The following is a 57,157-nucleotide window of genomic DNA, read 5'->3' as shown; positions in this document are numbered from 1 at the left end:
GATTGACCCTCTACCGCAAGCCCGGCACCAAGCTCACCCCCGTGGTGTGGCGGCTCGGCGCGATGGGCTCGGACATCCCGGACCGCTTCACCGTTCCGGCCTCGACTCCCGGTCTGGCGCAGGAGTTGATCGTCCCGCGCTACTCGCAGGAGCTCCACGTCGGCCAGTACCCCGAGTACGACAACGGCGGCGAGGCCTGGTGCAGCCCCACCTCCTCGCAGATGATCATCGAGTACTGGGGCGGTCGGCTCACCCCGGAGCAACTCGCCTGGGTGGACCCGGCGTTCGCCGACCCGCAGGTCTGCAACGCGGCCCGCTTCACCTACGACTACCAGTACGAGGGCTGCGGCAACTGGCCGTTCAACGCCGCCTACGCGGCGACGTACAAGGGCCTCCAGGGCGTGGTCACCCGGCTCGGTTCGCTCGGTGACCTGGAGACGCTGATCGCGGCGGGCATCCCGGCCATAACGTCCCAGTCGTTCCTGGCCACCGAACTGACCGGCGCGGGCTACGGCACCTCGGGCCACCTGATGACCGTGATCGGGTTCACGGCGGACGGGGACGTGATCGCCAACGACCCCAACTCGCCCACCGATCCGGCCGTCCGCCGCGTCTACAACCGGCGCGAGTGGGAAAATATCTGGCTGCGTACCAAGCGGTACAACGCCTCCGGCAAGCTCTCCTCCGGCACCGGAGGCGTCTGCTACCTCTACTTCCCGGCGGAGCCGACCGCCCGCCAGCGCAAGGCCCTCGGGGCGGTGGGCGTCCGCTGATCCCGCGCCGGAGACCGAGGTCCCTGTGACCAAGGTCTCCGGCGCAAAAGCCGACAGGGATGGCAAGGTGGACGAAACGGGGGAGTCCATCGCACATCCGACCTCTGCGAGCCACCATGACCGCACACTCAGCCGGCGCCGCCCGCACCCGTACCCGCACCGGCGGCCCCAAGGACGACGGCCCGAAGATCGCCGAGCACATCATGGGCTGGACGCTCGTCGTGGTGATCGCGATGCTCGTGACCCAAATCGGCCTGCTGTGACCTGCTCCATACGCGACCTGCCATACTGCGGTTGACCAAGCCCAGTTGGAGAGCCAGAGTCGAAATTGGAAATCAGCGAGCAGCGTGACGTCGGACGTCCTCGGGCGCGCGGTACCGAGCGCTCTCTGGCGCGCCGCGCCGAACTCATCACCATCGGCCGGAAGTTGTTCGCCGACACGTCCTACGACGCGCTGTCCATGGACGACATCGCGCGGCAGGCCCATGTCGCCAAAGGGCTGATCTACTACTACTTCCAGTCCAAGCGCGGCTACTACCTGGCGATCATCAACGACTCGGTCGCCGACCTGGTGACCTTCGCGGCGAGCGGTCTCGAACTGCCCCAACTCGACCGCGTACAGCGGACGATGGACAGCTATCTGCGCTGGGCCGAGCACAACCAGGCCGCGTACCGCACCATCGTGAGCGGCGGTGTCGGCTTCGACACCGAGGTGCACGCCATCCGCGACGGAGTGCGCGCGGCGATCGTCGCCACCATCGCCGAGGGGGCGTACGGCCGCACCGACATCTCCCGGCTCGCCCGTATGGCCCTCTTCGGCTGGGTGTGCAGCGTCGAGGGCGCGACCCTGGAATGGATCAGCACCTCCGACCTCTCCCGCGAGACGATGCGCGAACTCCTCGTGAAGACCCTCGGCGGCACCCTGCGTGCCATCGAGGAACTGGACCCCGCGTACCCGACGCCGAAGCCCGCCCGCAGGGATGGCTGAAACGGCGCTCCCGCCGTGTTCCGGACGACCGGGTTATTCTTGAAGTGAGCGGTCGTTAACTGGTGACGCGAGACCTCCGATCGGGCATACTCACAGCGCAGAGCCGCTGGTCAGCCGCTTCCGAGACCCGGAAGCGGGAGCAGTGGCCGTACCGCGCGATACCCGGCGGAGCCGCCTCGACCCAAGGCGACGCCCGCCGCCGTGCCCGACAGGGAGGAGAGCGTCGCCATGCCCGACCGCGCCCCGCAGCCGGTGGACCGGCAGCTGCCCACGGACGAGGCCCGGGATCTGATCTCGCTGGCCCGCGACATCGCGCAGCGAGAGATCGCCCCGAGGGCGGCCGAGGAAGAGGACGCCGGACACTTCCCGCGCGAGATCTTCACCCTGCTCTCCCGGTCGGGACTGCTCGGCCTCCCGTACGACTCGGAGTACGGCGGCGGCGACCAGCCGTACGAGGTCTACCTCCAGGTCCTCGAAGAACTCGCGGCGGCCCGTCTCACCGTCGGCCTCGGCGTCAGCGTGCACTCGCTGTCCTGCCACGCACTGGCCAACTACGGCACCAAACAGCAGCAGGTCGAGCACCTCCCCGCGATGCTCGGCGGCGGTCTGCTCGGCGCCTACTGCCTCTCCGAACCGTCCTCCGGCTCCGACGCGGCCTCCCTGCGCACGAAGGCGGTGCGAGACGGCGGCCACTCCCGGTCGAGCGAAGCCGAGACGGGCGGAGACTGGGTGATCGACGGCACCAAGGCTTGGATCACACACGGCGGCATCGCCGACTTCTACACGGTCATGGCCCGCACCGGCGAGGACGGACCGCGCGGGATCAGCGCCTTCCTGGTGCCCGGCGACGCGGCCGGCCTCAGCGGCGGAGTACCGGAGAAGAAGATGGGCATGAAGGGCTCGCCCACCGCCCAGGTCCACTTCGACGGCGTCCGCGTCCCCGACGAGCGCCGCATCGGCGAGGAGGGCCAGGGTTTCGCGATCGCCCTGTCCGCGCTGGACTCCGGCCGACTCGGCATCGCGGCCTGCGCGATCGGCCTGGCCCAGGCGGCACTTGACGAGGCGCTGGCCTACGCGACCGGCAGGCAGCAGTTCGGCCGCCCGATCTCCGACTTCCAGGGCCTGCGCTTCATGCTCGCCGACATGGCCACCCAGATCGAGGCGGGCCGCGCCCTCTATCTGGCGGCGGCCCGGCTGCGCGACGCGGGCCGTCCGTTCGCCAAGCAGGCGGCCATGGCCAAACTCCACTGCACCGACACCGCGATGAAGGCCACCATCGACGCCGTCCAGGTCCTCGGCGGCTACGGCTACACCTCGGACTTCCCGGTCGAGCGCTACATGCGCGAGGCCAAGGTCCTACAGATCGTCGAGGGCACGAACCAGATCCAGCGGATGGTCATCGCCCGCCACCTGGCAGGCCCGGAGGCCCACCGGGCCGGCTGACGCCCGAGGTCCGTCCGGGGCCCCGGACCGCCGCGGTCCCGGTCCCCCGAGGGAGAACCCAACGCCGGTCAGGCGCCGTTGACCCCCTCCGCCCTGACCCACCGGGCGGACCCCGCCGGCGCCACCAGCCGCGCCCACTCCGGGTCGTGACGCCCCGGCAGGGTGCGGCCCCGGTCGGCCCAACTGCGCATGAGATCACGGTAGATGGGCGGGTCCTGGGGCTGCGGCGGCGCGGGCGGAACCGATTCTGCCGGTACGGGGACGTAGCTACGGCGCTGATGTCCGGTCGGCGCATAGGTGGCAGTCATACCAAGGCAACGTAAAGGCGCGTCGGCAGGTCACCGGTGCTCGGAATCGAGCGTACGTTCACCGGCGTACGGCTCCCGGGTCTGGCTACCGCACGAAACCTGACGTACCGTCACCTTCACTGTCCCCAGGGGAGGTTAGCCGTGGCAGACGACCGTCCCGTGCCCCTCGACGAGTACCCCGTGCATCAGGTGCCCCTGTCGATGAAGCACACGGCGACCGGCGACCGGAACGCCTACGACCGCTGCATCTTCCACGTTCTCGACCACGAGGGCCGCGCCCTGCTCATCCTCGGCCTCGGCGTCTACCCCAACGTCGGGGTGATCGACGCCTACGCCACCCTCCGCACCGGCGACACCCTCCACGCGGTCCGCGCCTCGGACGCCCTCGGCGACGACCGCATGCGCCTCGCGGTCGGCCCCCTGCGCATCGAGGTCGAGGAACCCCTGCGCAGGCTCCGCCTCCGCTGCGAGAGCGACTCCCTCTCGTACGACCTCACGTGGACCGCCGAGTTCCCCGCTCTCTGGGAACCCCACCACGTCCAGTACCGCGGCGACCGGCTCACCCTCGAAGGGCGCCGGTTCGTCCAGGCGGGTGGGGCGGAGGGCGTGATCCGCGCCGGTGACGAGGAGTTCCGGGTCTCCCCGGGCGGCTGGACCGGTACCAGGGACCGGAGTTGGGGGGTGCGGCCGATCCCCGGCGAGGAGGGCGGCCGGCTCGCCGAGGACCACCCGACCGAGGGCTTCCACTGGATCTGGTGCCCCGTCCGCTTCGAGGACCGCTTCCTCATGGTCGTCGTCCAGGAGGACGCCGACGGCTACCGCACCCTGAACGACGCGACCGTCGTCCGCCCCGGTCACCGCGACCGCCAACTCGGCTGGCCCCAGGCCGAGATCGCCTACCGCTCCGGCACCCGTCACCCCGAGCGCGCCGTCATCCACCTCGGCGACACCCGCAAACCCCAGGAACTCGGCGTCGAGATCCTGACCTCCTCGCCCCTGGCGATCGGCGCCGGCTATCCACCCGCCGACGACTGGCAGCACGGCACCTGGCGGGGCCGCGCCTGGACCGACAGCCGCACCTACGACCTCACCCGGCCCGCGCCACTGGCCACCTACGGCGTCACGGACCACGCGGCCCGCTTCCGCCTCGACGGTCAGGTGGGCCACGGCATCTTCGAACACGGCTCCTTCGGCCGCCACGACCCGAGCGGCTTCACGGGCTTCGACTCGGTCGCGCCGTAGGGGAGCCGGCAGGGCCTCGCGGTAGTGCGGCATCGCGGAGACGAAGCAAGGGAGTTGAGACATGGCGACAGCACCCCGCCCCCGCACCACCACCCGGGACCCCGAGGAACTCGCCCACCGGCTCACCGCCTGGCTCGGTGCCCGGCTGCCCGGTGCCAAGGCGGTCGACATCAGGGTTCCCGCGTCGAACGGCATGTCGAGCGAGACCTTGCTGTTCGACATCGAGCATCCCGAACCCCCGCTCCGCGCCTGCGCGTTGAGGCTCGCGGCCGATCCGGCGGCGTACACCGTCTTCCCGGTCTACGACATCCCGCGCCAGTTCCGGACCATGCGCCTGGTCGCCGACCGGACCGATCTGCCGGTGCCGGACGTGCGCTGGCTGGAGGAGGACCCCGGCCCGCTCGGCGCGCCGTTCTTCGTCATGGAGCGTGCCGAGGGGCGGGTGCCGCCTGACGTCATGCCCTATACGTACGAGGGCAATTGGCTGCACGCGGCGACCGACGCGGAGCGCGAACACCTGGAGGCCGCCTCGGTGGCGCTCATCGCCCGCCTGCATGACCAAGTCCCGGTGTCCGAGGCCGAGTTCCTCACCCTTCCGGGTGACGGCGACGCACTGACCCGTCATGTGGCATCCCAACGGGCGTACTACGCATGGGTGGTTGGCGGTATCGCCCGCTCACCCCTCATCGAGAGCGCCTTCGACCGGCTCACCGACCTCTGGCCGGCCGATCCCGGCGAACCGGTCCTCAACTGGGGTGACGCCCGCATCGGGAACGTCGTCTACGACGGGTTCGACCCCGTCGCCGTCCTCGACTGGGAGATGGCGGCCCTGGCCCCGCGCGAGGTGGACCTCGGCTGGACCGTCTATCTGCACCGCTTCTTCCAGGACCTGACGGTCGCCTTCGGCCAGCCGGGGCTGCCGGAGTTCTTCCGCCGGGACCGGGTGGAGGCGCGGTACGCCGAACTCACCGGCCACACCCCGCGCGACATGGAGTTCTACACCCTGTACGCGGCCCTGCGGCACGCGATCGTGATGCTCCGTATCGCCTACCGGCAGGTGCACTTCGGCGAGGCGGACATCCCGGCGGACCCGGACACACTGATCCTGCACCACGGCAGTCTGCGGGCCATGGTGCAGGGCAGCTACTGGGGTTGAGCGAGCGCGCTCAGGCGGCGCGGCGCAGGTCCGGCAGGCGCATCGGGCGCGAGCTGGGACCGCCGACGTGCGAGAAGGGCTGCGTCCGCCAGTCGAGGCCCTGAGGGAGCGTCAACAGCAGGGCGGTGTCCTGCTCCTGGGGCTCCGCGGACTCGTCGGCGGAGCGGGCGTCGGCCGCCTCACGGCCCGTACCGGCACAGACCGTCAGCCCGAACGGGTTCCACGGCGAGGCGCACAGCGCGTGCTCCGGCAGGACCTCCTCGTCGGCGAGGAGCGCGATGGGCTGCACGCAGTCCGGGCAGATCACCCGGTACATCTCGAAGGTGTCGTACACATCGAGGTCGTCGGAGTCGAAGCCGTCCGGTTCGACGCCCTCCGGCTCGGGCTCGACGACGAGTTGCGGCCGCTTGGGCGCGGTGCGTCCAGGGCGCTTGAGACTCTGCATGGGTTTCTCCCCCTACTGGGCTGGGCCGTGAAGGCGCTGCGGCCTCGACCACAGCAAGCACTTCCCGTCCCGTCTCCGCGGTAATCACGAGACCATCACGGAGACCGTCCGGGACCTGTGGCGTTCGTCACATGCCGCCCGCAGGTGCCCGGTGCGGTGTTTTTGTCCCCAGCCGTCTCACCAGCCGCTCCCGGCCACATCACGAACCGGGTATGACCTGCGCCGCTGAGGTATCGGTGGAGATCAGACGCACTGTAGGTTCTTGCGTCATGGAGGAGCTGGACCGACAAATCGTGCAGCTGCTCGTCAAGGACGGGCGGATGAGCTACACAGACCTGGGCAAGGCCACGGGCCTGTCCACGTCGGCCGTGCACCAGCGGGTGCGCCGGCTGGAGCAGCGGGGCGTCATCCGCGGGTACGCCGCGGTCGTCGACCCGGAGGCGGTGGGGCTGCCCATGACCGCCTTCATCTCGGTGAAACCGTTCGACCCCAGCGCCCCCGACGACATCGCGGACCGGCTCTCCGACGTCCCCGAGATCGAGGCCTGCCACAGCGTCGCGGGCGACGAGAACTACATCCTCAAGGTGCGGGTCGCCACCCCGCACGAACTGGAGGAACTGCTGGCCAGGCTGCGCGGCCTGGCGGGCGTCTCGACGCGGACCACGGTGGTGCTGTCGACGCCGTACGAGGCGCGTCCGCCCCGCATCTGACCGACCTGGGTTCGGGGCGGTGCCGGTGAGGCGCGAGACTGTTCCCCATGAGTGAGCGCACCCCCGAGCCGTCGACCGTCCTGCTCCGCCGCGGCGAAGTCCACAGTCCCGCCGATCCCTTCGCGACCGCGATGGTCGTGGAACGCGGCCAGGTCGCCTGGGTCGGCTCCGAGGGCGCCGCCGACGCCTTCGCGGACGGCGTCGACGAGGTGGTCGACCTGGACGGCGCGCTGGTCACCCCGGCGTTCACCGACGCACACGTCCACACCACGGCCACCGGCCTCGCGCTCACCGGCCTCGACCTGTCCGACGCGCCGTCCCTGGACGCGGCCCTGTCCCTGGTCCGGGACTTCGCCGCCGCCCGCCCGGCCGACCGCGTCCTGCTCGGCCACGGCTGGGACGCCGCCCGCTGGCCCGGGGGCCGCCCGCCGACCCGCGCCGAACTCGACACGGCGACCGGCGGACGCCCGCTCTACCTCTCCCGCATCGACGTCCACTCCGCCGTCGTCACCTCTGCCCTGCTCGACCTCGTCCCCGGCCTCGACGCACCCGACGGCCCCCTCACCGCCGACGCCCACCACGCCGTCCGCTCCACCGCGCTCGCCGCCATCACACCGGCGCAGCGCGTCGAGGCCCAGCGCACCGCCCTCGCCCGCGCGGCCTCCCTGGGCGTCGGCTCGGTCCACGAGTGCGCGGGCCCGGACATCTCCTCCGAGGACGACTTCACCGGCCTGCTGCGGCTCGCCGCCGAGGAGCCGGGGCCGCGTGTCGTCGGCTACTGGGCCGAGCAGGACGTCGAGAAGGCGCGGGAACTGGGCGCCGCAGGAGCGGCCGGGGATCTGTTCGTGGACGGGGCGCTCGGGTCGCACACCGCGTGTCTGCACCAGCCGTACGCCGACGCCGGGCACGGGGGCATCGCCTACCTCGACGCGGACGCCGTCGCCGCGCATGTCGTCGCCTGCACCGAGGCGGGGCTCCAAGCGGGCTTCCACGCCATCGGGGACGCCGCCGTGACCGCGGTGGTCGAGGGGGTACGGGCCGCCGCCGAGAAGGTCGGCCTGCCCCGCGTCCGCGCCGCCCGTCATCGCGTCGAACACGCCGAGATGCTCACCCCGGAGACGATCGCCGCCTTCGCCGAACTGGGGCTGACCGCTTCCGTGCAGCCCGCCTTCGACGCGCTGTGGGGCGGCGAGGAGGGCATGTACGCCCAGCGGCTCGGCGTGGAGCGGGCGCGTGCCCTGAACCCCTTCGCCGCCCTGCTGCGGGCCGGGGTGCCGCTCGCCTTCGGCTCGGACAGCCCGGTCACCCCGATCGACCCGTGGGGCACGGTCCGCGCCGCCGCGTTCCACCGTACGGCTGAACATCGCGTCTCGGTCCGGGCCGCGTTCACCGCACATACGCGGGGCGGCTGGCGCGCCGTGGGACGGGACGACGCGGGTGTTCTGGTCCCGGGCGCGCCCGCCGACTACGCCGTCTGGCGGACCGACGCCCTGGTCGTGCAGGCGCCCGACGACCGGGTCGCGCGCTGGTCGACCGACCCGCGCTCCGGCACACCCGGACTGCCCGATCTGACACCGGGCGGTGAACTCCCCGTCTGCCTGCGCACGGTCGTGGGCGGACGGACGGTGTTCGTACGGCCGGGCGAGTGATCTCCCGGGGTGGCGCGCCCCCGATCCGGGGCCGCCGCTCCGTCGCACGACCTGCGCGTCCTCTGCCCTGACCAGCCGGTCGAGGGGGAAAGGCCAGGTCAAACGAGTGTTGACAGGCGGGCGCAGGGGGCCGGTAGGTTCGTCCGAGTCCACCACCGGACGCCCGACCGGGGAACCTCCGAGCACTCGTCGGAGCGCCGCTGGGTCAGGGTCGGTGCCGCACCGGGCACCGTCACTGGGAGCCAGGCTCAGCGCCCGCGCCACGGCGAGGGAACGTTCCGGCCGGTCGGCTGGTGTGACCCGGGTGGGGCCCGGACGTCCAGTAGACAACGGCCTTGGTCGACCCGCAGCCGGCGGGTCCCAGGTCGGCCCGAAGGGCGCCGGGCCCCCATCCGTAGTAGGCGGGTGCCAAAAGGGGCAGTCTTACCCCGTTCTTGTCGAATCGACACCACCGTACGAACGACGTGGCACGTCATCCCAGGCCGCGGCCACTATGGTGGACGCCTGCGTACGGACATGAAGGGGCAGCAGTGAACGACGGCGACGGAGCCCTCGCGGCACAGGCCCAGGGGCGGAAGTTCGGCCCGCTCGGCACGGCCTTGGTGATCATCCCGACCTACAACGAGGCGGAGAACATCAAGTCCATCGTCGGTCGGGTGCGGAAGTCGGTCCCCGAGGCTCATGTCCTCGTGGCCGACGACAACAGCCCCGACGGCACCGGCAAACTTGCCGATGAGCTGGCGGCCGAGGACGAACAGGTCCAGGTGCTGCACCGCAAGGGCAAGGAGGGCCTCGGCGCCGCGTACCTCGCGGGCTTCCGCTGGGGCATCGAGAACGGCTACGGCGTCCTCGTCGAGATGGATGCGGACGGCTCCCACCAGCCCGAGGAGCTGCCCCGGCTGCTCACCGCGCTCAAGGGCGCGGACCTGGTGCTCGGCTCCCGCTGGGTGCCCGGCGGCCGGGTGGTGAACTGGCCGAAGTCCCGGGAGTTCATCTCCCGCGGCGGCAGCCTCTACTCGCGTGTGGCACTCGACCTGCCGCTGCGCGACATCACGGGTGGCTATCGCGCCTTCCGCCGCGAGACCCTCGAAGGCCTCGGCCTGGACGACGTGGCCTCCCAGGGCTACTGCTTCCAGGTGGACCTGGCCCGCCGTGCCGTCAAGGCCGGCTATCACGTCGTCGAGGTCCCCATCACCTTCGTGGAGCGCGAACTCGGCGACTCCAAGATGAGCCGCGACATCCTCGTCGAGGCCCTGTGGCGGGTCACGACCTGGGGCGTGGGCGAGCGCGTCGGCAAACTCCGCGGCCGCGCCAACCCCGGAGGAAAGCCCGCACAGCCGTAGCCCGGCGACCTCACAGGTCTCGTTGATCGTCCGCTTATCCCGCACTGAGCCGGGCCCAGGCACACTGGACGTATGACGACTGGCGCACCCACCCCTTCCTCCGCCGCCCGGCCTCCGCGTTCCCGGCTGCGTACGTTCCTGCCGTTGGGCATCGCCGTGTGGCTGGTGCTGGAGATCTGGCTGCTGACCGTGGTCGCGGGCGCGTCGAGCGGGCTCACGGTCTTCCTGCTGCTGCTCGCCGGGTTCGTGCTCGGTGCCGTGGTGATCAAGCGGGCGGGCCGCCGGGCCTTCCAGAACCTGAGCCAGGCCGTGCAGCAGGGCACCGCCCCGGCCAGCGGCGGTGGCAGCGGCCTGATGATGCTGGGCGGGCTGCTGCTGATGATCCCCGGCCTGATCTCCGACGCGGCCGGTCTGCTCCTGCTGATCCCGCCGGTCCAGAAGGCCCTGGCGCGCTACGCGGAGCGCCTGGTCGAGCGGAAGCTCGGCAAGGCCACCCCCGGCACCCTCGGAGACGTCTTCCAGCAGGCCCGTATGCACCGCCCGGACGGCAAGGTCGTCCAGGGCGAGGTCATCCGTCAGGAGCCCGGCAGCGAGACCCCGCAGGGCCCGCGCCCGCCGCTCACCCGCTGACCCGGTCGCGGACAGGCAAAAGCGCGGGCGCCGTACGAATCCGTACGGCGCCCGCGCTCACTTGCTTTGTGCCTTGTGCGGTAGAACCGCTCCGCACCTTCAGGACTAGGCCGACTTGCGGCTGTCCCTCGGGTGAACCGCGATATTCATCGCGCCGGAACGGAGAACGGCAAGACGCTCCTCGAGGACCTCTTCGAGTTCCTCGCGGGTGCGCCGCTCCATCAGCATGTCCCAGTGGGTACGCGCGGGCTTGGCCTTCTTTTCCTCAGGGCCGTCGCCGTCGACCAGGAGTGCCTGGGCCCCGCAGACCTTGCACTCCCACTCCGGCGGGATCTCCGCCTCGACCGAGAAGGGCATCTCAAAGCGATGTCCCTTCTCGCATGCGTACTCCACGGCCTGGCGTGGTGCCAGGTCGATACCGCGGTCCGTCTCGTAGCTGGTCACCACGAGGCGCGTGCCGCGAAGAGCTCGCTCACTCATGAATCGTGCCTCCCGGGCTTGTCGCCCACAGGACAGGTGTCGCTGTCGTCGTCATCCGGTCAACGTCCGGTCGGCGGTAAAGATTCCCGTACGGGGTCATGCGTCGCCGTCGTAGCCGCCCCTTGTTGTACCCACCAGCGCCCGGTTTGTCACATCTACTAGCAGATGTCACCTAGCGATTCGTCATCTTTGACGCGCAGTAACGGTACGCCAGGCAGGCCAAACGCGTACACTACCGCCCTTTCGCCTCCAGCGCTAAATCCTCTCGGGAAGAGGATTGCCCGCGTCGCCGATCGCCCGCGCCACGGGGACCCGCGCGAGCAGCACGAATCCCGCCACGAAGAAGACCACCAGGGAGATGATCGCGTCCCGGTAACTTCCGGTCAGCTGGTAGGTCACCCCGAACAGAAGCGGTCCCAGCCAGCTCATGCCCCGATCGCTCATCTCGTACGCGGAGAAGTACTCGGCCTCTTTCCCGGGCGGCACCAGATGGGAGAACAGGGACCGGGACAGCGCCTGGCTGCCGCCCAGGACCAGGCCGATCCCGGCGGCCAGCACGAAGAACCAGACGGGCGCGCCGGCGGGCAGGAAGTACCCGGCGGCCAGCGTCACCGTCCACGCGATCAACGAACCGAGAATCGTCCGCTTGGCCCCGTACGCCCGGGCGAGTCGCCCCATGCCGAGCGCGCCCGCCACCGCGAGCACCTGGACCATCAGGACGGCCGTGATGAGCGTGGACTGGCTCAGGCCCAGCTCCTCGGAGCCGTACACGGACGCCTGGGAGATCACCGTCTGGATGCCGTCGTTGTAGATCAGATAGGCGAACAGGAAGGACAGGGTGAGCGGTTTGCCGCGCATGTCCCGGACGGTCGCCGCGAGCTGCCGCCAGCCCCGCGCCGTCGGCGCCTCGGACGGCGCACGGCCGCGGTCGCGCAGCCGTTTCAGCGGTACGAGGGTGAAGGCGCCCCACCAGATGCCCGCCGAGGCGAGACAGATGCGCACCGCCATCGACTCCGAGAGGCCGAACGAGTCGTGGGCGGTGAACAGGATCAGGTTCAGGACGAGGACCAGGGAGCCCGCCGCGTAGCCGAAGGCCCAGCCCCGGGAGGAGACCGCGTCGCGCTCCTCAGGAGGGGCGATCTGCGGAAGGTAGGAGTTGTACACGACCATCGAGACGGCCACCGACGAGTTGGCGACGACCAGCAGGAGGCCGCCGAGCAGATAGCGGTCGCCGTCCAGGAAGAACAGGCCCGTGGTGGCGGTCGCGCCCACATAGGCGGCCAGCGCCAGGAGGGGCTTCTTGCGGCCCGTGCGGTCGGCCGCCGCGCCCGCCAGGGGCATGACCAGGATCGACACGATGACCGACGCGGAGACGGTGTAGGCGAAGAAGGAGCCCGCCCGGACCGGTATCCCCAGGGGATGCACGAAGCCGTCCGGGTCCGCCGCCGACTTCGCGACCGAGGTCAGATAGGGGCCCAGGAACACGGTGAGCACGCTCGTGGAGTAGACGGAGCAGGCCCAGTCGTAGAAGTACCAGCCGCGCTGTTCGCGCCGCCGTTCGGCGGCCTCGTCGGCCGGCCGTGACCGCAGGGTGTCGGTACCCACCCGTGCCCTCGCTTCCCCGTGAGCGCGTCGACCCCGGGGCTCAGGCCCAGACGCCCCGCTCCACCATGACCTCGCGCAGTGTGTCGATGTGATCGGTCATGATGCCATCGACGCCCAGGTCCAGAAGCCGGTGCATGCGATCGGCCTCGTTGATGGTCCACACGTGGACCTGCACTCCACGCGCGTGTGCGGCCCGCACGAAGCTCCGGTCGACCACCGGGACGCCCGACTGCTCCTCGGGCACCTGGGCGGCGACCGCCGAGCGGCGCACCGGAAGGGGCGCGCCCCAGGACCGCAGCCGCAGGTTCAGCACCCCGCGCGTGCCGAACGACGTGGCCAGGCGCGGCCCGGCCAGGTGCTGGGCGCGGACCACGCGCTTCTCCGAGAAGGAGCCGACGAGGACGCGGTTCCAGGAGTCGGTGCGCTCCAGCAGGTCCAAGAGCGGGCGCAGCGCGGGCTCCGCCTTGATGTCCACGTTCCAGCGCACCTCGGGGAAGGTCTCCAGCAACTCCTCGAAGAGGGGCACCGGCTCCTTGCCCGCCACGCGCGCGTGGCTCACGTCCGACCAGAACAGGTCCGCGATCCGTCCGGCGCCGTCGGTGACCCGGTCCAGGGTCTCGTCGTGGAAGGCGACGAGCTTTCCGTCCGCCGTGGCGTGGACGTCGGTCTCGATGTACCGGTAGCCCAGCTCGACCGCGCGGCGGAACTGGAACACGGTGTTCTCCAGGCCGTCCGCCGCGCCGCCCCGGTGGGCGAAGGGGATCGGACCGGGGTGGTCGAGATAGGGATGACGTATGAGCGTGGTCACCGGGGCAGTATGGCCCGTTCCGGTGACCCGGTGGCTACGACCGTGCTGCCGCCGGATGCCGGCGGGGCGGCGAACACGCGCAGGAACAGCTGGGCGAGCGGGCCGATCGCCAGGGCGTACAGCAGGGTGCCGATGCCGACGGTGCCGCCGAGCGCGAAGCCGGTGGCCACGACCGCGACCTCGATCGCCGTCCGGATCAGCCGGATGGACCGGCCGGTGCGCTGGTGCAGCCCGGTCATCAGCCCGTCGCGCGGTCCGGGACCGAAGCTCGCGGAGATGTAGAGCCCGGTGGCCACCCCGTTGAGGACGATGCCCGCCAGCAGCAGCGGAATCCGTACGGCCAGGCCGTGCGCGTCGGGCAGCAGCGCGAGCGTGCCGTCCATGGCCAGGCCGACCACGAACACGTTGGAGACCGTGCCCAGGCCCGGGCGCTGGCGCAGCGGAATCCACAGGAGCAGCACCGCCGCGCCCACGATGATCGAGACGACGCCGATCGTCAGGCCGGTGAGTTCGGCGAGGCCCTGATGCAGCACGTTCCAGGGCTCCAGTCCCAGACCCGAGGCCACCAGGAGCGCCGAACTGGCGCCGTAGAGCGCGAGTCCGACGTAGAGCTGGACCAACCGTCGCCCGAGACGGTTCCGCGTGGACAAAGGGTGCCCCCTGGTGGTGGTAGTGGCCTGACGCGTGTCACTCTGTGGCTTGAGAACGCAGGCCATCCATGGCCAATTCCAGGAAGGTGGACTGGTTTCCATGGCGCAGTGGACCTCGGCGATGGGCGCCGCGCAGCTGGCCCGGCTGCTCAACTCCCAGCAGGACCGCCCGGCCGGGCCCGGCACCCGCCGCCCGCCCGCCTACCGGGCGCTCGCGGACGGCATCCGGCTGCTCGTGCTGGAGGGCCGCGTCCCGGTGGCCGCCCGGCTGCCCGCCGAACGGGAACTGGCCCTCGCGCTCTCCGTCAGCCGCACCACCGTCGCCGCCGCCTATGAGGCGCTGCGCGCCGAAGGGTTCCTGGAGTCCCGGCGCGGGGCCGGGAGCTGGACCGCCGTACCGGCCGGAAACCCGCTCCCCGCGCGCGGGCTGGAGCCGTTGCCCCCGGAGGCGCTCGGTTCGGTGATCGACCTGGGCTGCGCCTCGCTGCCCGCGCCCGAGCCGTGGCTCACCCGGGCCGTGCAGGGCGCCCTGGAGGAGCTGCCGCCGTACGCCCACACGCACGGCGACTACCCGGCCGGGCTGCCCGCGCTGCGCGCGATGATCGCCGAGCGGTACACCCTGCGCGGCATCCCGACCATGCCCGAGCAGATCATGGTCACGACCGGTGCGATGGGCGCCATCGACGCCATCTGCCACCTCTTCGCGGGGCGCGGCGAGCGGGTCGCCGTCGAGTCGCCGTCCTACGCCAACATCCTCCAGCTGATGCGGGAGGCGGGCGCGCGACTGGTGCCCGTGGCGATGGCGGACGGGCTCTCCGGCTGGGACATGGACCGCTGGCGGCAGGTCCTGCGGGACGCGGCGCCCCGGCTCGCGTACGTCGTCGCGGACTTCCACAACCCGACCGGCGCCCTCGCCGACGACGACCAGCGGCGCCAGCTCGTCGACGCGGCCCGCTCGGCGGGCACCGTGCTCGTCGCCGACGAGACGATGACCGAGCTGTGGCTGGACGAAGGCGTCGACATGCCCAGGCCCGTCTGCGGCTTCGACCCGGCCGGCTCGACGGTGATCACCGTGGGCTCCGCCAGCAAGGCCTTCTGGGCGGGCATGCGCATCGGCTGGGTCCGCGCGGCCCCCGACGTCATCCGCAGCCTGGTCGCCGCCCGCGCCTACGCCGACCTCGGCACCCCCGTGCTGGAACAGCTCGCCGTCAACTGGCTGTTCAGCACCGGCGGCTGGGAGCAGGCCGTCGACATCCGGCGCGCCCAGGCCCGCGAGAACCGGGACGCGCTGGTCGGCGCGCTGCGACGGCAGCTGCCCGACTGGGAGTTCGAGGTGCCCCGGGGCGGGCTCACGCTCTGGGTGCGCACCGGCGGACTGTCGGGCTCACGGCTCGCCGAGATGGGGGAGCGGGTGGGCCTGCGGGTCCCGTCCGGGCCGCGTTTCGGTGTCGACGGTGCCTTCGAGGGGTATGTGCGGCTGCCGTTCACCGTGGGCGGCGCGGTGGCCGAGGAGGCGGCGGTACGGCTGGCCGCGGCGGCCCGGCTGGTGGAGAACGGCGTCACCGGGGGCGGCGACTCGCCGCGCACGTTCGTGGCGTAGAGAGCCTCCGGACGCCGGTTTTGGTGCGGGCGACTTCCGGCCGCCCGCACCACGACCGGGCTGCTACGAAGTCTCCGCCACGGCGGCCTCCACCACCGCTTCCGTCCCCACCGTCTCCTCCGCGTCCGCCGGTGTCGTGCGCGGCGGGAGCAGGGCCAGGACGGCCTGGCGGTGCGCGTCGTTCGTCGCGTCGTCGTACGGGTCCGGGGTGGCCGGCACCTGGAGCCGGTGGACCGGGCCGCTGCCCAGGCGGGCGTAACCGCGGCCCGGGGGCACCTGGGCGACGGGCGTGGTGTGCGGGGGAGCGCCCAGCACCGCTTCCAGCTGCCCGGCGGTGGCCGGGCCGAGGACGACACGCGCGCGTGTGTGCTGTCGTACGGCATCGCTGAGGGTGTCCGCGCTGTCGAACTGCTCGGCCACCACGACCGTCACGTTGGCCGCGCGGCCGTGCCGCAGGGGGACCTGGAGCAGGGACTGCGGGTCCTGGTGCCCGTCGGCCTGGGCGAGGTGGGCGAAGGCGCTCGGGCGGTCCAGGATGATCCACAGAGGGCGCCTGGTGTCGTCCGGTGCCGGATGGCCCGACTGGCGCGCGTGGTTGGCCGCGATCAGCCGGCGCTCGGTCTCCTGCGAGGCCCACTCCAGGCTGGCCAGCGCGCCGGTCAGCCCGCACTCGACCGCGAGGACGCCGTCCCGGCCGGTGAGGCACGCGTACTCGCCGGTGCCGCCGCCTTCGACGATCAGGACGTCGCCGTACTGGAGCGCCTGGAGGGCGATCGAGCGCAGCAGGGTGGAGGTGCCGCTCCCGGGCTGGCCCATGACCAGGAGGTTCGGCTCGGTGGAGCGGATGCCGGTGCGCCAGACGACCGGCGGGACGTCACGCTGTTCCTCACCGTGGGTGAGGGGGAGCGTGCGGTGGACCTGGGACGGGTCGGTGAAGCCGAGGACGGTCTCGCCGGGGGCGGTGACGAAGCGCTGGGCGGCGATGTCGGTGGGGAGCGGGGCGAGCACACCGATCGTCAGCTGGTTGCCCTCCTCGTCCCATGCGAAGTGGTACTCCCGGCCGCGGCCCGACTTCGCGGTGAGCAGCTGCTCGATCCGCGCGCGGGAGTCGGCCTCGCCGTCGGTGAAGTACGCCGGATAGCGGACGACCAGATGGGAGATCCGGCCCGCGCCGTCGAACTCGTAGGCGGGGAACGCCTTCTCCCAGTCGCCGCCGTGGGCGAACAGTGGCGCCGGGTCCTCGGCGGCCGAGAAGTAGGGGACCAGCGCCTCGTAGAGGGACTGGAGGCGCTGGGTCTGGGACTCGTCGGGCCCTTCGGGCGCCGGCGGTGTGCGGTCCCGGCCGTGCCATGCCGCCGCCGCCATCAGGGTGATGGCGGCGAGCAGCGGGCCGTACGGGACCAGTGCCACGACCAGGATCACCGAGGCCACCAGGAAGAACAGCGGCCCGCGCTTGTCCTTCGGGGTGTCGGCCCATCTGCGCCGCCCGGCGGATGCCAGCCGGCGCAGACCCCGGGTGATCGTGATCAGTGGATGGAGGACATCGGTGGCGCTGTCGGCCGCCGTCCGGGCCAGCTCCCGGCTCCGGGCGATCTGGGCGGTGCCGTTGCTCAGGATGCGGGGGAGGGGGCGCCGGGCCACTGCTGTCTCCTGAAGGTGCGTACGGGTGGGTGCGTCAGAACTTGATGCCGCCGAGGAGGCTCGCCAGGCTCTCGCCGCCGGCCTTGATGCTCGGCGCGATGGCCGTGCTGGCCATGTAGAAGCCGAAGAGTGTGGCCACCAGGGCGTGGGAGGCCTTGAGTCCGTCCTTCTTGAAGAAGAGGAAGACGATGATGCCGAGAAGGACGACGCCTGACATGGACAGGATCATTTGAGCTCTCCTGGTTCGTGGGGACAGTCACCATGAGTTCTTCCAGGATCACAGGATGTATCCATACGATAAAAGGTGCAACCGGGTGAATTTCGGCAGATTTCCCTCGGATGGTGGAGCGCATTCGGGCCGTCTGAGCAGGGGTTTCACCGGTATCGGGCCCATTGGTGATCTTTGCCGCCGAGGGGACCCGTCATGTGTCGGCGGAGCCAGTACGCTGGCGATTCACCCGTACTAGTGAGAGGCGGTCAGGCCGATGAGTGAAGCCCCCGACCCCGAGGTCGTGGAGTTCGCGACCAAGATCTTCGATCTGGCCCGCCAGGGCGGGACCGAGACGCTGGTCGCCTACGTGGACGCGGGCGTCCCGGCCAACCTCACGAACGACCGCGGTGACTCCCTGGTGATGCTCGCCGCCTATCACGGGCACGCCGACGCCGTACGGGCCCTGCTGACCCGGGGCGCCGAGGCCGACCGGATCAACGACCGGGGGCAGACCCCGCTCGCCGGGGCCGTCTTCAAGGGTGAGCAAGAGGTGATCGAGGTGCTCCTGGAGGCCGGTGCCGATCCGGCCGCGGGCACCCCGTCGGCGGTCGACACGGCCCGGATGTTCGGCAAGGCCGAGCTGCTGGAGCTGTTCGGCGCGCAGTGACACACGGCCCGTCGGCGGCAAAGACGGGCCTTCTGACCAGGTACGACAAGGAAAACGGGGGAAAACGGGGGAAGGCAGCACCGAGCCGCCCGAAATTTCGGTCGCGGCATCGAGAACCGCCGGGTCATCATGACGTCGTGATTTACGGACGCGATGGCTGGGCAGGTGTTGCCGCACCGCGCGGGCCGTAGTTGCGGCCCGCATGGGCCACCTACGAGAGGCAGAGGAAAATGGTCTACAGCAAGCAGGAAACGGCGGGCGCCCCGACGTGTTGTCACGCGGCCAGGTAGTGCACGTCCCCCGGTTGCGTCGACGCTTGATGTGAGGCTGTTTCCCATGTTCGATCCGGTCATAGCGCCCAGCGGTACGCTGCTCGGCCTGCTTCAGCGGGGCCGCGGCGACGGCACACTGCACGCGCTCACCGCACCCCGTGCCGAGGCACTCGCGGCACTGAACCACTGTGTGCTGCGCGACCCCCGCCACGACTGGCAGGTGGAGAACCGCTCCCTGTACTACGCCCGTCTGTACCTCGATCTGAACGGCGACCTGGACGCCGTCGAGGCCCACCTCTTCGACGCCGAGGACGTCCTCGACACCGAGGAGTCCCGCACCGGCCTCGCGCTCGCGGTCCTCGGCCATCTCGCCTCCTACGGACGGCGGGACGCGCTCGACCTGCTGCGCAGGTACGCGGCCTCCGGCAGCAACTGGGCCTGGGCCCTGGACGAGCTGGCGCTCCGGGACGACGACGCGGGCCTGCGCGCCCTCGCCGCCCCCGTGCTGGCGCGTTTCCCCGCCGACCCCGAGGGCGAGGCCGAACTCGTCACGGCCGTGCGCGACGCCTTCGAACCCCGGCCCTGGCGGCTGTGGGCCGAGGACTCACGCGAAGCGATCGCCACGCGCGTGCGTGCCGCCCAGGAAGCCGGCTGTTTCGACCGCTGGCAACGCCAGATGCGACCTACCGGGCCCCGTCCGGGGTGGAGCGTCCGAGCGGTGTTCGAATGGGCCCAACAGGGCCTCGAACGCGGCGCCGCGCTGCACGTCCCCGCCGCCCGCTGCCTCACCGCCGTGGCAGGCCCCGAGGACCGGCCCGAGATCGTCGAGGCCGCTAAGGACGGCGACGAGGGAGCCCGCTGCACCGCCCTGAGGTACCTCGCCGACAGCAATGATCCCGAGGCCCTCCAACTGATCGAACGCGCGGTGGCCACCGGCTCGGCACCCGTCGTGGAGGCCGCCGTCGACGCCTTCGAACGGATGCGCTCCGTCGCCGCCGTCGACCGCGCCCGCGGCTGGGCCCGCCGGCCGGACCCGCTCGGCGCCGCCGCCGGCCGGATGCTCGCCTGCCGGGGCGGGGCCCAGGACAGCGACCTCGTCCTCGGCGCCCTCAGGGAGGCCGTCATGGGCGAGGGGCCCGACGCCCCTACCCTGTGGACCCTCGTCGACGGGGCGGGACGCCTCGGCATCGCCTGCGCGGCCCCCGTCCTGCGCCATGTGTACCGCGAGACCGCCTCGTCCCATCTCCGCGGCCGGGCCGCCCGGGCCCTGGCCGCCACCGACCCCTCCTATCCCACCGGCTTCGCCGTCGAGTGCCTCTGGGACTGCGAGGAGACCACCCGCGAGATCGCCGCACGGCACGCCGAGACCGGTGACGCCCGCGTCGTGGAACAGCTCCGCAGGCTCGCCGCAGACCCGGCCGAGGAAGCGGAGGTCCAGACAGCCGTACGGAGCCGGATCGGGCCCGACGCCCCCGCAGTGTGAACGTGGGATGACCCGCGGGTCAGACGGGCATGGACGCCGTCTGACCTGCTCGGGTGCGCAGCGCAACGCTCATGGGACGTTCACCGTTCGCATAGATCCACGTTGACGCGGCCACGTCCAGCACGGCGACAACACGGGTATGCGTGTCGTCATCGTGACCGAATCCTTTCCCCCCGATGTGAACGGCGTGGCTCACTGCGCGCTCCAGACCGCCCGGCACCTCGTGGATCGCGGTCATCATCCGCTCGTCGTCGCGCCGGCCACCTCGGCCGGTAGCGGGCCCGACGCCCAGTCGCCGTGCCCCGTCATCCGTGTCCCCTCCCTACCGCTCCCGGGCTACCCCCAGGTCCGTGTCGCCCTCCCCAGCCGACGCGTCGCCGCGGCCATCACCGAGCACCGCGCCGACATCGTGCACCTGGCCAGCCCGTTCATCCTCGGCGTCCGCGGCATGGCCGCCGCCGCACGGCTCGGCATCCCCGCCGTGGCCGTCTACCAGACCGACCTGGCCGGATACGCCCGTACGTACGTCGGCGCGGGCGAGGCCACCGCATGGCGCCGCATCCGTTCCGTGCACGCCGCCGCCGACCGCACCCTCGCGCCCTCCAGCGCGGCCCTGAGCGACCTGGAGGCGCACGGGGTGCCCCGGGTCCGGCTGTGGCCGCGCGGCGTCGACACCGAGCGTTTCCGCCCCGAGTACCGGGACGAGGCGCTGCGCCGCGAACTCGCCCCGAACGGCGAACTGCTCGTCGGCTACGTCGGCCGGCTCGCCCCCGAGAAGCAGATCGAGCTCCTCTCCGGAACCTGCGGCCTCAAGGGCGTCCGGGTCGTGGTCGTCGGCGACGGACCCAGCCGGCCGCACCTCGACGAGGCGCTGCCCGGCGCGGTCTTCCTCGGCCGGCGTACCGGTGACGAGCTCGCCCGTATCTTCGCCTCGTTGGACATATTCGTGCACACCGGACCTTTTGAGACCTTCTGTCAGACCGTCCAGGAAGCCATGGCCAGCGGCGTCCCCGTCGTCGCGCCCGCCGCCGGCGGCCCGCTGGACCTGGTCGCCCACGGGCGCACCGGGTTCCTCTTCCCGCCGCGTGACGAGGCCGCCGTCACGGACGCCGTGCGGACCCTGGCCGCCGATCCCGCACTGCGGGCCGAGTACGGCACCGCCGCGCGGGCCATGGTCGAGGGCCGCACCTGGGCGGCCGTCGGCGACCAGCTGATCGCGCACTACGGCGACATCCTCGCCGGGCGCAGGACGGCGGTGGCCGCATGAACACCGCCTCCCTGCGCATCGTCCGGCTCGCCAACTTCGTGGCCCCCTCCTCCGGGGGGCTGCGCACCGCCCTGCGTGAGCTGGGCAAGGGCTTCAAGGAGGCCGGGCACGACCCGGTCCTCATCGTCCCCGGCGAGCGCCACACCGACCGCGAGACCGAGCAGGGCCGGGTCATCACCCTGCCGGGACCGCTGCTGCCCGGCACCGGCGGCTACCGCGTCCTCGCCGACAAGCGGCGCGTCGCCAACCTCCTGGAACACCTCGCCCCCGACCGCCTGGAGGTCTCCGACCGAACGACCCTGCGCTGGACCGGCAAATGGGCCAGGCGGGCCCGCGTCCCCGCCGTGATGGTGTCCCACGAGACCGCCGACGGCGTCCTGCGCACCTGGGGCCTGTCCGAGAACATGTCCCGGCGCACCGCGGACGCCCTCAACGTCCGCACGGCGCACACCTACGCGCGCGTGGTGTGCACCACCGAGTTCGCCGAGCGGGAGTTCGTCCGCATCGGCGCCCGCAATGTCGTACGGGCACCGCTGGGCGTCGACCTGGTGGGGCGCAGTCCGGCGTTGCGGGACCCGGTGGTGCGGGCGGAGTACGCGCGCGTGGACCAGGTTCTGCTGGTGACGTGCACCAGGCTCTCCGTGGAGAAGAAGCCCGGCACGGCGCTCGACGCCCTGGAGGCGCTGGTACGGCGCGGACGGCGGGCCGTCCTGGTGGTCGCCGGGGACGGGCCGCTGCGGGCCCGGCTCGAACAGCGGGCGCGGGAGCGGGGGTTGCCTGTCACCTTCCTCGGACACGTCTCCGACCGGCGGCTGCTCGGCGCGCTCCAGGCCTCCGCCGACGTGTGCCTGGCACCGGGTCCCGCCGAGACCTTCGGGCTCGCCGCGCTGGAGGCCATGGCCTGCGGCACGCCCGTGGTGGCCAGCGCCTCGTCCGCGCTGCCCGAGGTCATCGGCTCCGCGGGCGCCACGGCCGCGGACAACGGGCGTGCCTTCGCGGACGCCGTCGACATGCTCCTTGAACGCTCCGAGGTGGAGCGCCGCGAGATCGCACGCGCGCGTGCCGAGTGTTTCGGCTGGCACACGGCGGTCGACGCGTTCCTGTCCGCCCACGACGCGGATGTTCCGGTACGGCGGTACGTGCCCGGAGGCGTGGCATGAGAACGGTCCGTTTCGTCGCCCTCGGTGACTCGCTCACCGAGGGCGTGGGCGATCCCGTCGGCGAGGCATGGCGCGGTTGGGCCGCGCTGCTCGCCGACGGCCTTGCCGAACCGCCGGACGGGTCCGTGGAGTTCACGAACCTGGCGGTCAGCGGGGCGCAGACCCGGGACGTCCTGGAACGGCAGACCCCGGCCGGGCTCGCCCTCGACCCGGACGTCGTGTCCGTCGTCATAGGCGTCAACGACACCCTGCGCTGCACCTTCGACATCCAGGCCGTCGCCGCCCGGCTCGACGAGGTCTACGCCGCCTTCACGGCGCGGGGCGCCGTCCTGCTCACGGCCTGTCTGCCCGACCCGGGTGCGATGCTCGGCCTCCCGGGCGCGCTGGCCCGCCCGCTCGCCCGCCGCCAACGTGCCGTCAACGCCGTGGTGCACGCCCTCTCCGAGCGCTACGGGGCCGTGCATCTGCACGCGGCGGAAGGCGAGTGGATCATGGGCCGTGAGATCTGGAGCGCGGACCGGCTGCACCCCGGCGAGCGGGGACACCGTCAACTGGCCCTCCGCTTCCACGCGTTGCTCGCCCAGGAGGGCGTCGCCTCGGGGGCCGCGCCGTCGCCCGAGCCCGAGTTCCCGGTCCCCACCAGGTCGGCAAGCCTGCTGTGGCTGGCGACCGCGGGCACCGGATGGGTCGCTCGCCGCTGCACCGACCTGCTGCCGCAGCTCCTGAGGCTGGCCGCCGACGAGATGCGGCACCGCGCGCGGGGCACCAGCGCGCGTCTCGACCTGAGCGCGTCCCACGCCGTGTCGATGGCGCTGGCCTCCCTGTCGGTGCCGCAGGAGCAACCGGACGCCGCCTGAAGGCCTTCAGCGGCTAAAGGCCTTCAGCGGCGCCGTACGGCCACGAAACGGACCGGGGTGCCGGGTACCGCCTGCGCGGCGGCAGGGAGGTCCGCAGGGCGGACGACGGCGATCACCGGGTACCCGCCGGTGGTCGGATGGTCGGCGAGGAACACCACCGGGCGGCCGTCCGGGGGGACCTGCACCGCTCCGAGGACCATGCCCTCGCTGGGGAGTTCACCGGTCAGGGCCCGCTCCAGGGCGGGCCCCTCGGTGCGCAGCCCGATGCGGTTGCTCGCCGAGGACACCCGGTACACCCGGGACGTGAACGCGCGTACGGCTTCCGGTGTGAACCAGTCGTCGCGGGGACCGAGCGTCACCCGCAGGACGAGTTCGGCCGGAGCGCCGGGCTGCGGGGCGACGTCCACGCACGCGTGGCGGCTCGTCGGGGAACCCAACGGCAGTATGGCGCCGTTCGTGAGCGGCGCCGGACCGAGCCCGGACAACAGGTCCGTGGAGCGGCTGCCGAGCACCGGCTCGACCCCGACACCGCCCGCGAAGGCGACGTAGGACCGCACTCCGGAGACGGCCGTTCCGATGTCGAGCAGTGCTCCGGCGGGGACGCGCACGGGGGCGCCCCAGGCGGCGGGCCGTCCGTCCACCGTGACCGGGCAGGGGGCGCCGCCGACCGCCACGAGGATCGCTGAACGAGGCCGTACGGCACAGCCGTTGAGGGTCGTCTCCAGGACGGCCGCTCCGGGCGGGTTGCCGACCAGCCGGTTGACGAGCGCCGCCGCCGGCCCGTCGAGCGCCCCGGAACGCGGCACCCCCAGGTGCGCGTGTCCGGGCCGTCCCAGATCCTGCACCGTGGTCAGGGCGCCGGCCCGGACGACGGCGACCGCTACATCTGTCATGCGTCCGCTACCGGGACGAAGCGCACGCGCGTGCCCGGCGACAGCAGCGCGGCCGGCTCGCGGGCGGTGTCCCACAGGACGGCGTCCGTGGTGCCGATCAACTGCCAACCGCCGGGCGACGCACGGGGATACACGCCGGTGTACGGGCCCGCCAGGCCCACCGCACCGGCGTGCACGGCCGTGCGCGGAGTGGCCCGGCGCGGGACGTCGTAGCGGGCCGGGAGGCCGGTGAGGTAGCCGAAGCCGGGGGCGAAGCCGCAGAAGGCGACGCGGAACTCGGTGGCCGCGTGGATGCGGGCCACCTCCCGCTCGGGCACGCCCCACAGGGCGGCGACGTCGGCGAGATCCGGGCCGTCGTAGCGCACCGGGAGTTCGATGACCTCACGCGCGCGTGGGGGAGCGGGTGGTACGTCCGCGGTGGTGAGTTCGGAGGCCAGGCGGGCCGGGTCGGTGAGGCCGTCGAGGAGGACCGTGCGGGCGGCCGGGACGATCTCGCGGACGCTGAGCAGGCCCTCCGCGCGCCGGCGCAGCAGCTCCGCGTGGACGGCCTGGGCCTCCTCCCCGGAGGCGACCTCGATGAGCAGGGCGTCGTCCCCGACGAGCAGGGCCCTCATGCGAAGGCCTCCACCCGGACACCCGACTCCAGCAGCCGCGCGCGGACCCTGCGGGCCAGATCGACCGCGCCGGGCGTGTCCCCGTGCAGGCACAAGGAGCGGGCCTTCACCTCGATACGGGCCCCGGAGAGAGCGTCGACCGCCCCGGAGCGGGCCAGGCTCAGCGAACGCTCCACCACGGCCTCGGGGTCGGTGACCACCGCGCCGTCCCTGCCACGCGGCACGAGCGTGCCCTCGTCGGTGTACGCGCGGTCCGCGAACGCCTCCGTGACGGCCGGCAGCCCGGCCTTCGCGGCCAGGTCGAGCACGACCGAGCCGGGCAGCCCGAGCACGGGCAGCGAAGCGTCCGCCAGGAGCACGCCCTCGATCACCGCGGCGGCCTGCTCCGGGTCGCGCACCACCCGGTTGTAGAGCGCCCCGTGCGGCTTGACGTACGACACGCGCGTGCCCGCCGCCCGGGCGAACACCTCCAAGGCACCGATCTGGTACGCCACTTCGGCCGCCAGCTCGGCGGACGGCACGTCCATCGCGCGCCGCCCGAACCCCGCGAGGTCCCGGTAGGACACCTGCGCGCCGACCCGTACCCCGCGCTCGGCCGCCAGCTCGCACACCCGCCGCATGGTGACCGGGTCACCGGCGTGGAAGCCGCAGGCCACGTTGGCACTGGTGACGACGGACAACAGCTGTTCGTCGTCGGTGAGGTGCCAGCGGCCGAAGCCCTCGCCGAGGTCGGCGTTCAGATCGATCATCATCTCTCCTGGTCAGGCGACGCGGTACTGCTCGTCGCGGGCGTCGGTGACGAACATCTGGCCCGGCGCGTGCGTGATCGCGAACGGCGGGCGGGAGGCCATCACCGCGGCCTGCGGGGTCACTCCGCAGGCCCAGAACACCGGAATGTCGTCCGGCGCTGCCTCCACCGGATTGCCGAAGTCCGGACGGCCGAGGTCCGCGATGCCGAGCCCTGAGGGATCGCCGCAGTGTACGGGGCTGCCGTGCACCGCCGGGAGCAGCGCGGTCTCCCGGATCGCCGTCGCCAGGTGCTCCGGCGGCACCGGGCGCATCGACACCACCATCGGGCCGTGCAGCCGCCCCGCCGGACGACAGGGGCGGCCGGTGACGTACATCGGGACGTTGCGGCCCTGCTCGATGTGGCGGATCGGGACACCCGCCTCGCTCAGCGACCACTCGAAGGTGAAGCTGCAACCGATCAGGAACGACACCAGGTCGTCGCGCCAGTACGCCCGCACGTCCGTCGGCTCGTCCGTCAACTCGCCGTCCCGCCACACCCGGTAGCGCGGCAGATCGGTGCGCAGGTCCGCGCCGTCCGCGAGCACCGTCGTCCAGGAGCCGGCGTCCGTGACGTCGAGCACCGGACAGGGCTTCGGGTTGCGCTGGCAGAACAGCAGCATGTCGTAGGCCCAGTCGGCGGGCACCGAGATCAGGTTGACCTGGGTGTGGCCCGCCGCGACCCCGGCCGTGGGGCCCGTCAGCCCGGCCCGGAAGCGGGCCCGGGCGGAACGCGGGCTCCACGCGTGCGCGTGCTCGTCGACGAGGGTCAGGGGGCGGTCCTCCGTGCGGTTCACACCAGTTCCTTTCCGCGCGTCTCCGGCAGTCCCAGGAGCGCCAGCGCCGCGATGCCGTAACCGATGGCCCCGAAGACGAGCGCTCCGCCCACACCCCAACTGTCGGCCAGGAAGCCCACCAGGGTCGGGAAGACGGCGCCCACCGCGCGGCCCGTGTTGTACGTGAAGCCCTGCCCCGTGCCGCGCAGTGCCGTCGGGTACAGCTCGCTCAGGTACGAGCCGAAGCCGCTGAAGATCGCCGACATGCAGAATCCGAGCGGGAAACCGAGCACCAGGAGAAGGGTGTTGGCGCCGCTGGGGATGTGCGTGTACGCCAGGATGCAGATCGCCGAGAGCAGGGCGAAGAGCCAGATGTTGCGTTTCCGGCCGAGCACGTCGGTGAGGTAGCCGCCGGTCAGGTAGCCCAGGAAGGCGCCGGAGATCAGGAACGTCAGATAGCCGCCGGTGCCGACGACCGACAGGCCGCGCTCCGTCTTGAGGTAGGTCGGCACCCAGGTGGCCAGGGTGTAGTACCCGCCCTGGACGCCGGTCGAGAGCAGCCCCGCGAAGACCGTCGTGCGCAGCAGGCCCGGCGCCTCGGCCGTGCCCGGCTTGAAGATCGCCGCGAACGACCCCTTCTGGGTGTTCTGTTCGCGAACGGCCGTCGCCTCCGGGGCGTCGTGCACCCGGCGCCGCACCCAGAGGACCAGCAGCGCGGGCAGCGCGCCGGTCCAGAACATCACCCGCCAGGCCAGGTCGTCGCCGAGGAACGAGAACACCAGCGTGTAGACGACCGCCGCCAGCGCCCAGCCCACCGCCCAGGAGCTCTGGACCGCGCCGAGCGTACGGCCGCGGTGCTTCGCGCTCGCGTACTCGGCGACCAGGATCGCGCCGACCGCCCACTCGCCGCCGAAACCGAGCCCCTGGAGGGCCCGGAACACCAGCAGGGTCTCGTAGTTGGGCGCGAAGCCGCAGGCCACCGTGAAGACGGCGTAGGTGATCACCGTGATCATCAGCGCCTTGACGCGGCCGACCCGGTCGGCGAAGACGCCCGCCATGGCGCCTCCCACCGCGGAGACCACCAGCGTGACCGTGGTGAACAGTCCGGTCTGGCCGCTGTCCAGGCCGAAGTACGCGGCCAGCGCGACCATGCTCAGCGGCAGCGTGAAGTAGTCGTAGGAGTCCAGGGCGTAGCCGCCGAACGCGCCGGCGAAGGCGCGGCGGCCGTTCGGACCGAGCGCGCGCAACCAGGCGAACGCGCCGTCGTCGGCGGTCGGTTCGTCCGTGGCGGGCTGTGTTCCGGTGTTCAGGGCCTGAGGTGGAGGGGTCGTGCTCATGGGCACCTCGCAGAAGGAGGACGGAGGGTGCTGGGACTGAGCAGTGCCGTGCGGGAGGCGGTGGCGCCGGGGTGAGCGGTGGCGCCATGTCGAGAAAGGTAGAGGATCGTTGAACGATTCCTCAATACCCATGTTGTTTCGTTCTTGTATCTGCGGTTGAATTCCGGGCATGGCAGAGCAACTGGCGGGACTGGCCGACGACCGCGCCCTCCTGGGTCGTACGAGCACCGCGGAGCGCGTCTCGGACATCCTCAGGAGCCGTATCGCGGAGGGCTATTTCCCACCGGGCACCCGGCTCTCGGAGGACAGCATCGGCGGGGCGCTCGGTGTGTCGCGCAACACACTCCGCGAGGCGTTCCGGCTGCTCACCCATGAGCGGCTGCTCGTCCACGAGTTGAACCGGGGTGTCTTCGTCCGGGTCCTGAGCGTCGAGGATGTCGAGGACATCTACCGCACTCGCCGCCTCGTCGAGTGCGCCGTCGTGCGCGGACTGGGCGAGCCGCCCTACGCCCTCGAACAACTCGCCTCGGCCGTCACGGAAGGGCAGTCGGCGTCCGTCGAGGATGACTGGAAAGGCGTGGGTACGGCCAATATCCACTTCCACCGGGAACTCGTCGCCCTCGCCGGCAGCGCCCGCACCGGCGAGCTGATGCGCAGCGTCTTCGCCGAACTCCGGCTCGCCTTCCACCTCGTGGACGACCCGAAGGCCCTCCACGAGCCGTACCTCCAGCGCAACCGCCTGATCCTCCAGGCCCTCCAGGCGGGCCACCGCACCGAGGCCGAGAAGCTGCTCGCGGTCTACCTCGACGACTCCCTCGAACGGGTCGTCGAGGCCTATCGGAACAGGGTGGGCGAGGACGGCAAGACGCTCGACTGAGGGCGGCGCGGTGCGTGGCTTATGGCGGAAGCGGTGCGCGGCCGGGGATGGTGCGGTGCGTGGCCGGCGACGGAAGCGGTGCGCGGCCGAGGGCGGTGCGGGTGCGCGGCTGAGGGCGGCCAGGTGTTCTGCTGACGACGGCTCGGTATTCGGCTGACGTCGGCTCGGTGTTGGCTGACGGCCGTACGGGGTTGGCTGACGGCCGTGCGGTGTTCGGCGGGGCCCTTGCACGCGGCTGGGGCGGGAGTCGCTTCTGCGTCGTTTGGGTCGTTGTCAGACCGAGGACCTAGGCTGTGCACCGTGACTTCGCCTGCATCGACGGACAGCGTTCCGCCCCAGTTCAGCGCGGGGCCGCGCCCCGCCCCGGGCCGGGCCGCCGACGAGGGACTGGCGCGGCGGCTGCGCGCGCTCGCATGCACCGCGCCGCTGCACGACCTCGACGTACGCAAGGCCAACCTGGCCGGCGAGTACTCGGTCTACGGCATGGCTGAAGTGGCCCTCGCCGCCATCGACCTGGTCACCCTGAACATGGACTTCGACACCGGCGCGGACCACGACCAGATAGTGGCCAGGCTCATCCCGCGCATCGCCGCCCAGGCCCCCCAGCGCCCCGTCGCCGAGCACGAGCGCGTGGCCCGCTGGGTCCTGGAGAACCTGATCAACGTCGGCAGCGTCGACCGCGGCTTCCGCACGGTGTACGGCACGTTCGCCCAGGACGGCACGTATGTGCGCCGCGACTACGACTTCAAGCTGATCGAAGAGGTCCCCGGCTACGGCGGCAGCGTCTACCTCCGGACGACCGACGAGGCCGTCAACGTCCTGGTGGGCGCCCTCGACACCGACGTCACCAGCGCGCAGATCGCCGCCGAGGTCAAGCTGGAGGTGCTGATCAGCCGGGGCCGGCTCGCCGACGCGCAGCTCGCCGCGGAGCAGGCCCGGTACCGGACCGTGCAGTACTCGGAGACGCTCCGGCGCGCGCTGGACGCCACGCGGCGCAATGTCCGCGCGGTGGACTGGCTCAACGCCGTGCCGGACATGATCGCCGAGGCCCTCGACCATGTCGCCGATCGGTATCGCCATGAGAACGCGATCCTGACCAACATCCGCAAGGCCCGTGACGAGTCCGAGGACGCCGAACAGAAGCGGCGGGCGGCCGAGTTGGTCGACATCGTCAAGGACTGCATCCGGCGGCACACCCAGCTTCAGTCGCGTCTGCTGGAGGCCGGGCCGTTGTTCCGGGCCGAGCAGGACCGGCAGGCGTTCGCCACCCCGATGACCACATCGGGGATAGACCTCTACGGACATCTCGTGTCGCCGGTGCTGCCGTTGCCCCTGGAGCAGGCGATCCGGGTCACGGACGCGTTCTTCGCTCGCGGGACCGGGCTGCGTACGCCGGTGTCCGTCCGGGTGGGGGATCTCGTCGACGTTCTGCTGACGCCGCCCCAGGAGCGGGAGCATCTCGGGGCGGAGATGCCTGAGCCGGATCTCATCGCGACACCGGATGACAGCCGGTTCAGTGAGGAGCAACTGGCCGCGGCCATGGAGTTGCTCGATCTGCCGGCGGACGCGCCTCGGCGGCTGTCGGGGCTGCTGGCGGACGCGCGGCGGCGGGATCCCGAACTTCCTTATCTGGTCGCCCTGTTGGCTGTGCATGCGGCCAGTCCGCCCGTCGGTACCGCGTATCGGCAGGGCGAGCCCAAGTTGTTGTTCGCCGTGGATGACGGGACGGAGCTGGACGATCCGGAGTTCGGTGGGGCCGATCTCATCGTCGGGATGGCCCTTCTGGACACGGTGGGGATGGCGGCCGGGCGGAGTGAGGCGGCGTGACGGATCTGCCGATGGCCGGGTGCGCGTCCCCTGTGGCCGGTCGCGCCCACGCGGCGGAGCCGCACCTGTCACCTCCCCGCGCCCCCTCCGGGGCGCTTGGCCGCACCCCCGTTACCGAGTTCAAGGAGTCGTCGTCGTGAGTGAGTCCGTCGAGTGGAGCGAGCCGGACGCAGCCGCCGCGCCGGTGACCGCTGTCATCACGCCCGCCGACGCCGCCGACGCCGCTCGGCTCGTCGCGTTCGGTTTGCAGCCCAAACTGCAGCCCGCGCGGGATCAGGAGTACGCGGAACTGCTGCGCCGCTACCGGGAGGACCCGCCGTTCGCCCGGCTCGCCGACGCCGTCGCCGCCGGACTCGGGCTGGTCGTGCTGGAGGTGTCCCCGCGCGCGGGGATGGCCGTGACCGCCGCCGAGGACTCGGTGTTCGCCGTGCGGATGGGGGACTACGCGCGTCGTACGGCCGCCGACTCCGGGGACCGGTTCCTGCACGGACTCGCGCATCTCGCCGTGGCCGCCCTTGCGTTTCCGCGGCCCGAGGACCTCGCCGACGACGGATACATCGGGCGGGTCACGGTCAACGGGGTCGACGCCTTCGTGCGGCAGGCCTGTCGGCGGCTGGAGGAACGGGCGGACGAGCAGGGCATGAACACCGACCCGGCCACCGACGCCCCCGGCCTGGAGGCCGCCTGGCGGATCTGGGTCAGACGCAGCGCCACCGGAGCCACCAAGGACGCCCGGAGACTGGCCGGTTCGACCACCGGGATCGTCGGCAAGGCCGCCGCCTTCCTCACCGACTCCGGATTCCTCCAGCGCACCGGTGACGACAACGGCGGGACCTATCGCACGACCGCGCGTTATCAGCTCCAGGTCCGTGACATGGCCGGAAGCGCCGCCATGGCCGAGCTGTTGGAGCTGGGCGTCGTCCCGGTCACCGACGGCACCGCGAGCCTGATGCCCGCCGAGGACACCGAGGATCTGGAGCTGGTGGCCGAGGCCGGTCTGCCCTTCCACTCCTGAGCTTCCTCAACTCCCCCCACCTGCCGAAGACTTACGACGAGAGTCCGCCATGTACGAGCTGTCCCGGGTCCGCCTCTACTCCATCGGGCCCGCCGGTGCGCGCTACGCCGACACCGTGCTTGACCTGCGAGGCGTGGGCAAGCCCGTGCCCGACCCCGCGCCCACCCAGGCGGAGTTCTTCGCGGACGAGCCCGTCGGGCCGCCCCTGCGCCCCGCGCCCGCCGGCGTGCTCTTCCTGGAGAACGGCGGCGGCAAGTCCGTCCTGCTCAAGCTGATCTTCTCCGTGATGCTGCCCGGCCACCGCAACACCCTGGGCGGCGCCAGCTCCGGAGTGCTGCGCAAGTTCCTCCTCGCGGACGACTGCGGCCATGTCGCCCTGGAGTGGCAGCACACACTGACCGGCGAGTGCGTCGTCGTCGGCAAGGTCAGCGAGTGGCGGGGACGCCAAGTCTCCAACGACCCGCGGAAGTTCGCCGAGGCCTGGTACTCGTTCCGGCCCGGGCCCGGGCTCAGCCTGGACAACCTCCCCGTCGCCGAGGCCACTTCCGTACGGCCGTCCGTCGAGGGCGTGTCCGGCGCGCAGGGCCGCAGGCGCACGATGAAGGGCTTCCGGGACGCGCTCACCGAGGCCGGCAAGGCGTATCCGCACCTCGAAGTGCACTGGGAGGAGATCCACGACCGCTGGATCGAGCACCTCGGCGACCTCGGTCTCGACCCCGAACTCTTCCGCTACCAGCGGGAGATGAACGCCGACGAGGGCGAGGCCGCCGGCCTCTTCGCGGTCAAGAAGGACTCCGACTTCACCGACCTGCTGCTCCGCGCGGTCACCGACACCCGGGACACCGACGGCCTCGCCGACCTGGTCGGCGGCTTCGGCAACAAGCTGGGGCGGCGGGCCGAACTGATCGCCGAGCGGGACTTCACGGCCGGTTCCGTGGACCTCCTCGGCCGGATCGTCGAGGCCGCCGAGGCACGGGCACGCGCGCGTGACATCCACACCGCCGCCGAGCGCCGTACGCGCACTCTGGCCCGACGCCTGTCCGCGCGGGGCGCGCAGGAGCGGGTGCGGGCCGCCGACCTCGCCCAGCGGGTCACCGCCGCCGCGTACGCCGTCACCCACGCCGAGGGGGCCCGGGAGCGCAGCGCGCTGATCGCGGCCGAACTGGCGTACCGGCACGCCTCGTTGGCGCTCGCCACGATGGAGAAGTCCGCCGCCGCGCAGAAGCGCGAACTGGCCGACGCCCGCACCCTGCACGCCGCCTGGCAGGCCGCCGAGGCCGTTCTGCGGCACCGTGCCGCCGCCGACCGCTCCGCACGCGTGGCCGTCGCGATCCGCGAGGCCGAGCGCGACGCCGCACCGGCGCTCGCCGCCCGCGCCAAGGCCGCCGTCGACCTCGTACGGGCCCTGCACTCGGCCGCCGAGAGCGCCGAGAACCTCGCCAACGAGGGCGAGGAGCGCTCCGCCGCGCTCCAGGAGGTCGGCGAGACCTCCCACCGGGACGCGACCTCCGCCGCCACCGAGGCGCAGCGCGCCCGCAGCGAGGTCGGGCATCTGCGCCAGCGGCTGTCCGAGGTCGAGCAGGAGACCGCCGAAGCGGTGCGCGCCGGCTGGCTCGACGACAGCGCCCCCGACGCCGATCCGGCCCGCGCGGCCCTCGCCGCGAGCGACGCCGAGAAGACCGCCGTGGCCGCCTGGGACGCCGCGCGCGAGGCATCCCGCAAGGCCTCCGAGCACGCCCGCGAGGCCGCTTCCGCCGAATCCCGCGCCGAGTTGACGGCGGCCCGCGCGTCCGACGCGGCGACCGCCGCCGAGCGCACGTACGACGCGGAGCGGCGCCTCGCGGAGGGGCTCGCGGGGGAGGAGCGGCTGGCCGAACTGCTCAGCCTGCCCGGTGCCGGCGCCGTAGGCGTCGGAGGTGGTGTGCCGGTACCTCGTGGTGCCGACGGGGCGATGACCGGGCAGGGCGATGCCGGAGCCGTAGGCCGTGCCGGTCAAGGTGGCGATGGCGTCGCCGGAGACGGTGGCGCGCCGGACGCACGCACCGGTGCCTCGGCCGAGGGTGGTGCGGGAAGCGGCCGTTCCGCCGTCAAGGCCGCCCGCCCCCTCGCCGAAGGCCCCCTGACCCCCGAGGAACTCGACCGCTTCGCCGACGAGTTGCGAGAGCTGCTCGACGACGGCGTCTCTTCAGCCGAGCGGCACCTCTTCGACCTGCGCACCGCCGCCGCCGACGACTCCCGGATCCTCGGGGCGCTTGGCGACGGCGGGCTGCTGCCGCCCGGGCCCGACGTGCTGGCCACCGTCGAGTTCCTCGGCGAGCACGGCATCCCCGCCCTGCCCGGCTGGCGTTACCTCGCCCAGGCCGTCGACCCCACCGACCACGCGCGTGTGCTGGCAGCCCGGCCCGAGCTGGTCGACGGCGTGATCATCACTGACCCCGACACGCACGCGCGTGCCCGTGAGGCCCTCGGCGAAGCGGCCCTGCTGCCCCGGTCCGCCGTGGCCGTCGGTACGGCCGCCGCCCTCCTCGCCCCGACCCCCGCGCCCGACGCGCAGCCTGGCGACGTCTTCCTCGTACCGCCGAACCCGGCCATGCACGACGAGCACGCCGCCGACGAGGAGCGGCAGGCGCTGCGCGCGCGGGCGGGGCAGCGGGACGAGGAGATCCGCACGCTCGCCGCGCGGCTCGGCAAGGACCGGGAACTGGCGGCACGGCTCGCGTCCTGGCGCACCGGGTGCCCGAGCGGGCGGCTGGTCGAGCTGGCGCGGGCCGCGCAGGACGCGCGCGCCTTCGCCGAGGAGGCCGAGGCCGAGCTCGCCGAGGCGCGGACCCTGCGGGCCGAGGCCGACGAAGCAGCCGCCGAGGCCGCCCAGGTGCGCGACGAGCGGCAGGAGACCGCCCAGAAGGCCCGCCGCGCCGCCGACGCCCTCGCCGGACTCGCCTTCCGGCTCAGGGAACGCGCCGGCTGGCAGGTCAGACTCCGTGAACTCGCCGACGAGGCAAGCGAGTCGGAGGCCCGCGCCCAGTCCTGCCTGGAACGCGCCCGCGCCGCCGACGAGGACCGCCGCGCCGCCCAGCGCGCCGCCGACGACGCCCGTCGCACGGCCCGTGCGCTGCGCGCCGAGCGCTCCGAGATCGCGGGCGCCCCCGACGACGTACCGGACGACGACGCGGACGCCCCCAAGCCCGCGCTGGCCGCCCTCCGCGAGGCCTATCGGGCCGCTTCGCAGCTCTACGAGAAGGTCGGCGTCGGCGCCGATCTGCGGGCCGAGCAGGCGCGGGCGGAGAGCGACGAGAGCGCGGCGATCGCGGAGCTGGACCGGCTCAGCAACAAGGTCCGCACCCGCGCGGCACAGTTGTTGGAGTCGCCCGACGGCTCCGACGGACCCTCCCGGCAGGCCGCCGCGGCGCGCGCCGAGGAACTGGTCCAGCTGCTGGAGACCCGGGTGTCCACCGCGAGCGAGCAACTCGGCCGGCTGCGCGGCGAGGCCGAGCGGCACGCGCCCGAGGACGGCGAGGCGCACACCGAGCTGACCGAGGACCTGGTCCCGCGTGACGCCGAGCACGCCCAGGCCCTGCTGCGCACGGCGACGGCCGAACTCGGTTCCCGCACCGACGCGTTGGGCCGGGCCCGCGAGGCGCACGCCGAACTCCTCGACTCCCACCGCGCCGCCGAGGACGGGGCAGGCGGCTTCGACGAGACCGCCGCGATGCTCCGTGACCTGCTGCGCGAGCACGCCTCGGACGAGGAGCAGGAGGAGCCCGAGCCGTACCCGGGCAGCCTGGAGGAGGCTCGGAACTCCGCCGCCGAGGCCCGCCGCTCACTGCGCGGCTGCGCCACCGACCTGTCCGCCGCCGAGAGCGCCGTCCGCGAGGCGAGCGATGTCCTCGTGCGGCACGCCAACTCCACCCGCTACGAGCAGGTACGGACCCCCGCGCGCCAGCAGATCCGTGAACTGCCCGCGTCCGCGCTGCCCGAGCACGCGCAGAAGTGGGCCGATGCCTTCGCGCCCCGACTCCGCGTCCTCACCGACGAGTTGGCGCAGCTGGAGCGCAACCGGGACTCGATCGTGGACCGGCTCCGCGGGCTCGTCGAATCGGCGCTGGCCACCCTGCGGTCCGCGCAGCGGCTGTCCCGGCTGCCCGAGGGGCTCGGCGAGTGGTCCGGGCAGGAGTTCCTCCGCATCCGCTTCGAGGAGCCCGACCAGGCCACGCTCACCGAGCGGCTCGGTGTGGTCGTCGACGAGGCGACCCGGGCCGCGGTGAAGAAGAACTCCGACATGCGCCGCGACGGAATGTCCCTGCTGCTGCGGGGAGTCGGCGCCGCGCTGGAGCCCAAGGGTGTCGCCGTCGAGATCCTCAAGCCGGACGCCGTCCTGCGCGCGGAGCGGGTGCCCGTCGGGCAGATGGGCGACGTCTTCTCCGGCGGTCAGCTGCTCACCGCCGCCATCGCCCTGTACTGCACGATGGCCGCGCTGCGCTCGAACGACCGCGGCCGGGACAAGCACCGGCACGCCGGCACGCTCTTCCTCGACAACCCCATCGGGCGGGCCAACGCCACCTATCTGCTGGAGCTCCAGCGCGCCGTGTCCGACGCGCTCGGTGTCCAACTCCTGTACACCACCGGCCTGTTCGACACCACGGCACTCGCCGAGTTCCCGCTGGTGATCCGGCTGCGCAACGACGCCGACCTGCGGGCCGGCCTCAAGTACATCAGCGTGGAGGAGCACCTCCGGCCGGGGCTGCCGCAGCAGGCCCCCGCCGGAGAAGGCGAGTCGGTGCACAGCGAGATCACGGCGACCCGGATGTTCAAGCGTCCGGCGCCCGACCGCTCCGGTGACGAACGTCAGCCGACCGCTCCGTAGGCCCCGTGGGCGAAGCTCAGGAGTGGGACAGCTGGCCCGAGCCGGCCTTGCGGGCTATCCGCTCCTGGGCACGCTCGCTGGACCGCGCCTGACGCTGGGCCCGACGCCGCTCGCGGCGGAGGGCCCTCGCCGTGCTGCTGGGCTCCGAGACCACGCCGTTGCGCTGGTTCCACATCTGGCGGGTCACCCAGATGTCCAGGGCGCCCCACGTGGCCACCACCGTGCTGACCACGCTGCTGATCACCATCGGGAACGCCAGCCAGGAGCCGGCCATCGTGCACAGGAAGGCCACCGTCGCCTGCATCAGTGTCACCGCGATGATGATCACGGCCCGCACGGCTGCCGTGCGCACCGGGTCGGGCAGCCGGCGTCTGCGCGCGGGCTCCTCGATCCACAACGGCCGGTAGTACTCCCGCTGTTGCGTGCGTGCGCGCGCCGGACGCGGCTCGTCGAACTCCGCCGCCATGGGCTCCCCCGACCCTTCCGGAGCCTCGCCGCCCGTCGTCACGTGACCCTGTGCCGGAATGCCGCGATCCGGTGTCTCACGGCGCCGCTGCGCCGTCGACCGCGTCACCACGCCGTCCTCAAGCGCCTCTTGCCGCTCCGCCGTGCCCATCAACGTGTCCTCCCCACCGCCGGTGACCCACTCGCCCCGAGTCCGAAGACTTCGGCTCCCCAGTGGGTGCCCGGCTTGCGCTGCTTTACGCCGCCCGGTTGCGGATGCGGCTCCTGTGGCCTGTTCCGCTCCCCATGTCCCGTAGAGAAAGACGAACAACTTGCCACGAAGATTCCCAACAGACGAAAAATTCCGGCCAACTGGCCAAGTGGACCGATCGGGTGGGGTGTGGCGATCCTGGGGATATCCGGGCGGCAATCTCCCGCAATGACCTGACAACTCCCCATGTCTCGCCGCTGCGGCGGGTGTTCAGGCTCCGGACAGCTCTTCGAGTTACCTTTGCGTCAGTAGTAGGCTCGCGCCGTTTGTTGACGCACATGTGTACCCCCGGCCGGCGGGGGTCCAGCTGGGGGAGGCCATGCGCTTTCGCGGGAAGTCCATCCGCCGGAAGATCGTGGCGCTCCTTCTCGTGCCGCTCGTGTCCCTGACCGCGATCTGGGCTTTCGCCACGGTCCTCACCGGCCGGGCGGCCGGAGACCTGTTCAACGTGTCGTCGGTGGTCGAGAAGATCGGCTATCCCACCGAGGACACCGTCCGCGTCATCCAGCGCGAACGCCGTCAGTCGCTCGTCTACCTCGCCGACCCCCGCGCCGCCGACGGCCTCACCGACCTCCGGCGCAGCCGCGCCGCGACCGACGAGGCCGTCGCCAAGATCCGCAAGAACGCCCAGAACCCGGACGTCCGCAACGCGATGGGCCAGGCCACCGACAGCCGGGTCTCCGCGGTCCTCGACGCCTTCGACGGACTCCAGTCCCTGCGCCGCAGCGTCGACGACGGCACCGTCAACCGGGCCCAGGCCCTCGGTCTCTACAACCACCTCGTCGACCCGTGCTACGTCCTGCTGACCAACCTCCACGTCGTCGACAACGTGGAGATGGACAAGGAGTACCGCGCCCTCGTCAACCTCGCCCGGGCCCGCGAGTTCCTCTCCCGTGAGGACGCCCTCCTCGGCTCCTCCCTGATCGTCGGCAAGCTCACCCGGGACGAGACCCGCGACATCTCCGACCTCGTCGCGCAGCGCACCCTGCTGTACGACGTCAACCTGCCGCTGCTGCCCGCCTCGGAGCGCGAGCACTTCGAACGCTTCTGGAAGAACGCGGCCAGCGCCCCCCTGCGCGTGGCCGAACAGGCCGCCGCCTCCTCGGAGTCGGGATCGCCCCGCAACGTCACCGCGCAGACCTGGAACACCGCGGCCGGCGCCGTGCTGGACAAGCTCGGAACCCTCGACGACCAGGCCAACGACCGCTACCAGGACCGCGTCCGTCCCGTCGCGATGAGCGTCATCCTCAAGGCGGCCGTCGCCGGTGTCCTGGGCCTCATCGCCCTTCTGTTCTCGCTCTTCCTGTCCGTCCGCATCGGCCGCGGCCTCATCCGCGACCTGCGTCAACTGCGCCTGGACGCCCACGAGGCGTCCGGCGTCCGGCTGCCCAGCGTGATGCGCCGCCTGTCCGTGGGCGAGGTGGTCGACGTGGAGACCGAGGTCCCGCGCCTGGAGTACGACCGGAACGAGATCGGCGACGTCGGCCAGGCCCTGAACACCCTCCAGCGCGCGGCCGTCGAAGCCGCCGTCAAGCAGGCCGAGTTGCGCTCCGGTGTCTCCGAGGTCTTCGTCAACCTCGCCCGTCGCAGCCAGGTCCTGCTGCACAAGCAGCTCACCCTGCTCGACACCATGGAGCGCAGGACCGAGGACACCGACGAACTCGCCGACCTGTTCCGCCTCGACCACCTGACGACCCGTATGCGCCGCCACGCCGAGGGCCTGGTGATCCTCTCCGGGGCCGCCCCGTCCCGGCAGTGGCGCAAGCCGGTCCAGCTCATGGACATCGTCCGCGCGGCCGTCGCCGAGGTCGAGGACTACGAACGCATCGAGGTCCGCAGGCTGCCGCGCATCGCCGTCACCGGCCCCGCCGTCGCGGACCTCACCCACCTGGTGGCCGAACTCCTGGAGAACGCCACGGTGTTCTCCCCGCCGCACACCGCCGTCCAGGTCGTGGGGGAGCGGGTCGCCAACGGCTTCACCCTGGAGATCCACGACCGGGGCCTCGGCATGGCGGCCGAAGCACTCCTGGACGCCAATCTCCGGCTCGCCGAGACCCCGGAGTTCGAACTCTCCGACACCGACCGCCTCGGCCTCTTCGTGGTCAGCCGGCTCGCCCAGCGGCAGAACGTCCGCGTCTCGCTCCAGCCGTCGCCCTACGGGGGCACCACCGCCGTCGTCTTCATCCCCGACGCCCTGCTGAGCGACGAGATCCCGGACACCAACGGCGTCGGCTTCCGCCTCGACCGGCCCCGGCCGACCAAGGAGGCCGAGCTGGAGGAGAGCCACCGCTCCGCGCTCTCCCAGCTGCCCGTGAAGCTCCCCGGCCTGCCGCCCGCCCTCCTGGACGGTCCGGTCGAACTCGAGGCCCCCGTCGACCTCGACGCCCTCGAAGGCTTCCCGAACACCCTCGACGACGAAGACGGCGAGCGCGGCGGGATCTTCCGCCCCCGCCGCGCCTCCACCCACCGCGACGACCTCGCTCCCGTGCGCCCCGTGGAACAGCATCAGCAGCTCCCCGAGGCCGACACGGACGGCCGCCGCGGCGAGCCGCTTCCGCTGCCCAGGCGTCGTACGCCCAAGCTGGTCAGCTCCCATGGACGCCCGGTCGTCGAGCAGCGCTCCCGGCATGAAACGGGGGACCCCGGAGAGGCCGATCTCGGCGGTCCCTCCACGGCCCCGACCCTGGGCGGACCGGAGCCGGACGGCCCCGCACCGCTCCCGGCCCGGCGGCGCGGTGACACGCCGCTACGGCGCCGTACCGACGTCCCCGGGGGGCGTGCCGAAGCCGCACAGCCACCCGCTTCCCCGGGACGCGGCCTCGGTGAGCCGCCCGAGCCGCCCTCGCTGCCCCGGCGCACCCGGCGTGCCGAGATCGCGTCGAGCGCGCCGGACTCCGAGGTCCCGCCGGGCCGGACCGGCCCCGACACGGGAGCGTTGCCCCGGCGTGTACGTCAGGCCAATCTGGCCCCGCAGCTGAAACAGGACCCCGAGCGGCGCGCCGCGAGCCCGGCCGAGGTCGCCGAGCGCGACGCCGACGAGGTGCGCAGCCGTATGGCCTCGCTCCAGCGCGGCTGGCAGCGCGGCCGTGAGGAGAACGCCGCGGGCGACGACGCCCAAGGCGGCACAGCACAAGGAACGAAGGGGGACGGTCGATGACCGCACCGAAGGCGACCGGCCACAGCACCGACCAGCGTGGCCTGAACTGGCTCCTCGACGACCTCGTCGAGCGTGTCGCCAGCATCCGCAAGGCCATCGTTCTCTCCGGCGACGGCCTGGCCACCGGCGTGTCCCAGGATCTGACCCGCGAGGACAGCGAACACCTGGCCGCCGTGGCCTCCGGCTTCCACAGCCTCGCCAAGGGCGTCGGCCGCCACTTCGAGGCGGGCAGCGTGCGGCAGACGGTCGTCGAACTCGACGAGGCCTTCCTGTTCGTCACGGCCGCCGGCGACGGCAGCTGCCTCGCCGTCCTCGCGGACGCCGACTCGGACGTCGGACAGGTCGCCTACGAGATGACCCTGCTCGTGAAGCGGGTCGGTGTGCATCTGGGGGCGGCTCCGCGCACCGACCTGCCCCTGGGTGGGTAGTTGAATGACATGAGCGGAGACGGTCAGGGAAGCAGCCACTGGTTCGACGACGAGGCCGGACCGGTCGTCAGGCCGTACGCGATGACGCGCGGCCGCACGACCAGTGCGGCCCAGCACCGCCTCGACCTCATCGCGGTGGTCATCGCGGAGTCCCAGGACGACGGCTCGGAGGCGGACCACGCGCTGTCCCCGGAGCACGTGGACATCGTCGGCCTCTGCCGTGACGCCCCGCAGTCGGTCGCCGAACTCGCCGCCGAACTCGACCTGCCCATCGGGGTGATACGGGTCCTCATCGGCGATCTCGTGGACGGGGAACTCGTCCATGTGTCACGTCCCGTGCCCCCTGCCGAACTGGTGGACGAGAGTATTCTGCGCGACGTGATCTCCGGCCTCCGGGCCCTGTGAGCGGTGCGAGCCACCGCCCCCCTACCCCATCGAGCAGGAGTACAGATCGATGATCTTCGGGCGTTCTGAGCGAGGCAAGCCTCCGGTCGAGCCCGTCACGCTCAAGATCCTGGTGGCCGGCGGCTTCGGCGTCGGCAAGACGACCCTCGTCGGCGCGGTCAGCGAGATCAGGCCGCTGCGCACGGAGGAACTGCTCACCGAGGCCGGGCGCCCGGTCGACGACACCAGCGGGGTGGAGGGCAAGCACACCACCACGGTGGCCATGGACTTCGGCCGTATCACCCTGCGGGAGGACCTGGTGCTGTACCTCTTCGGTACGCCGGGGCAGGAGCGGTTCTGGTTCATGTGGGACGAGCTGTCCGAGGGCTCGCTCGGTGCCGTCGTGCTCGCCGACACCCGGCGCCTGGAGGACTGCTTCGCCGCCCTCGACTACTTCGAGCGGCGCTCCATACCCTTCGTCGTCGGCGTCAACTGCTTCGAAGGCGCGGACCGTTACCCCGTGGACGCCGTACGCCAGGCGCTCGACCTCGACGAGGACGTCCCCCTCATGCTCTGCGACGCACGCGACCGGGCATCGGTCAAGGAGGTCCTCATCGAGGTCGTCCAGCACGCGATGGCGTTCGGCGCGAAACTCCGCCAGACCGTCCCGAGTTGAGGCGGGGGCGACCCGTACCCCCGCCGACCGGAGTACGGGCCGCAGCTCGCGGAACGGCACGCACGCGCGTGTGCCTAGTTGTCGCCGTCCTCCTCCCAGCCGAAGCTCTTCTCCACCGCCTTGCGCCAGTTGTGGTACTCGCGGTCCCGTACCGACGGCTCCATGGAGGGCGTCCACTCGACGTCCTTCTGCCAGTGCGCCTTCAGTTCGTCCAGGCTGTTCCATACCCCGGTGGCGAGCCCTGCCGCGTAGGCGGCGCCCAGGCAGGTCGTCTCGGACACCCTGGGCCGGATCACCGGTACGTCGAGGACGTCCGCCTGATGCTGCATCAGGAGGTTGTTCTTGGTCATGCCGCCGTCCACCTTCAGGGTGGTGATCTGCACCCCGGAGTCCTGGAACATGGCGTCCACCACCTCCCGCGTCTGCCAGCTCGTCGCCTCCAGGACGGCGCGCGCGAGGTGCCCCTTGGTGACGTACCGGGTCAGCCCGGTGACGACGCCGCGCGCGTCGGAGCGCCAGTAGGGGGCGAACAGACCGGAGAACGCGGGCACGATGTACGCGCCCCCGTTGTCGTCCACGCTCGCGGCGAGGGACTCGATCTCGTCGGCGCTGCGGATGATGCCGAGCTGGTCGCGGAACCACTGGACGAGCGCGCCCGTGATGGCGATCGAGCCCTCCAGGCAGTAGACCGGCGCCTCACCGCCGATCTTGTAGCCCATCGTCGTCAGGAGCCCGTTCTTCGAAGGGACGGGCCGGTTCCCGGTGTTGAGCAGCAGGAAGCTGCCCGTGCCGTAGGTGTTCTTCGCGCTGCCCACGTCGTAGCAGGCCTGTCCGAACACGGCCGCCTGCTGGTCGCCCAGTGCCGAAGCGACGGGCACGCCCGCGAGTTGGCCGACCGCGGTGCCGTAGACCTCGGCGGAGGACTTGATCTCGGGGAGGATCGCCTCGGGCACGTTCATCGCGGCGAGGATGGCCTGGTCCCACTGGAGGGTCTCCAGGTTCATCAGCATGGTGCGCCCGGCGTTCGTCACGTCGGTGACGTGCCGGCCGCCGTCGGTGCCGCCGGTGAGGTTCCAGATCAGCCAGGAGTCGATCGTCCCGAAGGCGATCTCGCCCCGCTCGGCACGGTCCCTGAGGCCCGGCACGTTGTCGAGCAGCCAGGCCGCCTTCGGGCCGGAGAAGTAGCTGGCGAGCGGCAGCCCGGTCTGCTCGCGGAAGCGGTCGGGGCCGTCCGAGCCGCCCAACTGCTTGCACAGGGCCGCGGTGCGGGTGTCCTGCCACACGATCGCGTTGTGCACGGGTTTGCCGGTGGCGCGGTCCCAAAGGACCGTCGTCTCCCGCTGGTTGGTGATGCCCAGCGCGCTCAGCTGGTCGGCGCGCAGTCCCGCCTTGGCGATCGCCCCGGCGACCACCGCCTGCACCTTGGACCAGATCTCGGTGGCGTCGTGCTCCACCCAGCCCGGCTTGGGGAAGATCTGGCGGTGCTCGCGCTGGTCGACGGCGACGATCGCGCCGTCCTGGTTGAAGACGATGCAGCGGCTGGAGGTGGTGCCCTGGTCGATTGCGGCGACGAACCTGTCCGTCATGACGACCCCTTTGTCGTGTCCTTCGGCTCCTGCGGAGGGCTGCCCCCGTCCTGCGGAGGGTGCTCCTCGAAGACCGTTGTCAGAAGGCTGCGTTGAAGATGAGCCCGGCCAGTGCCCCGCCGATCAGCGGTCCCACCACCGGGATCCACGCGTAGCTCCAGTCCGAGGTGCCCTTGTTAGGGATCGGGAGCAGCGCGTGGACGATGCGCGGGCCCAGGTCGCGGGCCGGGTTGATGGCGTACCCGGTGGGACCGCCGAGGGACAGGCCGATGCCGACCACCAGGAAGGAGACCACCAGCACCGCTGTCCCGGACGTGCCGAGTCCCTTGGTCAGCCCGAAGGCCAGGATCGGCAGCACCAGCGCGATCGTCGCGATGATCTCCGTCATCAGGTTCGCCACCACGTTGCGGATCGTGGGCGAGGTGGAGAAGATCCCGAGCGTGGGCTGCGCCATCTCCTCCTCGGCGTTGGCCTGGAACTGCGCGTAGTAGACCAGCCAGCACAGCACCGCGCCGAGCATGGCGCCCACCATCTGGCCCGCGATGTAGAGCGGGACCTTGTCCCACTTCCCGGTGTCGATGGCGATGCCGATGGTGACCGCCGGGTTGAGCTGCCCGCCGGACAGCGGGGCGGCGGTGTACGCCCCGGCCATCACGCCGAAGCCCCAGCCGAACGCGATGACGATCCAGCCGCCGTCCTTCGCCTTCGAGTAGTTGAGTACGACGGCGGCGACCACACCGGCGCCGAAGAGGATCAGGATCGCGGTGCCGATGACCTCACCGAGGAATATGTCTCCATTGCTCATGGCGGCTCCTAGGCCCTCGCCCGGGACGGTCGGCCCCGGTCCTCCGTGCAGGGTGCGGTTCCCTTGGCGACTTCAGCCGAAGGCAGGGAGGGTCCCGAGCCCCGCCCGGCGTCCGTGACGAGCGTGCCGTCGTGGCCGAATCGCCCATGGGAAGTGGGCCTGAGCGCAGGCGGAGCCAGCGCGGCGCAGTGCCTGGTACGCCGAGAATGTACGGCGATGTCGACCGACACCGGGAAGTGTTCACCGGCGCCCAGGGAGCGTCAAGGTCGTGGACCGCAACGGTGACACCCGCTCAGACGGCCCCTGAAGCCCCGCAGAAGGCCGCGGGGCCGCGCTCAGCGCCCGGGGGACTCCGCGGCCCTGCGGTCGGCCTGTACGGGCGTCACGCGCGTTCCGCGCAGGATCTCGTACTCGGTCAGCCCCGCCCGGTTCAGCACCCAACTCGTGCCGTGCAGCGCCTTGGCCGCCTTCTTCAGCGGCGCCAGACACGCGGCCGCCTGCCGGTGGTCGGTCACGCTGCCCGGCGGACACAGGACGGTCGCCAGCGACAGCGTCACGGGCCGCCCGCCCGCCTCCCAGCGCACGTCGAGCACGGCGGCGGCCAGCGGAGCCAGGCCCTCCGGATCGGTGAGCACCAGGAAGTCGTCCCCGCCGATGTGCCCCACGCGCGTGTGCCCGGCCGCCGCCGACTGCAGCGCGCGCCCGACCGAGCGGATCAGCTCGTCGCCCGCCGCGAATCCGGCCCCGTCGTTGACCTGCTTGAAGTGGTCGACATCCAGCCAACTCAGCGCGAACGTCCGCCCGTCGACGATCCGCCGGTCCACCTCACCGGTGATCGCGTCCGAACCGGGCAGCCTGGTCAGCGGATTGAGCCCCGCCGCCTCCTCCACCCGCGTCTCGGCCAGCGCCCGCACCAGATCCGCGAGCCGCACGACGCCGACGCACCGCCCGTAGCGGTCGACCACCGCCACATCGTCCGACGTACGGTCCGCGTCGCCGACCGCGACGACGTCCAGGACCTCCCAGGCGGTCGCGTCGTCGCCCACCGTCCGCGGCACGTCACCGAGTCTGGCGGCGGGCCGGTCGGCGTACAGGGCGTGGCCGTAGCGCCCCGACATCGACAGCAGGAAACGGGAGCGGTGCACCGACCGGACCGGCACCCCGTCCCGGTCCACGAGCACCACCCCGGACACGTCCGGCGAGCCGGTCAGCAGCGCCCGCACCTGACCGGCGGACGCCGTGTCGGGCAGCAGCGCGGCCGGCCGGACGAACTCCCGCACCCACGGCCCCGACGGCGGTGTCGCCGCGAGCCCCGGAGCGCGCGGCGGAACGTATACGTCCGCCGCCGGTATCCGCGTCGGCGGCGCGAACAGCTCGCCCTGCGCCAACTGCGCCCCGGCCGCCCGCGCGGCGGCACACTGCGCCTCGGTCTCCACGCCCTCCACCGACAGCAGGGCACCCAACTGCTCGCACAGCGTCCGCATCGCCCGCACCGCGGCCGGCCGCTCCAGCAGCGACGCGTCGAGCTTCACCAGATCGGGCGCGAGATCCGTGAGCAGCCGAAGGGGTACGTCACCGTCGCCGACGCCGTCCGCGCAGATCCGGAACCCCTGGCTCCGCAGCTCGGACACCGCCTCCAGGAGCGCCCGCCGGGGCACGTGTGTGTACGGCGGCCCGATGTCGACCGTGACCTCCCACGGCAGGCGTCCCGCCTCGCGCACCGCGCGGTGCAGCGGGGTGAGGCCGCCGAGGTCGGCGAGCGTGCCGGCGAACACATTGATGTGCAGCGGCAGCAGCGTCTCCTTGCGCGCGGCGGCGCGAACCGCCAACACGGCCAGTCTGCCGTCGAGTTCGGGGTCGCGGCGGGCCTCGGCCAGGATGTCGCCGGTCTCCGGGCGGACGAGGATCTCCAGCCCCGCGATCCCTCCGGTGGTCAGATTGACCACCGGCTGGAAGGCGAAGCGGAGAGTGTCCGTCGAGGAGCGCACGGCAGCATGATGACGTCACCGGCGTACGCCCAGGGCCAGTTCATAAGACGTTCACGCAGCCTTGCGGGCCGATCGCACGGCATGGGGACCCCCTGTCGCTCACCGCACGGCGAGCACCGCCGACCCGTGCCCGAACAGCCCCTGGTTCGCGGTGAGTCCCACCCGCGCCCCCGGGATCTGCCGCTCGCCCGCGTCGCCCCTCAACTGCCAGGTCAGCTCGCAGACCTGGGCGATCGCCTGCGCCGGAACCGCCTCCCCGAAGGAGGCCAGTCCGCCGCTCGCGTTCACCGGTATGCGCCCGCCCAGGGCCGTCGCGCCCTCCCGCAGCAACTTGGCGCCCTCACCCTCGCCGCACAGCCCCAGGTCCTCGTACCACTGCAACTCCAGGGCGGTGGACAGGTCGTACACCTCGGCCAGCGACAGGTCCTCCGGGCCGACGCCCGCCTCCTCGTAGGCCGCGCGCGCGATCGACGCCCGGAACGTCTCGTCCGGCGGTGCCACCGCCGCCGCCGAGTCGGTGGCGATGTCCGGAAGGTCCAGCACCGTGTTGGGATAGCGCGGCGTCACCGTGGACACCGCCCGGATCCGCACCGGGTCCGCCGCTCCGTGCCGGCGCGCGAACTCCATGGTGGACAGCACCAGGGCGGCCCCGCCGTCCGACGTGGCGCAGATGTCGAGCAGCCGCAGCGGATCGGCGACCACCGCGGAGGCGGCGACCTCCTCGGCGGAGACCCGCTTGCGGTAGCGCGCGTACGGATTCAGCGCCCCCAGGGCCGCGTTCTTCACCTTGACCTGGGCGAAGTCCTCGGGGGTGTCCCCGTAGAGGGCCATCCGCCGACGCGCGTACAGCCCGAAGTACGTGGGATTCGTCGCCCCCAGGACCCGGAAGCGCAGCCAGTCCGGATCGTCGTGCCGCTCCCCGCCGGCCGGCCGGAAGAACCCCTTGGGCGCGGCGTCGGCGCCTACGACCAGCACCACGTCCGCGAGCCCCGAAAGGAGCTGCGCCCGCGCCGCGTTGACGGCCTGCGCCCCGGACGCGCACGCCGCGTACACACTCGCCACCCGGGCGCCCTGCCAGCCCAGCGCCTTCGCGAACGTCGCGCCCGCCACATACCCCGGATAACCGCCACGCACCGTGTCTGCGCCGACGATCGAGCCGACGTCCCGCCACTCCAGTCCCGCGTCGGCGAGCGCCGCCCGGGCCGCCGCCGTCCCGTACTCGACGAAGCCGCGCCCCCACTTGCCCCAGGGGTGCATGCCCGCGCCGAGCACCGCCACGTCCGCCGTCATCACGCCACCCCCGCAGGCCGCCAGTGCCAGGTCGTCCAGGTCGTCTCCGTGTCCTCACTGAGCACCCCGGGGACGACCTCCACCTCCATGCCCACCGTCAGGTCGGCGACGGTGATCCCGGGAACCGCCTGTCCCAGCACGACGATCCGCTCGGACTCCAGCTCCACAGCGATCAACGCGTACGGTTCCCACGGAAGTTCCGGATCGCTCACGTACGGTGACGGTGGCCGGTACCGGCTGTCCGTGTACGACCAGACACGGCCGCGCCGCGACAAGGGGACCTCCTCCAGATCGCCGCCCCGGCAGGCCGGATTGCGGCAGTGGACGTCCTCCCGCGGGAAGAAGACCGAGGCACACGCCGAGCAGCGCGTGCCCAGCAGCCGGAAGCCGTCCCCGTCCCCGGTGAACCAATCGGTGACCACAGGTGTGCGTGTCCGCGACAACGTCCCTCCACAGCACTGGATCTGACGGAACGTCAGAAGTGTGCCACGGGCAACGGAAAATGAGCAGGGCGTTTCGGTGAACCATCGAGCCGCTCACGGCGTCGTCGTATCGGGAGAGACGGCCGGGGCCCACGGGGGTGGTTCCGGCCGTCTCCCGTTCATGTGTGCGGCCCCTGGAAAGACGCCCTCCGCTTGATCGGATACAGTCCGCCGGGTGTCCGAAACTCAAGCCTCCGTCCCCAACTCCGGGCCGAACAGCCACTGTTCGAGCTGCGGATCGCCCTACGGAGAGGGCGTCTCCGGCTGGCCCCGCACCTGCCCGGCCTGCGGCACCGTCGCGTACCGCAACCCGCTGCCGGTAGCCGTCGCGCTCCAGCCCGTGTACGACACCAAGGGCACCGCCCTGGTCGTCATCACCCGAACCGTCGCCCCCGCGCGCGGAGGCGTCGCCCTCCCGGGCGGTTACGTCGACGACCGCGAGGACTGGCGCCAGGCCCTGGTCCGCGAACTCAGGGAGGAGACGGGCATCGAAACAGCGAGCCGCGACGTACGGCTCGTCGACGCCATCAGCTCGCCCGACGGGCATCTGCTGCTCTTCGGGGTCCTCCCCGAGCGCCCGGTCGAGGGACTGCCCAAGTCCGTCGCCACCGACGAGACGGAGGGCTGGCACCTCCTGCGCAGGCCGGAGGAGCTCGCCTTCCCGCTGCACTCCGTGGCCGTCAGAGCATGGTTCGAAGGCCGGTACATCTGAGGTCAGCCCTCACCGAGCCCCCGCACCCGCACCGGGTAGGACGGCGCGCTCACGCCGTCCTCCCCCTCCCGCTCCACGACCACCCGCCGGCCCTCCCAGCGGGCGACGTACCGCTCGATCTCCGGTTCGTCCCAGCCGTCGCCCGCGTCCGGCACCACCAGCCCGCCTCCGGTCCGCCCCCGGGCGGGCGCCCACACCTCCAGCTCCAGCCCGCCCTCCGCTCCCCGCACCGGCAGCACGGCACCCGCGCGCGCGAGCACCGGAATCCGCGACAACGGGGCGTCGACGAGAACCTGGGCCGGCCCCTCGTAGACCCGCTCCGTCGCCGTGTCGTACCAACGCCCCCTCGGCAACTGCACCGCCCGCCGGTCCGACCCGGGATCGAGCACCGGCGCCACCAGAAGGCAGTCGCCCAGCAGAAAGGCGTCCTCGCAGTCCCGTAGCGCGCGATCCTCGGGAGCGCCCCACCACAGGGGCCGCACATAAGACGCCCCGGTCCGCCGCGCCAGATGGGCCAGCGTCATGAAGTACGGCAGCAGCCGCCGCCGTTCGACGAGCGCCACGCGCGCGTGCTCCAGCACCTCGGCACCGAACTCCCAGGGCTCCCGACGCCCCGCCCGCAGACTCGCGTGCGTCCGGAACAGCGGCAGATACGCGCCCAGTTGGAACCAGCGCAGATACAGCTCCGGCGACGGACTCCCCTCGAAACCGCCCACGTCAGGACCCGAGTACGGCACCCCGCACAGCCCGAGCCCCATGACCAGCGACAGCGAGGCCCGCAGCCCCGGCCAGCCGGTCGCCACATCACCGGACCACGTGCCCCCGTAGACCTGCATCCCGGCCCACCCGGATCGAGAGAAGACGAACGGCCGCTCCTGGGGGGCCAGTTCACGCAACGCCTCGTAGGCGGCTCTCGCCATGCACAGCGCGAACACGTTGTGCGCCTCGCGATGGTCGCCGCCCCGCCCGTCGAGGTCGTGCCGGGCCGAACGCGGCAGCGTCGACTCCCCGAAGGCAGCGAACGACGTCGGTTCGTTCCTGTCGTGCCAGAAGCCCATGAACCCCTGCGCGAGCCGCTCCTTGTAGAGCCCGCCCCACCACTCCCGCACACGCGCGTGCGTGAAGTCCGGGAAAACGGCCTCCCCGGGCCATACGACTCCGCGCACCAGCCTCCCCGAGGCGTCCCGCACGAAGGCGTCCTCGGCCGTCCCGCTGTCGTAGACCGCGTTCCCGGGCTCGGCCTTCACCGCGGGGTCGACAACCGACACCAGGCGGATGCCGTCCCGCCGCAACTCCTCGGCGAGCACCGGCAGCTTCGGGAAGCGCTCGTGGTCGACGGTGAACACCTGATGCTCGTCGTAGTGGTCGATGTCCAGATGGACGGCGTCCAGCGGCAGACCGCGCGCCTGGTAGCCGGCGACGATCCGCCGCACCTCCTGCTCGCTGCCGAAGCCCCACCGCGCGTGCTGGTACCCCAGGGCCCACGACGGCGGAAGCGCGGGAGCACCGGTCAGCGACGCCCAGGCGTGCAGCACGCGCGCGGGGGTGCCCACCACCACCCAGCAGCGCAGCGGACCGCCGTCCATCCGCAGCTCGGACGTCCCGGCCCGGTCGTGCCCGGAACCGGCACCCTCCTCGCCCTCCCGCAGCGTCACCGTGCCGTCCCAGGAGGTGTCGTGGAACACCAGATGCGTCGCCGCGTCGGCCACCACCAGCTGGACGGGCATGGTGACGTACAGGGGATCGTCACCCGGCCCGAAGGCATGCCCGGGGTCGGTGTTCCACAACCGGTACGTCCCGTCCCGCAACCGGGGTCCCGAAGCGCGCCCGCCGAGCCCGAAGAACCGCGCGTCCGCCGCCACCTCCGAGCGCTGCATCCAGCGCGCCGTGCCACCGCCGACCGGCTCCCACCACCGCGGCGGCAGATCCCGGCGCAGCGTCACACCTCCGGGCGTACGCACCTCGACCGCGCCGTGCCGCGACACGGTGACCGTCACCCGCTCCGCCACGACCCGCCAGCCGCCGTCCTTGTCCGGCTCCAGGACCGCCCGGGGATCCGGCTCCGGGCACCGCCCGCCGAGCGCGTACGACGGCTCGGGACCGGCGCCGTCCCAGCCCCAGAAGACGGCTCCGTTCACGGCGACCGTGATGCGCAGCTCCGAGCGGCTGAACCGGACGATCCCGCCCCCGGGACCCGGCTCCGCGTCCCGCACCGGCCCGGGCACCCGCGCCCGCTCCGCCCCGCGCGCGGGCAGCCCGCTGGCGTCGGCCCGCCTCCTGCGCCACGCCGCCCGTACGGTACGCAAACCCTGCGCCGCCCCCGTCGAACCGACCACCTTCACCGAACGCACCAGGTCACGACCGTCCATGCTGCTCACCCTGCCATTACAAGCCCCGCATAACCGTGTCGTTCAACTGCCGTTCACCCGTGGTGGGACCACATCTTCATGACACGGACTATGTGGAGCGCGCCCTGGTGTAGAAGTCGATCACATGGCATCGTCCGTGTCAGCCGCGTCACGCGCACACCCCCGCCCGTGCGCGACCGACGCACACGACGCGCACAGTCCCGGGAGCCGCCCCATGTCGACCGCGAACCCCCTGCCGCTCTGGCAGCCAGATCCGGAACGCATCGCCCAGGCACAGGTCACCACGTTCCAGTCCTGGGCCGCCGAACACCACGGAGCCCCCGCCGAGGGCGGCTACGCGGCACTGCACCGCTGGTCCGTCGACGAACTGGACACCTTCTGGCAGGCCGTCACCGAGTGGTTCGACGTCCGCTTCTCCACCCCCTACGCGCGCGTGCTCGGCGACCGCTCGATGCCCGGCGCCCAATGGTTCCCCGGAGCGACCCTCAACTACGCCGAGCACGCCCTGCGCGCAACGGCGACCCGCGCGGACGAACCGGCCCTCCTGTACGTCGACGAGACCCACGAACCGACCCCGGTCACCTGGTCGCAGCTGCGCCGCCAAGTGGGCTCCCTGGCCGCCGAGCTGCGCGCCCTCGGCGTCCGCCCCGGAGACCGCGTCAGCGGCTACCTCCCGAACATTCCCCAGGCCGTCGTCGCCCTGCTCGCCACAGCGGCCGTGGGCGGCGTCTGGACGTCCTGTGCCCCCGACTTCGGCGCCCGCAGCGTCCTCGACCGCTTCCAACAGGTCGAGCCGGTCGTCCTGTTCACCGTCGACGGCTACCGCTACGGCGGCAAGGAGCACGACCGCCGCGACACGGTCGCCGAACTCCGCCGCGAACTGCCCACCCTGCGCGCGGTCGTCCACATCCCCCTGCTCGGCACCGAAGCCCCCGAAGGCGCCCTGGAATGGTCGTCCCTGACCTCGGCCGACGTGGAGCCCTTCTTCGAGCAGGTCCCCTTCGAGCACCCCTTGTGGGTCCTCTACTCCTCGGGCACGACCGGCCTCCCCAAGGCCATCGTCCAGTCCCAGGGCGGCATCCTCGTCGAGCACCTCAAACAGCTCGGCCTGCACTGCGACCTGGGACCCGAGGACCGCTTCTTCTGGTACACGTCCACCGGCTGGATGATGTGGAACTTCCTCGTCTCCGGCCTCCTGACCGGCACGACGATCGTCCTCTACGACGGCAGCCCCGGGTACCCCGACACAGCCGCCCAGTGGCGCATCGCCGAACGCACCGGAGCGACCCTCTACGGCACCTCGGCCGCATACGTCATGGCCTGCCGCAAGGCCGGCGTGCACCCGTCGGGCGACTTCGACCTCTCCAAGGTGAAGTGCGTCGCCACCACCGGCTCACCGCTGCCCCCGGACGGCTTCCGCTGGCTGCACGACGAGGTCCGCGACGACCTCTGGATCGCCTCGGTCAGCGGCGGCACGGATGTCTGCTCGTGCTTCGCGGGAGCCGTACCGACCCTCCCGGTGTACATCGGCGAACTCCAGGCCCCCGGACTCGGCACCGACCTCCAGTCCTGGGACCCGAACGGCCAACCCCTGGTCGACGAGGTCGGCGAACTCGTGGTCACCAACCCGATGCCGTCCATGCCGATCTACTTCTGGAACGACCCCGAAGGCACCCGCTACCACGACAGCTACTTCGACACGTACCCCGGAGTGTGGCGCCACGGCGACTGGATCACCGTCACCTCCCGGGGCTCCGTCGTCATCCACGGCCGCTCCGACTCCACGCTCAACCGGCAGGGCGTACGCATGGGTTCGGCCGACATCTACGAGGCGGTCGAACGGCTCCCGGAGATCAAGGAGTCCCTCGTCATCGGCATCGAGCAGCCCGACGGCGGCTATTGGATGCCCCTTTTCGTGCACCTCGCCCCGGGAGCCGTCCTCGACGACGCCCTCCTGGGCCGCATCAAACAGACGATCCGCGAACAACTCTCCCCACGCCACGTGCCCGACGAGGTCATCGAGGTCCCCGGCGTCCCGCACACCCTCACCGGGAAGCGCATCGAGGTACCCGTCAAACGCCTCCTCCAGGGCACCCCGTTGGAGAAGGCGGTCAACCCGGGCTCCATCGACAACCTCGGCCTGCTGGACTTCTACGAGGAACTCGCGCGCAAACGCGCCTGATCGGCCTCCCGTAGCGGACGATCAGCCCCCATAGGTGGCCTCGGACTCACAGAGAACAGCGCCGAAGTCCGAGGCCGACCGCACCGCGTCGCGGGCGCACCCCTCTTCACCCTGGCCGAGATGCCGCACGCCACCGTCTCGTGGGAACTCTCCGTCGCCCTCGCACCCGACACCGCGCAGGGCGCCTACCTCGGCGTGCACGGACTCGCCCCGTCCATCCAGCGCAGCATCGGCCCACTCGCCGTCACCGCGGCCGTCGCCACCGGCCCCCTCGACTGGACAGCGTTCGGCGCCGCCATCGCTCTGACCTGCATGAATCAGCACTGTTTGGTCCGCCGCCCGCTCGCTCGGACGCCGTTGTCAGTGCCGCCAGTTACTGTGAGTGAGCATTGATCGACAGCGCACAGGGGGAAACATGGCGCACACCGACCACCTGACCATCCGCCGCGTTCTGCGCCGCGAAATCGCGGGCACCATCGGCCTGTTGACCGACGAGCAGGACTTCAGCGCCATGCGGCGCTACCGCAGCTTCACCTTCGACGACCACACCGCCTACCTCCAGCAGGTGGAGGCCCTCCTCAGGAGCCGCGCCTCCCAGGGCAGCCACACCAGCGTGGCCCTCTTCGACCCGGAGGAATACGCCGAATTCTGCGCCGCCCGCGACCTGGAGCCCGACCTCTCGTCGAGCCGCGCCCGCTTCACGGCCGAACTCGCGGCCACCGGCCCCACCCTGCTCTACGAGGGACAGCCACTGGTGGATCTCGTGCCGGCCCTGGTCGACGAGGCCGTCCGCCAGGCCACCTGGGAGTACGCGACCACACTCCTGTCCCGCCTCGGCGCCTGCGCCTCCTGCGGCGAGGACATCGGCCGCGCGGCCTTCACCCGAGCCTCCGGCCTCCTCGTCCGCATCCTCGACACATCCCGCTCCGGCAACCGGCACCTGGTCTGCAGCGTGTCGGGAGCACCGGAAACCCTCGTCTCCGTCCTCCACGCCGACCAGGACGAGGACGGCACCACCCACCTGGACGACGCCGAGGCACTCGAATTCACCACGGTCCTCGCCCTCGGCCTCGCGACCCGAAGCCCCGGCGGCCTCGTCATGCGCACCACCAGCCCGAACACCACCGACTGCGTCTACGGCTGGCGCCTGCGCGGCGACGGGCTGGAACCCCTGACCGCGGGCGAGGTCTTCGACGCCTACTGCACCGACGTCGAATCCGGCGACCTCATCTCCCCGGAATCAGGCGTCGACTACTGCGTACCGCCGGACCTCGGAGACCTGGAACCGCCCCAAGGAGGACACCACCACTGAACACACCAGGGGCGCCCCACCCACTGGTGAGGCGCCCCTGGACACAGCCGACGGACGGCCGCCCGACTACTCGCCGGACAGCACCGCCTGCGCCGCCGCGCGCGCCTCCTCGGCACTGTCCGCGGCCCGCGCCGCCAGCGCGGCCCGCTCGCACTGCGCCAGCGTGTACTTCGCCAGCGTCGACCGCACATAAGGAATCGAAGCAGCACCCATCGAAAGGGAGGTGACCCCCAGACCGGTCAGCACACAGGCCAGCAGCGGGTCGGACGCGGCCTCACCGCAGACACCACAGCTCTTGCCCTCGGCCCTCGCCCCCTCGGCGGACATCGCGACCAGGTCGAGCAGAGCGGGCTGCCACGGATCCTGAAGCCGGGACACCGCACCCACCTGACGGTCGGCGGCGAACGTGTACTGCGCGAGGTCGTTGGTCCCCAGCGACAGGAACTCGACCTCCTGCAGAATCGAGCGCGCCCGCAGCGCGGCCGACGGAATCTCGACCATCGCGCCGAACTTGGCCCGCAGCCCGGCCTCCCGGCACGCGTCGGCGAACGCCTTGGCGTCCGCACGGTCCGCGACCATCGGAGCCATGACCTCCAGATACACCGGCAAGCCCTCGGCGGCTTTCGCGAGCGCCGTCAACTGGGTACGCAGGACGTCCGGGTGGTCGAGCAGCGACCGCAGACCCCGCACTCCCAGCGCAGGGTTCGGCTCGTCGGCCGGCGTCAGGAAGTCCAGCGGCTTGTCAGCGCCCGCGTCCAGCACCCGCACCACGACACGCCCCTCGGGGAACGCCTCGAGCACCTGCCGATAGGCCTCGACCTGCTTCTCCTCGGACGGCGCGTTCTTGCTGTCGTCCAGGAAAAGGAACTCGGTACGGAAGAGACCCACACCCTCGGCCCCCGCCTCCAGCGCGGCCGGCAGATCAGCGGGCCCGCCGACATTGGCCAGCAGCGGCACCTTGTGCCCGTCGGAGGTGGCACCCGGGCCAGTGGAAGCGGAGAGAGCGGCCTTGCGCGCGGCAGCGGCGGCCTCCAGCTGCTCCTTCTTCTCTGCACTCGGGTTCACGAAGATCTCACCGGTGCTGCCGTCGACAGCGACGACCGTGCCCTCGGCCAGCTCCCCGGCGCCCGGCAGCGCCACCACGGCCGGCACACCGAGCGCCCGCGCCAGGATCGCGCTGTGACTCGTCGGCCCGCCCTCCTCGGTCACGAAACCGAGCACCAGCGCGGGGTCGAGCAGTGCCGTGTCCGCGGGCGCGAGATCACGGGCGATAAGGACGTACGGCTCGTCACTGTCCGGAACACCCGGCATGGGCACCCCGAGCAGCCGGGCGACGATACGGTTCCGCACGTCATCGAGGTCGGCCACCCGACCGGCGAGATACTCACCCGCACCGGCCAGCAGAGCACGGTAGGCGGCGAAGGCGTCGTACACACCACGCTCCGCGGTACTGCCGACCGCGATACGGCGTTCCACGTCCGCCATCAGCTCGGGGTCCTGGGCCATCATGGCCTGCGCCTCGAGCACCGCCTGGGCTTCGCCCCCCGCCAGATTGCCGCGCGCCATCAGGTCGGCCGCCACCGCGTCCACGGCTTGGCGGGCGCGCCCCTGTTCACGCTCCGCGTCCTCCACCGGGATCTGCTTGGCAGGCGGTTCCAGAACCGCCGTCCCCATGTGCCGAACCTCGCCGATCGCCACACCGTGGCTCACACCGACGCCTCGCAGCGTTGTCTCCATCTCACCCGTCTCCGATAGTGCGGCGGGTCCCGCCGCCGCGGTGGTTGTCCTGCTCACCGTCATCACGACGGCACTGACGTCACGCCCAGGCGAAGAGGAGGTCGCCGGTCTTCACATCGCCGTCCTCACGCAGGTCGGCGAGGGATTCGGCGGTCGCTTCGAGAGCCACGATCGGGCACACCGGGGACTTGCCGGCGGCCTCGACGGCGGCCGGGTTCCAGCGCACGACGCTCTGGCCGCGGGTCACGGTGTCGCCCTTGTTGACGAGCAGCTCGAAGCCCTCGCCGTTCAGCTGCACGGTGTCGATACCGAGGTGGGTGAGCACACCGTGTCCCTCGTCGTCCACGACGACGAAGGCGTGCGGGTGGAGGGAGACGATGACTCCGTCCACGGGAGAAACGGCCTCGGAAGGCTCGCGTACGGGGTCGATGGCCGTGCCGGGGCCGACCATGGCCCCGGAGAAGACCGGATCCGGCACCGCGGCCAGTCCGATGGCACGTCCTGCGAGAGGGGACGTCACGCTGGTCATGGGAAGCCTCCCAGAGGTGGGAAATGTGATGGGGCCGTCACTGCCTGTCCCGGACGGCACACTGAGCAGCAGGGTATGTCATATGTAGTAACGGTTCCGCCCGAGAGGTCCGGATTAGTGGTCTAGACCACACCTCTAATCGATTTGCACCTGCTCTGCGGCCGCATGTACAGTCGTACTCCTGCTTGAGGCCGAGCGACGCAACCAAGCGTCTTTGCTTGGCCTGGCAGCACCCAACTTGTCAGATTCTATCTCGGGGTCACCTTCCGCATGCCTGCGGGACGGTGGTCAGGGGGCCGGAAAAACACTGATAGAGTTTGGAACACCGAAGGGAAGCCCGGAGGAAAGCCCGAGAGGGTGAGTACAAAGGAAGCGTCCGTTCCTTGAGAACTCAACAGCGTGCCAAAAATCAACGCCAGATATGTTGA

At 71.9% G+C, this 57,157-nt stretch carries 50 protein-coding genes (1 of these 50 cut by a window edge); 28 read left to right on the top strand and 22 right to left on the bottom strand.

Annotated features, from left to right (window positions below; all coding sequences use genetic code 11):
• The 4 genes from ACIRB1_RS18325 to ACIRB1_RS18310 form a co-directional block, all read left to right on the top strand.
• Positions 1–773: the 3' portion of a peptidase C39 family protein gene (locus ACIRB1_RS18325; RefSeq protein ID WP_403466255.1), read on the top strand. Its footprint begins 595 nt before the window's first position; the window shows 773 of its 1,368 coding nt (coding positions 596–1,368); its start codon lies off the left edge, out of view; the stop codon is at positions 771–773.
• Between the two features lie 116 nt (positions 774–889).
• Positions 890–1,036, top strand: coding sequence for an SCO1431 family membrane protein (locus ACIRB1_RS18320; protein WP_352180478.1), 147 nt, complete (start codon positions 890–892; stop codon positions 1,034–1,036).
• A gap of 65 nt (positions 1,037–1,101) precedes the next feature.
• Positions 1,102–1,761 carry a TetR/AcrR family transcriptional regulator gene (locus ACIRB1_RS18315; protein WP_352180479.1) on the top strand — a complete coding sequence of 220 codons (660 nt, stop codon included), beginning with the start codon at positions 1,102–1,104 and terminating at the stop codon, positions 1,759–1,761.
• Between the two features lie 228 nt (positions 1,762–1,989).
• On the top strand, positions 1,990–3,204 hold the full coding sequence (locus tag ACIRB1_RS18310; RefSeq protein ID WP_403466254.1) for an acyl-CoA dehydrogenase family protein: 1,215 nt from the start codon (positions 1,990–1,992) through the stop codon (positions 3,202–3,204).
• Between the two features lie 68 nt (positions 3,205–3,272).
• Here the strand turns inward: ACIRB1_RS18310 and ACIRB1_RS18305 are convergent, their stop codons facing one another.
• Positions 3,273–3,512 carry a hypothetical protein gene (locus ACIRB1_RS18305; RefSeq protein WP_352180481.1) on the bottom strand — a complete coding sequence of 80 codons (240 nt, stop codon included), beginning with the start codon at positions 3,510–3,512 and terminating at the stop codon, positions 3,273–3,275.
• A gap of 141 nt (positions 3,513–3,653) precedes the next feature.
• Between ACIRB1_RS18305 and ACIRB1_RS18300 the strand changes: the two genes are divergently transcribed.
• Both ACIRB1_RS18300 and ACIRB1_RS18295 read left to right on the top strand, forming a co-directional pair.
• Positions 3,654–4,754, top strand: a complete 1,101-nt coding sequence (locus ACIRB1_RS18300) for a hypothetical protein (protein ID WP_403466253.1) — start codon at positions 3,654–3,656, stop codon at positions 4,752–4,754.
• Positions 4,755–4,815: 61 nt separating this feature from the next.
• Positions 4,816–5,910, top strand: coding sequence for a phosphotransferase family protein (locus ACIRB1_RS18295; protein ID WP_403466252.1), 1,095 nt, complete (start codon positions 4,816–4,818; stop codon positions 5,908–5,910).
• A gap of 10 nt (positions 5,911–5,920) precedes the next feature.
• Here ACIRB1_RS18295 and ACIRB1_RS18290 read toward each other — a convergent pair whose 3' ends face one another.
• The gene (locus tag ACIRB1_RS18290; RefSeq protein ID WP_403466251.1) at positions 5,921–6,355 is read right to left on the bottom strand and encodes a hypothetical protein; all 435 of its coding nucleotides are present in this window, start codon (positions 6,353–6,355) and stop codon (positions 5,921–5,923) included.
• Between the two features lie 269 nt (positions 6,356–6,624).
• Between ACIRB1_RS18290 and ACIRB1_RS18285 the strand changes: the two genes are divergently transcribed.
• The 4 genes from ACIRB1_RS18285 to fxsA all read left to right on the top strand — a co-directional run bounded on the left by ACIRB1_RS18285 (position 6,625) and on the right by fxsA (position 10,687).
• Positions 6,625–7,065, top strand: a complete 441-nt coding sequence (locus ACIRB1_RS18285; RefSeq protein WP_266766881.1) for an Lrp/AsnC family transcriptional regulator — start codon at positions 6,625–6,627, stop codon at positions 7,063–7,065.
• A 47-nt stretch (positions 7,066–7,112) separates the two neighbouring features.
• On the top strand, positions 7,113–8,714 hold the full coding sequence (locus ACIRB1_RS18280; RefSeq protein ID WP_403466250.1) for an amidohydrolase: 1,602 nt from the start codon (positions 7,113–7,115) through the stop codon (positions 8,712–8,714).
• A 530-nt stretch (positions 8,715–9,244) separates the two neighbouring features.
• The gene (locus tag ACIRB1_RS18275) at positions 9,245–10,057 is read left to right on the top strand and encodes a polyprenol monophosphomannose synthase (RefSeq protein WP_352180486.1); all 813 of its coding nucleotides are present in this window, start codon (positions 9,245–9,247) and stop codon (positions 10,055–10,057) included.
• 72 nt (positions 10,058–10,129) lie between these two features.
• A complete protein-coding gene (gene fxsA / locus ACIRB1_RS18270) occupies positions 10,130–10,687 on the top strand; it encodes an FxsA family membrane protein (RefSeq protein ID WP_403466249.1) in 558 nt (185 codons plus the stop codon).
• Positions 10,688–10,792: 105 nt separating this feature from the next.
• On the opposite strand, the gene ACIRB1_RS18265 is transcribed toward fxsA, so the two are convergent.
• From ACIRB1_RS18265 to ACIRB1_RS18250, 4 genes are all read right to left on the bottom strand, one after another.
• Positions 10,793–11,167: an RNA polymerase-binding protein RbpA gene (locus ACIRB1_RS18265; protein ID WP_003977404.1), complete on the bottom strand. Its 375-nt coding sequence runs from the start codon at positions 11,165–11,167 to the stop codon at positions 10,793–10,795.
• 255 nt (positions 11,168–11,422) lie between these two features.
• A complete protein-coding gene (locus ACIRB1_RS18260) occupies positions 11,423–12,772 on the bottom strand; it encodes an MFS transporter (RefSeq protein ID WP_403466248.1) in 1,350 nt (449 codons plus the stop codon).
• 40 nt (positions 12,773–12,812) lie between these two features.
• On the bottom strand, positions 12,813–13,580 hold the full coding sequence (locus tag ACIRB1_RS18255) for a glycerophosphodiester phosphodiesterase (protein ID WP_328832694.1): 768 nt from the start codon (positions 13,578–13,580) through the stop codon (positions 12,813–12,815).
• Positions 13,577–14,230 carry a YitT family protein gene (locus ACIRB1_RS18250; protein ID WP_403466247.1) on the bottom strand — a complete coding sequence of 218 codons (654 nt, stop codon included), beginning with the start codon at positions 14,228–14,230 and terminating at the stop codon, positions 13,577–13,579. Before ACIRB1_RS18250 ends, ACIRB1_RS18255 begins: the two co-directional genes overlap by 4 nt.
• Before the next feature lie 100 nt (positions 14,231–14,330).
• On the opposite strand from ACIRB1_RS18250, the gene ACIRB1_RS18245 reads away from it, so the two are divergent.
• Complete coding sequence (locus tag ACIRB1_RS18245; RefSeq protein WP_403466246.1) at positions 14,331–15,830, top strand: PLP-dependent aminotransferase family protein; 1,500 nt, start codon at positions 14,331–14,333, stop codon at positions 15,828–15,830.
• A 63-nt stretch (positions 15,831–15,893) separates the two neighbouring features.
• Here ACIRB1_RS18245 and ACIRB1_RS18240 read toward each other — a convergent pair whose 3' ends face one another.
• Complete coding sequence (locus ACIRB1_RS18240) at positions 15,894–17,471, bottom strand: hypothetical protein (protein ID WP_352180491.1); 1,578 nt, start codon at positions 17,469–17,471, stop codon at positions 15,894–15,896.
• A 34-nt stretch (positions 17,472–17,505) separates the two neighbouring features.
• Positions 17,506–17,700, bottom strand: coding sequence for a hypothetical protein (locus tag ACIRB1_RS18235; RefSeq protein ID WP_352180492.1), 195 nt, complete (start codon positions 17,698–17,700; stop codon positions 17,506–17,508).
• A 256-nt stretch (positions 17,701–17,956) separates the two neighbouring features.
• On the opposite strand from ACIRB1_RS18235, the gene ACIRB1_RS18230 reads away from it, so the two are divergent.
• The 5 genes from ACIRB1_RS18230 to ACIRB1_RS18210 all read left to right on the top strand — a co-directional run bounded on the left by ACIRB1_RS18230 (position 17,957) and on the right by ACIRB1_RS18210 (position 23,388).
• A complete protein-coding gene (locus tag ACIRB1_RS18230) occupies positions 17,957–18,349 on the top strand; it encodes an ankyrin repeat domain-containing protein (protein WP_352180493.1) in 393 nt (130 codons plus the stop codon).
• A gap of 336 nt (positions 18,350–18,685) precedes the next feature.
• The gene (locus tag ACIRB1_RS18225) at positions 18,686–20,104 is read left to right on the top strand and encodes a HEAT repeat domain-containing protein (protein WP_352180494.1); all 1,419 of its coding nucleotides are present in this window, start codon (positions 18,686–18,688) and stop codon (positions 20,102–20,104) included.
• 139 nt (positions 20,105–20,243) lie between these two features.
• Entirely contained in the window at positions 20,244–21,371 is a 1,128-nt protein-coding gene (locus ACIRB1_RS18220) for a glycosyltransferase family 1 protein (RefSeq protein WP_352180495.1), read from the top strand.
• Complete coding sequence (locus ACIRB1_RS18215) at positions 21,368–22,531, top strand: glycosyltransferase (protein ID WP_352180496.1); 1,164 nt, start codon at positions 21,368–21,370, stop codon at positions 22,529–22,531. Before ACIRB1_RS18220 ends, ACIRB1_RS18215 begins: the two co-directional genes overlap by 4 nt.
• Positions 22,528–23,388, top strand: a complete 861-nt coding sequence (locus ACIRB1_RS18210; RefSeq protein ID WP_352180497.1) for an SGNH/GDSL hydrolase family protein — start codon at positions 22,528–22,530, stop codon at positions 23,386–23,388. Before ACIRB1_RS18215 ends, ACIRB1_RS18210 begins: the two co-directional genes overlap by 4 nt.
• Positions 23,389–23,411: 23 nt before the next feature.
• Here ACIRB1_RS18210 and ACIRB1_RS18205 read toward each other — a convergent pair whose 3' ends face one another.
• Genes ACIRB1_RS18205 through ACIRB1_RS18185 form a run of 5 tightly spaced genes read right to left on the bottom strand, consistent with a single transcriptional unit; the run spans position 23,412 to position 27,794 of the window.
• Positions 23,412–24,281: a biotin-dependent carboxyltransferase family protein gene (locus ACIRB1_RS18205; protein WP_403466245.1), complete on the bottom strand. Its 870-nt coding sequence runs from the start codon at positions 24,279–24,281 to the stop codon at positions 23,412–23,414.
• Positions 24,278–24,895, bottom strand: a complete 618-nt coding sequence (locus ACIRB1_RS18200) for an allophanate hydrolase subunit 1 (protein WP_403466244.1) — start codon at positions 24,893–24,895, stop codon at positions 24,278–24,280. The genes ACIRB1_RS18205 and ACIRB1_RS18200 overlap by 4 nt, the downstream gene beginning before the upstream one ends.
• Entirely contained in the window at positions 24,892–25,644 is a 753-nt protein-coding gene (locus tag ACIRB1_RS18195; protein ID WP_403466492.1) for a LamB/YcsF family protein, read from the bottom strand. The genes ACIRB1_RS18200 and ACIRB1_RS18195 overlap by 4 nt, the downstream gene beginning before the upstream one ends.
• A 12-nt stretch (positions 25,645–25,656) precedes the next feature.
• Positions 25,657–26,478 (bottom strand): putative hydro-lyase, encoded by an 822-nt coding sequence (locus tag ACIRB1_RS18190; protein ID WP_403466243.1) that lies wholly within the window; start codon positions 26,476–26,478, stop codon positions 25,657–25,659.
• Positions 26,475–27,794 (bottom strand): MFS transporter, encoded by a 1,320-nt coding sequence (locus ACIRB1_RS18185; protein WP_403466242.1) that lies wholly within the window; start codon positions 27,792–27,794, stop codon positions 26,475–26,477. The genes ACIRB1_RS18190 and ACIRB1_RS18185 overlap by 4 nt, the downstream gene beginning before the upstream one ends.
• Positions 27,795–27,963: 169 nt before the next feature.
• Between ACIRB1_RS18185 and ACIRB1_RS18180 the strand changes: the two genes are divergently transcribed.
• The 4 genes from ACIRB1_RS18180 (at position 27,964) to ACIRB1_RS18165 (ending at position 36,377) form a co-directional block, all read left to right on the top strand.
• The gene (locus tag ACIRB1_RS18180; RefSeq protein ID WP_403466241.1) at positions 27,964–28,671 is read left to right on the top strand and encodes a GntR family transcriptional regulator; all 708 of its coding nucleotides are present in this window, start codon (positions 27,964–27,966) and stop codon (positions 28,669–28,671) included.
• 300 nt (positions 28,672–28,971) lie between these two features.
• Positions 28,972–30,498 carry a hypothetical protein gene (locus tag ACIRB1_RS18175; RefSeq protein ID WP_403466240.1) on the top strand — a complete coding sequence of 509 codons (1,527 nt, stop codon included), beginning with the start codon at positions 28,972–28,974 and terminating at the stop codon, positions 30,496–30,498.
• Between the two features lie 136 nt (positions 30,499–30,634).
• Entirely contained in the window at positions 30,635–31,513 is an 879-nt protein-coding gene (locus ACIRB1_RS18170; RefSeq protein WP_352180505.1) for a hypothetical protein, read from the top strand.
• 49 nt (positions 31,514–31,562) lie between these two features.
• Positions 31,563–36,377 carry a hypothetical protein gene (locus ACIRB1_RS18165; RefSeq protein WP_403466239.1) on the top strand — a complete coding sequence of 1,605 codons (4,815 nt, stop codon included), beginning with the start codon at positions 31,563–31,565 and terminating at the stop codon, positions 36,375–36,377.
• A 16-nt stretch (positions 36,378–36,393) separates the two neighbouring features.
• Here the strand turns inward: ACIRB1_RS18165 and ACIRB1_RS18160 are convergent, their stop codons facing one another.
• A complete protein-coding gene (locus tag ACIRB1_RS18160) occupies positions 36,394–36,993 on the bottom strand; it encodes a hypothetical protein (protein WP_352180507.1) in 600 nt (199 codons plus the stop codon).
• Positions 36,994–37,411: 418 nt separating this feature from the next.
• Here ACIRB1_RS18160 and ACIRB1_RS18155 point away from each other — a divergent pair, with 418 nt between their 5' ends.
• Genes ACIRB1_RS18155 through ACIRB1_RS18140 form a run of 4 tightly spaced genes read left to right on the top strand, consistent with a single transcriptional unit; the run spans position 37,412 to position 41,737 of the window.
• Complete coding sequence (locus tag ACIRB1_RS18155) at positions 37,412–40,249, top strand: nitrate- and nitrite sensing domain-containing protein (protein WP_352180508.1); 2,838 nt, start codon at positions 37,412–37,414, stop codon at positions 40,247–40,249.
• Positions 40,246–40,677 carry a roadblock/LC7 domain-containing protein gene (locus ACIRB1_RS18150; protein WP_266766856.1) on the top strand — a complete coding sequence of 144 codons (432 nt, stop codon included), beginning with the start codon at positions 40,246–40,248 and terminating at the stop codon, positions 40,675–40,677. The genes ACIRB1_RS18155 and ACIRB1_RS18150 overlap by 4 nt, the downstream gene beginning before the upstream one ends.
• Positions 40,678–40,686: 9 nt before the next feature.
• A complete protein-coding gene (locus ACIRB1_RS18145) occupies positions 40,687–41,082 on the top strand; it encodes a DUF742 domain-containing protein (RefSeq protein ID WP_352180509.1) in 396 nt (131 codons plus the stop codon).
• 49 nt (positions 41,083–41,131) lie between these two features.
• Positions 41,132–41,737, top strand: a complete 606-nt coding sequence (locus tag ACIRB1_RS18140; protein ID WP_352180510.1) for an ATP/GTP-binding protein — start codon at positions 41,132–41,134, stop codon at positions 41,735–41,737.
• A gap of 74 nt (positions 41,738–41,811) precedes the next feature.
• Here ACIRB1_RS18140 and glpK read toward each other — a convergent pair whose 3' ends face one another.
• The 5 genes from glpK to ACIRB1_RS18115 all read right to left on the bottom strand — a co-directional run bounded on the left by glpK (position 41,812) and on the right by ACIRB1_RS18115 (position 47,828).
• Entirely contained in the window at positions 41,812–43,323 is a 1,512-nt protein-coding gene (gene glpK, locus ACIRB1_RS18135) for a glycerol kinase GlpK (RefSeq protein WP_403466238.1), read from the bottom strand.
• 79 nt (positions 43,324–43,402) lie between these two features.
• Complete coding sequence (locus ACIRB1_RS18130; RefSeq protein WP_403466237.1) at positions 43,403–44,128, bottom strand: MIP/aquaporin family protein; 726 nt, start codon at positions 44,126–44,128, stop codon at positions 43,403–43,405.
• A gap of 335 nt (positions 44,129–44,463) precedes the next feature.
• A complete protein-coding gene (locus ACIRB1_RS18125; protein ID WP_352180513.1) occupies positions 44,464–46,116 on the bottom strand; it encodes a GGDEF domain-containing protein in 1,653 nt (550 codons plus the stop codon).
• Positions 46,117–46,215: 99 nt separating this feature from the next.
• Complete coding sequence (locus tag ACIRB1_RS18120; RefSeq protein WP_403466236.1) at positions 46,216–47,406, bottom strand: lipid-transfer protein; 1,191 nt, start codon at positions 47,404–47,406, stop codon at positions 46,216–46,218.
• Complete coding sequence (locus tag ACIRB1_RS18115) at positions 47,406–47,828, bottom strand: zinc ribbon domain-containing protein (protein WP_352180515.1); 423 nt, start codon at positions 47,826–47,828, stop codon at positions 47,406–47,408. Before ACIRB1_RS18115 ends, ACIRB1_RS18120 begins: the two co-directional genes overlap by 1 nt.
• Positions 47,829–48,063: 235 nt before the next feature.
• Between ACIRB1_RS18115 and ACIRB1_RS18110 the strand changes: the two genes are divergently transcribed.
• A complete protein-coding gene (locus tag ACIRB1_RS18110) occupies positions 48,064–48,600 on the top strand; it encodes an NUDIX domain-containing protein (RefSeq protein WP_403466235.1) in 537 nt (178 codons plus the stop codon).
• A gap of 2 nt (positions 48,601–48,602) precedes the next feature.
• On the opposite strand, the gene ACIRB1_RS18105 is transcribed toward ACIRB1_RS18110, so the two are convergent.
• The gene (locus ACIRB1_RS18105) at positions 48,603–50,969 is read right to left on the bottom strand and encodes a TIM-barrel domain-containing protein (RefSeq protein ID WP_403466234.1); all 2,367 of its coding nucleotides are present in this window, start codon (positions 50,967–50,969) and stop codon (positions 48,603–48,605) included.
• A 214-nt stretch (positions 50,970–51,183) separates the two neighbouring features.
• Here ACIRB1_RS18105 and ACIRB1_RS18100 point away from each other — a divergent pair, with 214 nt between their 5' ends.
• The 3 genes from ACIRB1_RS18100 (at position 51,184) to ACIRB1_RS18090 (ending at position 54,463) form a co-directional block, all read left to right on the top strand.
• Positions 51,184–53,151, top strand: a complete 1,968-nt coding sequence (locus ACIRB1_RS18100) for an acetoacetate--CoA ligase (protein WP_403466233.1) — start codon at positions 51,184–51,186, stop codon at positions 53,149–53,151.
• 120 nt (positions 53,152–53,271) lie between these two features.
• Positions 53,272–53,544, top strand: a complete 273-nt coding sequence (locus ACIRB1_RS18095; RefSeq protein WP_403466232.1) for a hypothetical protein — start codon at positions 53,272–53,274, stop codon at positions 53,542–53,544.
• Positions 53,545–53,566: 22 nt separating this feature from the next.
• A complete protein-coding gene (locus ACIRB1_RS18090; RefSeq protein ID WP_352180520.1) occupies positions 53,567–54,463 on the top strand; it encodes a hypothetical protein in 897 nt (298 codons plus the stop codon).
• A 66-nt stretch (positions 54,464–54,529) separates the two neighbouring features.
• On the opposite strand, the gene ptsP is transcribed toward ACIRB1_RS18090, so the two are convergent.
• Both ptsP and ACIRB1_RS18080 read right to left on the bottom strand, forming a co-directional pair.
• The gene (gene ptsP / locus ACIRB1_RS18085) at positions 54,530–56,200 is read right to left on the bottom strand and encodes a phosphoenolpyruvate--protein phosphotransferase (RefSeq protein WP_403466231.1); all 1,671 of its coding nucleotides are present in this window, start codon (positions 56,198–56,200) and stop codon (positions 54,530–54,532) included.
• Between the two features lie 79 nt (positions 56,201–56,279).
• Positions 56,280–56,729 carry a PTS glucose transporter subunit IIA gene (locus ACIRB1_RS18080; RefSeq protein ID WP_403466230.1) on the bottom strand — a complete coding sequence of 150 codons (450 nt, stop codon included), beginning with the start codon at positions 56,727–56,729 and terminating at the stop codon, positions 56,280–56,282.
• Positions 56,730–57,157 lie beyond the last annotated feature (428 nt).

This window comes from Streptomyces sp. NPDC096013 (assembly GCF_044763565.1).
In the GTDB taxonomy this organism is placed as follows: domain Bacteria; phylum Actinomycetota; class Actinomycetes; order Streptomycetales; family Streptomycetaceae; genus Streptomyces.
Note: the sequence above shows the minus strand (reverse complement) of the source record. Positions and strands in the feature narration are given on the sequence as shown.

Coding starts and splice junctions, on each gene's coding strand:
- ACIRB1_RS18280 (WP_403466250.1), top strand. CDS start 7,113: ATGAGTGAGCGCACCCCCGAGCCGTCGACCGTCCTGCTCCGCCGCGGC.
- glpK (WP_403466238.1), bottom strand. CDS start 43,323: ATGACGGACAGGTTCGTCGCCGCAATCGACCAGGGCACCACCTCCAGC.
- ACIRB1_RS18165 (WP_403466239.1), top strand. CDS start 31,563: ATGTACGAGCTGTCCCGGGTCCGCCTCTACTCCATCGGGCCCGCCGGT.
- ACIRB1_RS18210 (WP_352180497.1), top strand. CDS start 22,528: ATGAGAACGGTCCGTTTCGTCGCCCTCGGTGACTCGCTCACCGAGGGC.
- ACIRB1_RS18080 (WP_403466230.1), bottom strand. CDS start 56,729: ATGACCAGCGTGACGTCCCCTCTCGCAGGACGTGCCATCGGACTGGCC.
- ACIRB1_RS18185 (WP_403466242.1), bottom strand. CDS start 27,794: ATGAGCACGACCCCTCCACCTCAGGCCCTGAACACCGGAACACAGCCC.
- fxsA (WP_403466249.1), top strand. CDS start 10,130: ATGACGACTGGCGCACCCACCCCTTCCTCCGCCGCCCGGCCTCCGCGT.
- ACIRB1_RS18310 (WP_403466254.1), top strand. CDS start 1,990: ATGCCCGACCGCGCCCCGCAGCCGGTGGACCGGCAGCTGCCCACGGAC.
- ACIRB1_RS18290 (WP_403466251.1), bottom strand. CDS start 6,355: ATGCAGAGTCTCAAGCGCCCTGGACGCACCGCGCCCAAGCGGCCGCAA.
- ACIRB1_RS18205 (WP_403466245.1), bottom strand. CDS start 24,281: ATGACAGATGTAGCGGTCGCCGTCGTCCGGGCCGGCGCCCTGACCACG.
- ACIRB1_RS18225 (WP_352180494.1), top strand. CDS start 18,686: ATGTTCGATCCGGTCATAGCGCCCAGCGGTACGCTGCTCGGCCTGCTT.
- ACIRB1_RS18150 (WP_266766856.1), top strand. CDS start 40,246: ATGACCGCACCGAAGGCGACCGGCCACAGCACCGACCAGCGTGGCCTG.
- ACIRB1_RS18245 (WP_403466246.1), top strand. CDS start 14,331: ATGGCGCAGTGGACCTCGGCGATGGGCGCCGCGCAGCTGGCCCGGCTG.
- ACIRB1_RS18180 (WP_403466241.1), top strand. CDS start 27,964: ATGGCAGAGCAACTGGCGGGACTGGCCGACGACCGCGCCCTCCTGGGT.
- ACIRB1_RS18215 (WP_352180496.1), top strand. CDS start 21,368: ATGAACACCGCCTCCCTGCGCATCGTCCGGCTCGCCAACTTCGTGGCC.
- ACIRB1_RS18265 (WP_003977404.1), bottom strand. CDS start 11,167: ATGAGTGAGCGAGCTCTTCGCGGCACGCGCCTCGTGGTGACCAGCTAC.
- ACIRB1_RS18130 (WP_403466237.1), bottom strand. CDS start 44,128: ATGAGCAATGGAGACATATTCCTCGGTGAGGTCATCGGCACCGCGATC.
- ACIRB1_RS18120 (WP_403466236.1), bottom strand. CDS start 47,406: ATGACGGCGGACGTGGCGGTGCTCGGCGCGGGCATGCACCCCTGGGGC.
- ACIRB1_RS18305 (WP_352180481.1), bottom strand. CDS start 3,512: ATGACTGCCACCTATGCGCCGACCGGACATCAGCGCCGTAGCTACGTC.
- ACIRB1_RS18090 (WP_352180520.1), top strand. CDS start 53,567: ATGGCGCACACCGACCACCTGACCATCCGCCGCGTTCTGCGCCGCGAA.
- ACIRB1_RS18220 (WP_352180495.1), top strand. CDS start 20,244: ATGCGTGTCGTCATCGTGACCGAATCCTTTCCCCCCGATGTGAACGGC.
- ACIRB1_RS18105 (WP_403466234.1), bottom strand. CDS start 50,969: ATGGACGGTCGTGACCTGGTGCGTTCGGTGAAGGTGGTCGGTTCGACG.
- ACIRB1_RS18295 (WP_403466252.1), top strand. CDS start 4,816: ATGGCGACAGCACCCCGCCCCCGCACCACCACCCGGGACCCCGAGGAA.
- ptsP (WP_403466231.1), bottom strand. CDS start 56,200: ATGGAGACAACGCTGCGAGGCGTCGGTGTGAGCCACGGTGTGGCGATC.
- ACIRB1_RS18160 (WP_352180507.1), bottom strand. CDS start 36,993: ATGGGCACGGCGGAGCGGCAAGAGGCGCTTGAGGACGGCGTGGTGACG.
- ACIRB1_RS18285 (WP_266766881.1), top strand. CDS start 6,625: ATGGAGGAGCTGGACCGACAAATCGTGCAGCTGCTCGTCAAGGACGGG.
- ACIRB1_RS18320 (WP_352180478.1), top strand. CDS start 890: ATGACCGCACACTCAGCCGGCGCCGCCCGCACCCGTACCCGCACCGGC.
- ACIRB1_RS18195 (WP_403466492.1), bottom strand. CDS start 25,644: ATGATCGATCTGAACGCCGACCTCGGCGAGGGCTTCGGCCGCTGGCAC.
- ACIRB1_RS18145 (WP_352180509.1), top strand. CDS start 40,687: ATGAGCGGAGACGGTCAGGGAAGCAGCCACTGGTTCGACGACGAGGCC.
- ACIRB1_RS18095 (WP_403466232.1), top strand. CDS start 53,272: ATGCCGCACGCCACCGTCTCGTGGGAACTCTCCGTCGCCCTCGCACCC.
- ACIRB1_RS18155 (WP_352180508.1), top strand. CDS start 37,412: ATGCGCTTTCGCGGGAAGTCCATCCGCCGGAAGATCGTGGCGCTCCTT.
- ACIRB1_RS18140 (WP_352180510.1), top strand. CDS start 41,132: ATGATCTTCGGGCGTTCTGAGCGAGGCAAGCCTCCGGTCGAGCCCGTC.
- ACIRB1_RS18230 (WP_352180493.1), top strand. CDS start 17,957: ATGAGTGAAGCCCCCGACCCCGAGGTCGTGGAGTTCGCGACCAAGATC.
- ACIRB1_RS18200 (WP_403466244.1), bottom strand. CDS start 24,895: ATGAGGGCCCTGCTCGTCGGGGACGACGCCCTGCTCATCGAGGTCGCC.
- ACIRB1_RS18235 (WP_352180492.1), bottom strand. CDS start 17,700: ATGATCCTGTCCATGTCAGGCGTCGTCCTTCTCGGCATCATCGTCTTC.
- ACIRB1_RS18100 (WP_403466233.1), top strand. CDS start 51,184: ATGTCGACCGCGAACCCCCTGCCGCTCTGGCAGCCAGATCCGGAACGC.